The organism is Candidatus Kryptonium sp. (assembly GCA_025060635.1).
Taxonomy (GTDB): domain Bacteria; phylum Bacteroidota; class Ignavibacteria; order Kryptoniales; family Kryptoniaceae; genus Kryptonium.
This window is the reverse complement of the sequence record JANXBN010000005.1, coordinates 1-57,671: the sequence shown is the minus strand read 5'-3', so window position 1 is coordinate 57,671 and position 57,671 is coordinate 1. Positions and strand designations below refer to the sequence as shown.

Sequence of the window (57,671 nt, the reverse complement as noted above, 5' to 3'; positions counted from 1 at the left end):
TCATCAGGCAATGGTTTTCCAGCGTTTGGAAGTTGATTGAATGGAGGAACAGGTGGAAGCCCATAACCTGTAGAAATTAATTGGCTTGCTGGTAAAAGAACAAGATCCCCAGGTCCAAGCGGTCGTGGAGTTCCTCCTTTTACACCAGTTAAAGGTATTAAATTCCCTTGTGCATCACGAACTGGCTGACCAGTATTTGGATCAACTACAAACCATGGAACTGTTGTAAAGAAAGGAATCACAGTGACATCGGGGATATTAGCGACAGCAATTCTCACAGTCGTGTTAATTCTAAGAAGTGAATCAAGTGAGCGCCTGAATAAGAGTTGGAAAGTTGCTTCAGGGGTTGGAAGTTTCCCAGTTGGATCAGTTCCTCTTGTCCCACCACTTGAAGCATAACCAAGGACATCATTGTTCCCCATCCAGAAAAATACAAAAGTTGGGTTCAACGCTCTCGCTTGATGAAACATCGTTGGTCCAAGTGTTCTGCTTCTCAAAACAATTTGGAAAAATGGGTTATTTCTTGGCGGTCCTGCTTTTGCTGTGTAATCGGTTGTATCAAACATATCAAAAAGGATTGCACCGGGAACAGCGAGATTATTAAATGGAGCAGCATGAGCTGAATTTCTTGGGGAACCTGTAACAGGCTGTGATTGAATTTGAAGTGGTGTGAGTGAAGTCAGACGCAATCTCGTTCCAAATCCGGGTTCAGCGATCAACGGTTGAACGAATGTGATGTTTGTTCCAAAGGTTTTGTTAATTTGCTGAACTATCAAATTCGGATAAGAATACTGTTGCGCTCCCTCAAACAATGCACCATCTTGATATCCAGCTGTAATTGAGTTTCCGATTGCCACAACCCTTGAAAAATCAATTTGCGTTCCAAGCGTCGGTGGAGTTCCAACTTCCGAAAAGTCCTCACAAGCATAAAAGATAACAGCAATGATAAAAACGAGAGCAATTGAGAGAATTTTTGGAAACCTAAAGTTTTTTCTCATGGTTTAAAACCCATTTTTAGTTTTCGTTTAAAAAAGTTTATAAGAAAAGTTTATGCCAAGAAGATGGGCACTGCTATTATAAACCCCGTCAAATCCAACGATCGTCCCTATCACTTCTCTCTGTTTAAATCTAACGAACATATATCCAAGATCAATCGTTAAATTGCCCATTGTATATCCAGCGCCAACTGTAAATATCCATCTATCTGAATCTGGCAAAGATGGCTCAAGATACTTGTCGCTAATTGGATTCCGATCGTAAGCAATTCCACCTCTTAACGCAATGTTTTCAAAGCGATATTCAAGCCCTGCTCTGTAAATTGAAGCATCCTTGTAATATCTTTCAAGTTTCTGATCCCTTTGGGCTGTCGTTTCTTTTTCAAAGTCAATCTCAACAACATCATATAACGACCATCTCGTAAATTGATATGCAAATTCAAGCGTCACGCTCTCGGTTGAAAATCCAACACCTGCAAGAACAATATCTGGCATTTCAACGCTTGTTTTTATATTTCCTCCCGGTAAGAGAGCATTCAAAGCCGCTGGCTTTTTAAAATCAGCAGTCCCTGAGAAATCAACCTTGACTTGCGAACGATAAGAAAATCCAACTGAAACCGGATCAAGCTTCAATAACCAACCCACATTGAATCCCATCCCTGTTCCATCACCAGAAAGTTTGACATCAACTTCTGGATTGAATGTTGTAATTTTTCTCGTCAAAGTCACAGTGCTATAGACAAAATTAAACCCCGCACCGATTGAAAGATCCTCTGAAAATTTGTATGCAACGGTTGGATTGATGTAAAATGTTTTAAGATCGGATTCAACAGTTATAGCACGACCAACCCAGTTATCTGGCCATTTTGAACCAAGCCCATACGGATTAAAAACCCCAATTCCAAATGCAAGTCCATTATCAAAGGTATGTGTCAAATAAAGATTGCTTGGATAAAAAACTTGTTTAACCATTTTTGTCTCTGCAGTCGTATTGAACTGATACGGTCCACGAAATCTTGCTGATGGGAATATAAGCGTCGTTCCAATTGATAAATTCGTTCCCTTTAGATAAACCAAACCAGCTGGATTGTAAAAAATACTAATCGGAGCGTATGAAGTCACAAAGGCACCTCCCATTCCAGTAGCTCTTGCGCCATGCTCATTAATTTGAAATCCACCAGCGAATATAAAATTTGAAAAGACTATGGCTATAATAAGCCAATAAAGAATAAATCGCATGTGTCCTCCGTATTTTGTTTAGTTTGTAGAAATTTTTAGAAGTGAAGATCCTTTTTCTACTGCGGTTCCTTCATTAACCAAAACTTCTTCAACCACTCCATCTAAATCACTTCTTATCTCGTTCTCCATCTTCATCGCTTCAAGGATCAAGAGCTTATCGCCAACTTTGATTTTTGTCCCGGGCTTGACAAAGATCTTTGTTATCAACCCGGGCATAGGTGATTTGAGAAGTTTTTCTTTTTTAGCTTCGCCGGAGGAGGTGCTACGGTAGGAATTTATGATCTCTTGATATTTGCTTGTAGCTTTACAATGATAGTCGTTTAGCGAATCACTTAAAATTATTGAATCCTCGCTTAGAGCGAAATTAAATGTAAATACCCTGTTCCCTATCAGGATGGTGATTTGATTATCTGTGATGTTGAGGATTTCAACCTTGTGCTGGTTATCCCCTATTTTCACTTCAAATTTGTTTGGATTGGTTTTCTTGATGTCAATTTCAAGGCTTAAATCATTAACATTTAACTTCATATACAAGCCTGTTTGTTGTTTTTTCACATAAATATAACTCAAAAAAATCACTAATCCAAGCGTATTTGCGACTATTTAACCAGAGCGACAAAAATCATTACAAAATGTTAAAACTTGCGCCCGTTCAAAATGTGGTCTGTATCATAAACATAAGCTCGTCGTTTCTTATCTCAATCGGTTTTTCGTCTTTCTTGACATAATTAACTCTAAAAACGACATTCTTGAGAATTTTTGAATAAATTCCAAAAGTAAACCAATTGCTTTCGCCTGTCGCATTCAGATCATTATCCCAGATTTCATATTTAAAAACTGGCTCAAAATAATCAAAAAACCTATAACTTACCTGCAAATAATAACCAAATTTTTTAATTTCGTCGTCATTTCCGCTAACGAGTTCACTTCTAAAATGCAAGTTTTTGTTAACAAAAAATGCGTCAACCCCAAGTCCATATCTCTTTTTATCTCTTATGTTCATTCTTCCGTTTGAGCCAAACAAAAAGCTACCATTTAAAGCAACGAAGTTTTCATCGTTAAATTTTAACTCATAACCTATGAAACCAGCTATGTCTTTTCTCGCGTCTGAATCGTCAAGGTTTCTGGTATAGTCAATTGTTTCAAAAATTGTCCCATGATTTCTAAAAACAACCTCCCCATTCCATAAGCCAATCGCAAGATGCAAGCTTTCTATACCAGAGTAAGATATCTCAATCCCGCGGTCTCTATCTGCAACAAGAGCAGAGACAACCTGAGAGCGCAAAATTGTCTTCCTATCAGAAGAGCTTTCATTTCTTTCAACTGACCAGAGATATTTAAACTGACCAAATCTGAACTTGAGCCCTTTAATGTTTGGAAACAAATCAACAATCTCTATGTAATAATCTTTTAAAAACTTGTTAAAACTGGTTTCCTTGATCCCGAATTGGACTTCCCACCTGACATTTTTATCTAAAGAACCAGAAAATTTTAAGTTCATAGTTCCAGGAGTGAAATTGCCTTCAACTTTATTTTCTTTCAAATCGGCACGATACATATACTGTAAAAATCCATTGATTTTGACCTGAGCGATAGCGGAATGAATTAACATAGTTAAAAAGGTAGCAAGGGCGAGGATCTTGATTGATTTCACTGAATTACTCCAGGTTTATTTTCGTTTCAACTTGATTTTTAAAATAATTTAACAGGACATATAATTGCAAGTGGTTTATCTCAAGCCTGATTTTTAAGGGAGGTTCATAGGTAGGATGGATGAGATGATGAAAGAATTTGTTCAAGATCTTTTATTGCGTCTTCAATATCTTCAACTTGAGATTTAGCAAGTTCAGGATAAAAAGTGATTTCAATCGTTCGTAAAACTATTTTCCCATTTGAATTTCTATATTCTCCCCACCAAACGCCCGCGATTTTGCTCTCTTGCCAGACCGTTAATTCCGAACCCTCATAGATGATTTTGATTTTACCTCTGCCGAGCGTTTCATCAAGAAAACTTGCTTCTTCATAAGAAAGAGGAAAATTACTCAAGTTTATCGTCTTTGCCACGCCTTTATCTTTAAGCTCAATTAGAGCATGTTTAATCTCGTTCAGGAGATAAAACGCATTTATTAAGTTTGATTGCATTTCCATATTTCTATTTGTTTTTTAACTTCGCTTACCACTATATCAATTGCCTCTTCAACTTCGTTGCTAATTTTCTCGCCCCATTCGCTTCTCTTTGGTTGGACACCTATTAAAAAACCTTCAACAGGTTTAACTTCAAGAAAATTCATCAAAGCAATGACCTCATGAAATGTTATCTGATGTTCCGATACTTTTAATCCGAGGAAAGCAGGGATTTCATCAAGTTTTAGTTTTACAATTTCCCCTGGTTTTCCACCGAAGTTAATTATATCAACGACGATAAGATGTGTTTTATCTTCAAGATAGGGCAGAAGATAAATACCAAGGGAGCCACCATCAATAATTTCAATATCTGGTGACTCCCCAATTTCATTTTTTAATTTTTTTACAACTTCAATTCCAAAGCCATCATCACCGAGCAATGGATTTCCCACGCCGAGGACACAAATTTTCATTTTTCTTTTTTCTCCCACGGTTTTTCAATTGGCTCCCAACCAAGAGGTCTTGTTTTTAACCCAGTTATCATAGATGAAAGCATTCCCTTTTCGCGAAAAACTTCAAGATAAATCACAAAACTTATGTGATGAATCATAAATCCAATTATTCCCCACATTATCAATTTATGTATCATTCTGACATTTGCTTCACCACCAAATAAGGGTATGACCCATCCAAACAGCGTATCAAAAAATCCACCTGGATTGATTTTCCCTGCCATCGCAAAACCAGTTAATCCCTGAACAGATGCAGCAAAAAAGATAAGGACATAGATCAATGTCGCAAGCGTGTTATGACCGAGAGTGTGAAGCTCATAATCAGTATATCTCAATGTCACATAATCTTTCAGCTTCCACCATGCTTCTTTCCAGAAGTCAGCCTTCCAAATGTGAAACCTAAACCACTGACGATATGTATTACCAGCGAAGAACCAATATGCACGAAATAACCCATTCAAAGTAAAGATAATTGCAGATAAAAAGTGTAAATTTTTCATCGTTGCCATTACGCTTGCACCAAATGGTTCATCAGCAGTTGGTCTATAAAAAGGTGTGCTGATGTAAAAACCTGTGAAAATCAAAATCCCCAGCACAATAACATTAAGCCAATGGCTTATTCTGACAACGGCATCCCAAACATAATATCTTGTAACACACTCAGTTTCAACTCTATATACTTGATTTGCTCGCATGGTTTCACCTCGTTTGTTTTTATAAAATTTCAACTTTAGTTATCTCATTACCATTTACATCTAAAACATGCGTTGAACAAGCAAGGCAAGGATCAAACGAGTGAATAACTCTTAAAATTTCAAGTGGCTTATGCGGATCAACAATCGGCACACCGACTAAAGCTTCTTCCATAGGACCGCGCTGACCCATAGCATCACGCGGCGAACCATTCCAAGTTGTCGCAACCACAGCTTGATAATTTGTAATTTTGCCATCTTTGATTTTGACCCAATGTGCGAGTGCTCCACGAGGTGCTGCGTAAGTTCCGACTCCTTTAATTTCGCCTTTTGGCCATTTTTCAGGTTCCCATTTCTCCATATTTGCGGTTTGATAGTCACCTGCTTTGATATTTGCTATAAGTTCATCGTAAAGTTTTTTCAATATAGTTACTGATCTTCTCGTCTCAATTCCCCTCGCAATAGTTCTACCAAGTGTTGAATACATAGCATCAAACGGAAGCCCGAGTTTTTTTAAAGCTTCATCAACATAGAATTTAACTTCTTCATCTTTATGTGCAAGCGCAATTATAGTTCTCGCAAGAGGTCCACCTTCCATTGGTTTCCCACGCCAGCGCGGTGCTTTCATCCATGAATACTTTTTATCCATATCAAGAAATTCCCAAGGCGGAGTCGGCCCAGTATATTTTGGATTTGTCTCACCATCCCAAGGATGAAATGCAATTTTATCACCTTTTGAATAGTCATACCAAGAATAAGCGACATACTCTTGAATTTGTTCAGGATCGGTTGGATCAACTTCATGAACCTCATTTAAGTTTCCATCAAGAACTACACCACCTTTCCATCTGTTCGTTTTCAAAATAGTGTGTATATCACCGGTATCTTCCGGAAATTCACCATAATCAAGGACTCCTTTTTTGCTTACACCTCCACCCCACTTCGCCCATTCTTTGTAGAACGACATTATAGCAAGCAAATCTGGATAATAAAGTTGTTCAACTATCTGCTCAGCTTCCTCAATTTTTGATTTAACAAGCGCAAGTTTATCAACATTAATTGCGTCTGGATGATTTAAGTTGATTGAGCAAGGCATTCCTCCAACAATAAGATTCGGATGCGGATTCTTTCCACCAAATACAGCGTGAATTTTCACAATTTCCTTCTGCCAGTTCAAAGCTTCAATATAGTGAGCAACTGCTAAAAGATTCGCTTCTGGTGGGAGTTTATATCCAGGATGACCCCAATACGCATTTGCAAAAATTCCGAGCTGACCTGATTCAACAAACTTTTTCAAGCGATTCTGAACATCTGTGAAATATCCAACTGATGACTTTGGCCAGTTTGAAATTTTTTGAGCAAGTTCTGCGGTTGCCTTCGGATTGGCTTTTAAAGCTGAAACAACATCAACCCAATCAAGAGCATGAAGATGATAAAAATGAACCACATGATCGTGAATATAAAGCGTAGCAATCATTATATTTCTTATCAAGTTTGCATTCTTCGGTATTCTTATCTTTAAAGCATCTTCAACCGCTCTAACAGATGTAACAGCATGGACAAGAGTGCAGACGCCACAAATTCTTTCTGCAATTGCCCACGCTTCACGCGGATCTCTATCACGCAAAATTATCTCAATTCCTCTGAAAAGAGCGCTTGTGCAGGATGCGTCTTTTACAACATTTCCATCAACTATCGCTTGCACTCTGAGGTGACCCTCAATTCGGGTCATTGGATCTATTACAACTCTTTGTGCCATTTTTCATTCCTCCTTTTGTTTCTTTTCTTCAACTTTTCCTTCTTTTGATTCCTTTGATTTTTGCACCGCTTTCTTAACAATTGATGCCACAAGATGAGCTCCAGTTGCAACTGCAACGCCTATTGCAAACCCCTTGCCAATATCATCGGCTGTTGCAAATCCTGGCAATGGGACATCAGCAACATGCTGATAAAGAGGTCTCTTATCCCAGTAATCTGGCTCTGAACATCCAATACAAGGATGACCAGATTGAATCGGAAAACTTGTCCCTTCATTCCACTTCACGACAGAACAGGCATTGTAGGCTACAGGTCCTCTACATCCAACTTTATATAGACACCAACCTTTCCTTGCTCCTTCATCATCAAACTTTTCAACAAACATACCAGCGTCAAAGAAAGCCCTACGATAACACTTGTCGTGAATTCTTTGGCCATAAAAAACTTTAGGTCTCCTTAAAGAATCAAGCTCTGGAAGCGTATCAAATGTTAAAAGATGAACTATTGTTCCAACAATTACCTCAGCTATTGGCGGGCAACCTGGGATATTTACAACAGGTTTATCAGTAATTAACTTATAAATTGGTTTACAACCAGTTGGATTCGGATGAGCTGTTGTCACACATCCAAACGATGAACAAGAACCAACTGAAATTATTGCTTTAGCTCCTTGAGACGCTTTTCTTAGATATTCAAGCGCTGTCATCCCGCCAACAGTACAATAAATTCCCCCGTCTTTGGTTGGAACTGAACCTTCCACCGCGAGGACATAGTTTCCAAAATTTTTCTTGATCCCCTCCCAAACGATTTCCTCCGCCTGATGACCAGCTGCAGCTTGAATTGTCTCCATATAATCAAGAGATATAATACTCAAAATTACATCGGTAATCAAAGGATGCGATGACTTTATCAATGATTCAGTGCAACATGTACAAGCTGCAAAGTTAAGCCAGAAAACCGGCAGACGCGGTTTTGATTCAAGGGCGCGAACAACTTTTGAAAACATACTTGCCTCAAGCCCAAGATATGCGGTTGTCAAAAGACAAAACCTCAAAAAATCACGCCTTGAGATACCATTTCTTCTCACCGCTTCATAGAATGTTTCTTGCCTCTCCATTTTTAAACCTCCCTATATTTGTTTTTCCAATTGAACAAATTTCCCTCTTTTAAATCCCATTTTCTGCAAAAAGGATAAAGTCTCTTCGTCGGTAAATTCAGCAACAGTGCAAATCTTTTTCAATCCAAGCTCTCTCACCTTGTCAAGAAATTCAACAAGAAGTCGCTTGCCGATCCCTTGCCGTCTGTAATCGGGATGAACAACGATAGCAATTAACCAAGCACATTCACGACCTCGATACCACTTCGGTTGCGTATCACCAAAAATAAAACCAACAATTTCTTCATCAAGATATGCAACTCTACCAAACAAAGTTCCAGATGTTTGGATCTCTTTCAAGATGTCAATAAATACTTTCTCGCAGAAGAAGCTATAGTTTCCTCTTTTTCTCAATTCATCTTGAAATTTTAAAATGCTATCAACTTCTTGCATAGAAAATTCTTTCGTTTCAACTTTTTCAAAAAGGCTAACTTTCAAGTTTCAAACGAAGTTTTTTGTAAAGAGTAAACTCGGCTTATGCAAAGGTGCTATTACTTCAAAAAGCTGGTTCAAACTTTCAATTTTATCTATGTCAAACTGAATTTTCCTTTTCATCACCTGCTTTATTAGCCCGGCAGGTTTAACATCGCCAACCAACTCCACGCCGATCAACCTTTCACCTTCAAAATAATAAATCTCAATTCCCCCGTTTCTTTCTATCTTTCTCAACGCCTTGCTTTCATCATAAACATTTCCAATTGAAAAATAAATTTTATTAAAAACATTTAAAGCGTTAACCCTTACTCCACCCTCATAAGTCATATCACAACCTGCTATGTTAGAACCTGCAACTTTACCAGTTTCATAGGCATTCGGCCAAACTGGAAAAGGTCTTATGGTCTCATCAATCAAGCTTCTTAGCTCAACACAATCACCAGCTGCATAAATATCCGGTTCCGATGTTTTCATCCTTTCGTCAACAATAATTCCATTTCTTGGTCCGAGCTTCAAAACATCTTTGACGAAATCGGTATTCGGCACAACACCAACGCCCATTATCACAGATGAACATTTTATCTTTCGTTTATTAGTTTTAACCGACTTAACAGGATTGCCCGTTATTTCAAGTGGTTCTTCATTTTTTAAAATCTCAATTCCATTGCTGACAAGCTGATTTTCTATCATCTCAGAGACGGTTTTGCTAAACACGGTATTTAATATGTAAGGTGCAATTTCAATTATTGTTATTTTTTCCTTGAAATGTAAAAGTGCAAGTGCTGACTCAACCCCAACAGGTCCACCTCCGATAATAACTACTTCCTTTGAGTTATCTTTCTTAATTTTTTCTGCATCTTCATATGTTCGCAAAACATAAACTCTTTTATTCCTTGCTCCAGGAATATCCAAAACTCGTGGCGAAGCTCCACTTGCTATCAAAAGTTTATCATAGAAATATCTACCCTTATCAGTCAAAACAACTTTCTCTTTTGGTTCAACCCCAATGACTCTTTCGCCAAGAACTAACTTTACATTCATCTCCTTGTAAAAATCTGCACGAATTGAAAATAAATTTTCCTTTGACAAAGTGCCTTCTATGTAATAAGGAAGAACCACGGGCGAATAATACGGCATCGTTGGATCAAGGGACTCCTTGGAAATAACAGTTATTGAGCTTTTTTTATCCCACTTTCTAATTTCACGAACGGCAGAAACACCAGCAATACTATTTCCAATTATCACAATTTCCATAACTTAATCCTGCAATAGATTTTTGAAAAGCGTAAGAACCGACCTAACGAATAGCGACTCTTTATTCTCAAGGACTGGAAGAATAGATGGCTCCGCTTTTAAAATCTCTTCGTCATACGGCAAGAAATAAACAGGCAACTTGTTTAGTTCGCTATCAAAAGTTGAAAGTAATTCTTCAACCTTCTTCCTATCATTTCTCACTTTGTTGAAAACAAGATGAAGGTTTTTGATCCCAAGCCCTTTTGCGAGTTTAACAGCTTGACTCATCACATAGATTGAATTAAAATTCGGTTCTGAAATAATAATGGCGTGGTGAAATCCTTTTGCAATAGCTCTTCCGAAATGTTCAAGCCCAGCCTCGGTGTCCATCAAGATGATCTCACCCCTGCGCAAATTTATGTAGTTTACCACCGCTTGAAGCAAATCATTTTCAGGGCAAGCGCATCCCACCGATGGCTGGGCTACCGTCCCCATAACAAGAAGGTTTAACCTATCTTTGACTTTCACACCAAATCTTTCAACTACATCGCTTACATCTGGATTTAACTTGAAAAACAATCCCCAACCACTTCCTGGTCTTGCTCCCGTCTTTTCCTCAATATAATCAATCTGCTTGTTTAGTGGCACTATTTCATTTGCTTTGTCAAAGGGCAAACCAATTGCAAATGGCAAATTCATCTGTGGATCCTCATCAACAGCAAGAACATTAAAACCAGCATCTGCAAACAAATGAGAAAGCACGGCACAAACTATTGTTTTCCCAACCCCGCCTTTACCCGTTATAACTATCCTCCTTCCCTCCTCAACTTTCCTATTAACCTCTGGAACTTCAGAAAGTATCTCTTTTATAATCCTATCTCTTTCTTCTTCGCTCGCTTTTGTAAAAGGCATAAGTGAACAAGTTTATTTTTAAACTAGAACAAGTTCAGGGATAGGCAAGTTTAAGGCTATTCTCTTTTGCTTAATTCTATCAAGTATTCCCTTAACAGCAAGCTCTGGATCACATTCAACATAAGCTTCTCCGCCTGTTAATGTTTTTAAATCTTTCGTTAATATCTCCGTCACTTTTGGACCTCCAAGCACCCTTGGCGGTGGACAAACATGAACTGTTACGCCAAGAGCTAAAGCCCAAGTTCCAATTGAGATCGCTTTCTCAGAAATTAACTCCGGAGCCGATGCAACAACAGGCAAATCTGAAACCTTTAAACCAAGTTTTTCAGACAACGCTTTAAGTAAGAAACCAATTCTTGAATTATCTACACAAGAACCCATGTGAATTGCAACAGGCAAACTATTTAATCCAGCAACATTCCCAAGCGCTTTTAAAACTTGTTTTAACCCTTCCCCAACTTCAAACGAATCAACCTTGTTTGGATTCAAAAATCCCGATTGACCAGCTATATGTGCAGTGCAACCAGTTACAATAACCAAAACATTATTCTTTATCAAACCCTTTATCATTCTTTCGGTGAAAGCAAGTCGTCTTGTCTTTGGATTTGGACAACCAACTATTGCAACAACACCAAATATATTCCCATTTACAATGTTATCAATCAATGGTTTAAGCGGATCCTCCGGATTAATCTTTTTAAGTATATCAATCAACGCTTCAACTGAGAATCCCGCTACCACTTCTTCTACTGAATCAGGTATGAAAACTTTCGCTGGGTCTCTTTTTTTATAAGCTTCAAGAGCGGTTTCGATCACCTTTTGAGCAATTTCATCAGCTTTTTCAGGTGAATATTCAATATGAATCGCTCCTGGGATCTTCACAAATGAAATTGTTGTAATAAGCTTTGTATGATAACATGAAGCAACATCACTCAAAATTGGCCATACACATTGATAATCAACCACCATTGCGTCAAGTGCACCAGTTGCGATTGCAAGTTCCGCTTGAAATTCATTACCAGCCATGGGAACCCCATGTCTCATTAAAACCTCATTTCCTGTGCAGCAAACCCCAACAATGTTTATTCCTTTTGCTCCAAGGGCTTTAGCTTTATCGTTCAACTTATTTGCCCATTCAACAATTTTCTCAGAAAGGAGCGGATTATGACCATGCACAGCAATATTGACAAAATCTTGCTTTATAACAGCAAGATTTGCCCAACTATGTATTGGTTTAGGAGTACCAAAAAGAACATCCGAAAGTTCAGTCGCCATGATTAAACCAAGCCCGTCTATCAAGCCCATTTGTAAATCAGCAAGCATTATGTTCACTGTGTCAGCATCATTCCCCATGCTCGTTCTATGCATCGCATTCATTATAGGACGCCAAACATTGTGTGGAATTACTCCAAGCTTTTCAAGTTGTTCATAACTTGACTTTGGAGTATAAGCCTTAAGCCATACCGCTGGCTCCTTCTCAAGCCGTCGGAAATCCTCAAGTGATATTTCAGCAACCTCTTTCGCTATCTCTTTTATATCTTTTCCCTCTGTTTTTATTCCAAGGTTTTCCGCAACTCTTTTAAGTTTTTCCTCATCCTTGATTGTATAAGTTGAAATTTTGCCCTCAGCAACTTCTTTGAGAACTTCTGCAATATCCATTGCATGTTCCGTGTGAGCAGCTGCCCCACCAACTGTTTCCCTTAACAAATTCCTCGCAACTATAACATCAGCAGTTGCACCACAAACTCCAACCCTTGGCCCTCCGTTGAAAACATCAATTCTACACGGACCCATATAACACATCCTACAACAAACTCCAAGCTCACCGAATCCACATTGAGGTTCTTGCAAAGCTAATCTTTGCAAAGATGTTGTTTTAGATTCTCTTGCTTCCTTCTTTAAAAGTTCAATATTTGATTCTGGAAGTAGACCGTAATTATTTGATTTGCTCTCCCAAACTCTTTCTTTGTCTTTTAAAATATCTGCCATTTTATATTACCTCCATATAAGTTTTTGTTGTCTTTGAAAGAGCCGAAAGCGTTGAGATCTTTTTATATTGTTCAAGTGTGACAACATCGGTATAAATCAATGAATTTGTCGGACATGCTTCAACACACGCTGGGATTCCCCCACTTTTAATCCTTTCATTACATCCATCGCACTTTCTTGAAACTTTCCGATCCAAATCCGGATAAATTGCACCAAACGGGCAGGCAATTGCGCACTGCCAACAACCAATACATTTAGTATCATTATAAACTACAAGATCAGTTTCACTATCTCTATAAATTGCTGATGTCGGACAAATAGCAACGCACGGTGCGTCATCACAGTGATTGCATCGCAAAGAAGCCATAAAACCATCAAACTTCAAAACAGTGTTAAATCTTGGTGGATGTGGTTCCTCAAAAATTGCTTTGTAAAGATCCTTTGAAACTGAATGCTCAATTGCACAGGCTATTTCGCAACTCTTACAACCTGTGCATTTGGCCGGTTCAATGAAAACTCTCTTCATCACTTCGCCTCCAAAGTTAAATTTTCACCTCTGAAGAAAATATTATCCAACAATCGTGCCATTCAAAAAACTTGAAAAATAAAAAATTAAAGAGGGGAATTTGCCAGATTTGACAATCATAAAATCAAAATTTTGCCAAGATTGACAAAGTAGGCTATTTCGGAAGGTTGATTTTATATTTCTTTAATTTCCGATAGAATGTCCTCAAACTTATTCCAAGAAAATTCGCCGCCTCTTTTGGCTCTGGATGTTCCTTCATTGTTTCAGAGATTAAATATGCTTCAAAGCATTCAAGTTTTTCCCTGGCGTTACTGCTTCTTAAAACTTTAGGATGCTTACAGAAATTAATCAAATAATCAGGTAAATTTTCAATCTTAATATCAGAACCATTTGACTTTGCGAGTGAATAAACTATAACGCTTCGCAATTCTCGTATATTACCTGGCCAAGGATAACAAAAGAAAATCTCCATCACCGCTGGATCAACCTTGACATTTTTTCCTGATGACTGAATAAAATATCTAACGAAATCAGGCAAATCGTAAATTCTTTCTCTCAACGGTGGAAGCTTATACACAAAAACAGAAAGTCTATAGTATAAATCCTTCCTGAATTCACCTTTCTCAACTTTTGATTTTAAATCAACATTCGTTGAAGCGATAAAACGAACATCAACGTGTTTAGGTTTTGTGTCACCAATGGGAATTATCTCTTTTTCTTCTATTGCTCTCAAAATTTTAACTTGGGATTCAATCGGTAACTCTCCGATCTCATCAAGAAAAACCGTTCCACCATCCGCTTCTTCAAGAATTCCTTTTTTATCCTTATCTGCCCCAGTGAATGCTCCCTTTTTGTATCCAAAAAGTTCACTTTCAAGAAGATTTGAAGGAATGGCAGCGCAATTTATAGGTATGAAAATTTTGTCTTTTCTACTTGAGTTTTGATGAATAAATCTTGCTAAAACTTCCTTCCCCGTTCCAGTTTCACCAAGTATCAAAACCGGTTCGTCAGTTGATGCAGCAATTAAAGCATCGTCAAATATATTTTTTAGTGAGCCAATGACTATATCCATAGGCTTTAAAAGCGTTAAATTTTACCCCGATCTATTTAAAGGCAGGTGCTTTAGGGAGGATTTTAAAAAGTTATAAAATCTTTATGTGCTTCGGAATTTTAAATAAAAAGTCGGGACGGCGGAATTCCTCCAAAGGAGTCCCTTCGGGAGAACCCGCGACCCCTACCACCCCAAGGTAGTGGTCCTAAGGACTCCCTTCGGGACGCTAACCAGGCTGCGCTATGTCCCGAGTTTTAAAAGAACAACCGAGTTTCAATTGCCAAACTTAGCAATAATATCCATTTTCTCAAAATAACCTGCGGGACTTTTCAAAAACTTTTCTCTCTTGAAAGCTTCACTTCGGGTTTCAAATTTCTCAACATATATCAACTTTAATGGTCTTCTTCCTTTTGTAGCCTTAACCTTACCAGAATTATGTTGATTTAATCTTTTGCTTATATCCCTTGTATGTCCTATATAAAAATTGTCGTCTTTCAAACTTTTAAGTATGTAAACAAAGTATGACACAAAAGTTTTTCAATTTTGTCTTTTACTTAACATAAAAAGTCGGGACGGCGGGATTCGAACCCGCGACCCCTACCACCCCAAGGTAGTGCGCTAACCAGGCTGCGCTACGTCCCGAGCTTTTTACTAAAATTTAACTCTGAAAAATCTTCAAGAAAACTTACATTTTTGCCAGATTCAAGATTCTTGGTGATATAGCAATTGCTTAAATCTAAATTTTAAAAGAACACACGACCGACCGCAATAAAAATTTACTAAATTTTAGAAACCTTTTCAACTTTATTCCTTTCAGCCCGAGCGTCAAGAAATTCCTTTCTGTAACTTAAAACCACTTGTTCAATTTTATCAAGATCAATCATCTTTATGCATTCAAGATTATACGGACAAACTTTTTTCCAACACGGTGCACATTCAAGTCCTTCTGGTATTAACTTAACACCTCTATCATAAAGATCAATTTCAACCCACGAACTTAATCCAAACCACGCGATTACGAACTTTTTTAAAGCAATAGCAAGATGCATCCCATACGAATCGCCAGTTATAACAACATCGCAAATGTTTTCATAGCAAATTCCTCGTCTAATTCCTTCGGTCGTTGGAGTGTTGATGAGTTTACCAGCAACTCCGTCAATCTGAATCGCGCGATTAAATATCTCTTCGTTTCGCTTCGTATCTTCAGGTCCACCAAGTAAAACAAGCTTTAAATCGTCATATTTTGAAAAACGCCTTATCAATTCAACATGCTGTTCAATTGTCATTTTTTTATTCGGGTATAAAGGGGAACATCCAGTGTTAAATCCAACAACAAGCTCACCGCTTTTTATCCCAACTTTTTTCTTATACTCTTCCGAGAATTTTTTTTCTTCTTCGCTCAAAACGAGAACATATTCATCTCGTTTATAGTCCAATTCAAACATCTCACACAAGATCTCTTGCCTCGTTTTTTGATTTCTCCTAAACTTTAACTCGTCATCAAGTCCCAACTTATAATCATAGCTTGCGGATTCACTTAAAGGTATTATCTGCCCATGCTCATTCATACCATAGCCAAGTTTTTTATCTGCTTTTAATTTCATAGTTAAAGCAGTTGCCCTTCTTGACTTATCAACATTCATTATTATATCAAACTTCATATTTTCAAGCACAAGCCATGTTTCGGGATCCCAAACAAAAACCTCATCAAGATATGGATTGTTCTCAAGCAAAAGATGAGTATTTTTAAGGGTTAACCAATAGATCGTGCTTTGTGGGTATTTTCTCTTTATAGCAGGAAGAATGGATGTAGTCAAGAGGACATTGCCCATTGCATCAAGGTTGATTATCAAAATTTTAACACCAAAAGGTTTAGGGTCAATGCAACCTTGTTCGTAACATTTTGAATATGGATAACAAGGCTTATAACCAGTAAAGTTTTTACATTCAGGTATTTCAAAATCAAAAATCTTCATAAAACGGCAAAAAAGATCTCATGTTTCGCTTTTATTGAAAATTCTTATGATACTCTCAATTTCCTCCTCGGGTTTCTCAAGAACTTCAACTCCTTCAATTTCCAATGTTTCAGGTGTTGAGTAAAGCAAGACAATTTTAACCTCCGGCTTCAGAATTTTCAACTCAGCAATAGTATCTTTTAACTTTATCCTCGGCGTTTTTGAATTTATAAGGATCAAATCAATTTTATCCAAATTTTCGCTCAACATTTTGACAGCTAGAACTCTGTCATCTGAACATAGGACCTCAAATCCAGCACTTTCCAAAATTTTCTTTAATTTTTTTCTTAATTCATCATTTTCAGAAATAATCAAGGTAGCACTTCTTTGGAGCGCTTTTTCTTTAGAAAGAATTTCAGTTGTAATTTTCTCTGGAGATTTTTCAATTCCAATCACTGGAAGACAAAATTCAACCCTTGTTCCTTCTCCCGGTTTTGAATCAACCGTGATGTATCCACTATGTGATGTCACAATTCCAAATACAGTTGCCATTCCAAGTCCAGTGCCAATTTCAGGTCTTTTCGTTGTGAAGAATGGTTCAAAGATTCGCGTTTTTACGTTTTCATCCATTCCAATACCATTATCAGTCACAGCGACACAAACATACCTACCCGGATTTACTTTTAAAATCTCGGAATCCTCAAATGAAACATCTTTAATTCCAGTTTCAATCGTTATCATCCCACCTCCATCAAGTAAACCTTTTTCTCTTTTTTCAACTATTGCGTCCTTGGCGTTTATTGCAATGTTTAACAAAGCTTGTTGAATTTCCGTTCTTGACCCATAAACTTTGGTATCCTTTGTATTCAATTTGACCTCAATCTCAATAAACTTTGGAAATACCGATTTCAAAATCTCAACCGTGTTTAGTACCACTTGCTCAAATTCAAGAACTTCCGCGCTTGGTATCTCTTTACGCACAAAAATCTTCAAACGCTTTATAAGTTCAGCCCCGCGATTTGATATCGTGATGATGTTATCAATATATTTTTTCAAATCTTCACTTTTTAACTCGCCTTTTTGAGATTTAATATCTATCATCTGCGCAGAAGCAACGATTACCTGTAGTATGTTGTTAAAATCGTGTGCCATCCCCATCGTAAATGTTCCAATTGATTCAACCCTCTGCAAATGTCTCAACATATCTTCTTGCAACTTTTCCTTTGTCGTATCAAGGATAACAGTTTGAACAGCAGGCTTCCCCTCGTGATACACCAACTTGGAATAACATGTAAGATAAGCGACGCTTCCATCCCTCTTTATTCCTCTATATGATGCCTTCTCAGGGGCAAATTCACCGCGCAACATTTTCATAGTTCTTTCAATCCATTTATCCCTATCATCTTGATGAATTATATCAAAAGGTGTAAGTTTTAAAAACTCGTCCATTTCATACCCAAAAATTTCACATAATTTTCTATTAACAAATATGAAAGCATCCTGATTATAAATAGCCAACCCGGCAAGCGGATTATCCGCGAGCTCTTTATATTTGCGCTCTGAATCAAAAATTTCCTTCGTTCTCTGATTAAGTTCTTCTTCAAGGTCAAAGCTGTATTTAACGGAGTTGAAATAAACAAAAAGCAAATAACCCAAAATCAAAAGCGAACCAATAAATAAAATAACATATATTCTCAAATGATACCCAAATCTTGTTAAAAGATTTTCCTCGTCAAGCAGATTTACAATTGCCCATGTTTCCGTCGGATTATCAAGAAGTTCAACTTTCGCAAATGAAAAGGCAAAGTTTAATTTTCTCAACCACTTATGTCTTCCGGAAATGACAAAACCATCAGAAGAAGATTGATTGATCCGTTCCATAACTATCGCTTTAACATCTGAGCGGACAAGTTTATTTAAAGCATTGTAAAAATCAACTCCAATGAATTCTAAATTCTTTGCGAAAAGAACAGAACCGGAGTTAACATTGAAAACTAAAAACTCATCCAACCCACCTCCAGTTATCTCTATGAAATGCTCAAGCATTCTATTGACATCAATTAAACACGAAACCCCACCTCTAAACTTCCCCATAGAATCAAAAACTGGAAATGCAATTGCAACCGCATCGTAACCCTGAACCGCTCTGAAAACCGAACCAACGATCGGCTTTTTCAACATCAAAAACTTCTTATTGTGCTCCTGATAACTCACATCAAGACCAATTACTTTCAGATCAACTGGATATGTATATCTCAAAACCCCTTTTTCATCAATTCTGCTAACATTTCTTATGTAATTAGGAAATCTGGGAAAAACTCCTTCATATTTTTGATGAAGCATCGGGGTATTGATTTCAACGATATCTTTATCCTTTGAAAGTTCCTCAAGAATTTTATAAGTATTTTTGACTTCAAACTCTACACTATTTGCAATGCTTTTCAGAAGACTCACTTTATCATTCGCGTACCCTTTGACTTCAAACTCAATATATGTTTTTATCAAAAGTGCTTGCAAAAACAAAAGAACACCAATAAAGGGCAAAGATGTGAAAACGAAGGATCTTATCTTCCGCAATGAAATAAGTTTTATCCTTCCCTCATAAGCTCTTTCAACACCAGAAATGATTTTATTTAGAAATTTTAATGTAAAAACGGTTGTGAAAAAAACAACATAAAGCGCGATTCCAGCACTTATCACTGCCATTATAGTCCTTGCTGTGAAAAGCCAGGAAGGTAAAACATTAAATGTAACAAGCGTAAGATAAATCAACGGTTCAACGAGAAAATAAAAACTTAAAACTCTCAAAACATTGCGTTTATTTTTCATCTCTTCAACAAGTGCTGCGATCTCTGCGATTGATGTAAATATCCCCCAAAGCATGATATGGCTCAAAATATAAAAAAGAGCCCCAACCTTCCAGATAAAAGTTCGTTGAATTTTAAAGTAAACTGGAACATAGTAGATGAGTATAAAAACTAAGGAAAGGAAAAGAATCCATTTAATGATCTTTTTTATCTCTTCATTTAAATTCTGTGATAAATTATCAGCAATTTTGCTAATTCCACTTAAAGCAAACACGAGCCCTGCCGAAAAAACAATCGTTGCGATCGTTGCTTCATAATCGTAAAGATAATCAAAGAACAAAACAAGGATAAAAGTTTGGAAAGATGAAACAAATGTCAAAATAAGAGATAGAAAAAGTTGAAAAAAGCCCGATGGAGTTCTTTTCCTCTCCCAAATTTTGTATGCAAGATATAGCAAAGTCGCAATTGGAAAGAAAGAAAAAATAAAATTCAAAATCTGGCTCGCTAATCTAACTCCGAAAAACACTTTGTTTTACAATCTGTTTTTAATAACCGAACTTTTCATTTTCTTTTAAAGAGAACCTCAATCGCGCCTAAATCTTGGTAAAATTATAAAAATAAAATCTAATTACAAAACAAGTTAATCTGAAGGTCGGATCTCATTTAACTTTGGCTTAAGCTCCGAATTTGCTAGTTTATAAACCACCCGATAACAAAGCTTTGCGACCCTTTCAATTTTTGCAAAATTAATTTTAGCAACCTCATCACTTACCTTATGGTAATCTTGGTGCTCCCCCGAATGAAAGAAGATTACAGGGATACCCTTCCTTGCAAAACTTGCTTGATCACTCCTTGAGAAATCCCTTTCACCGTTGTAAGAAAACTTAAATCCAATCGCTTTGTTTTCCTCCTCAACCAACTTTCTCATATCATCACTATAACTCCATCCGATCAATATCAAACTATCAATTGAATTACGCCCTATCATATCAAGGTTCACCATCGCAATTGTTTTCTCAATTGGGAAAAGTGGATTATCAACATAAAACCTTGAACCGAGAAGTCCTTTTTCTTCCCCACAAAAAGCAATGAAAAGAATGCTTCTTCTGGGCTTAGTCCTACTTAGTCCAAAAGCCCTCGCTACTTCCATCATTCCCACAGTTCCAGAGGCATTATCATCAGCTCCATTATAGATGCTGTCTTTTTCGGCGGAACCCATCACAGACGGTGAAAAATATCCAACATGGTCATAATGTGCTCCAACAATTATAATCTCATCTTTTAGTTTTTTATCGCTTCCTTCAACAAATCCAACTACATTATTTGCATAGACATATTCCTTTGCGAAATCTATATTGATTTTTATTCTCACATTTTCAATCTCAAAAGATCTTGGCTTCAATGTTTCATCAATTGATCTTTGTATGTCTTTCAAAACTTGAACATCACCGAAAACTTCATTGATGAATCTTTCACCAGATTCAACCGCTGGGATAGAACCCCTTTGTAAATACGCAAGTTGAATTGGTAAAGAGGTTTGAGGTAAACTCCTAAAGAGCCTTGGCCAAGCATGACCTCGCGGTTTTAATATCATGTGATTCAATGGATCTGGTAAAATTATAACACCAACCGCGCCGTGTTCAAGCGCGTTTTGAACTTTATACCTCGGGAAAGAATATCTCGTCGGACGAGCACCATTAAAGATACTTGATGTATCCATTTCTTGTGGTTCATCTCTTAACACAACCACAATTTTACCCCTTACATCTATTCCTTGATAATCATCATATCCATATTCTTTCGCCGTTATCCCATATCCCGCGAACACAATCCCCGCTTCAATCTCACCTTCGCCAAAATTATATGGAACAAAATCAGTCCCTATCTCAAAGTTTATCCTCTCTCCATTTTTTAAAAGGACAAAATTATTAACATCTCCAAGGTCAACCCTAACAAATTCAACCCTTTGAAAATAGCTTCCGTTGATAGGTTTTAAACCATATTCCCTAAACTTCTGTGCAATAAATTCAGCAGCGATATCAAGTTCGGGACTTGGCGTGTTTCTACCTTTTAAAGAATCCGAGGCGAGAAAAGATATATTTTTCTGAATGTTCTCTACTGAAATTTTGTTGAGTCCCAACTCAACAGTTCCATCCACGGAAGCACAGGAAAGAAAAAATAATCCTATGATCAGCAGGAGAAATACTTTCATAAGTTTTAATTCTTTGATTTTAAAAAACATTGACACAATCAAAACTTTACAAATTGACCAAGAACGATAAAATTCCCGTGCTAAATTAAACGAAACAAGTTATAAAACTGAAAAAACTTTCATCTTCAATCAAATCTTTTAACCTTTGCGAAGTTTTTTATGCTTATGTTAAGATAAAGTTGAAAACCAAAACCCGATAGATTTACATTGCCAAGTTTCATCTTTTTTCTTTCATCCTTACCTCTAACTTTTCTTAAATATGTCCATTCATTCGTTTCAGAGGTTATTTGATAACGCACCCTGCCTCCTAAGTTAACATCAGGATTTAAAACCAATTCTAAACCTGCCCCAACACTACCGTTCCAGAACCATCGTCTTGGGCTCAAAGCATATTTAACTGTGTCCGTCCCCTTCTTCTCTATTGAAAATTTAAAGTTTGACAAACCTACGCCTGATTCAACTAAAAATGCTAGCCTTCTAAAATAAAATTTTTTCAATAAACCCATATTAAAAGAACCAAAAATCGCACCTTCTACCTCCTCTCCAAAAAATCTTGCTTCAATTGGCATTACACCTACGCCTCCGCCGAAAATAAACCAAAGTTGTGATACTTGCGAACCCGATATTCTTCCGGTGTTTAAGTTTATATTAAGCCATCCAAGATATGAAAATCTGCCGTGTGATTTTATTTCCAAGGTATCATTTGCTACCCGACTCTCGTTTAACTTAAATTTGCCGGTTTGAATCTTAACTGGTGCCATAAATCCACCAAATATAAAATCAACTGGAAATCTCGGTCGCTCAACCACCATCATTCCACGCTCAATTTTACCCCAAAGTAATCCACCGATTATTATCTGAGCCCGAGTAAACTCATTTCTCGCTGTATTATCCGCAACTTTTATAACACGCACAAACCCAACATTTTTAGGCTTAATCGTCCCATCTGGCTGTTCTACCATCTCAACCACATCAAATCCATCATCAATTCCGATCCCTTCCCTCTTACCAAGCGGAAAACTAACGCTATTAATATCAACTTCTGCGATCGGAGTGTATAATCTGAAAATGTTTCTAATTGTAAGTTCAAAGTTCATCACGACATCAAATGCTGACTTCATAAACGCAGAATCCTCAGCAGCAGAAATATCTCCACCCTTTATCTCAAAAAATGATTTTCCCTCCTCTTTTGGAACAACTGCAAACTCTGGCTTAACAAAGTATTGATTTTCTTTGAAAATAACCCTAAAAAATGTTAAACCACCCTGTAATGTAACTCTTACTACTGGGACTTTGATCCTTCTTTCATCGTTTTTGTTCTTCTCGGTTACTATGATAGTATCTCTCATTGCATGATATTTCTCAATAAACGGAACGACAACATAACCTGAATTCATAACTCGTTCCACTTATACAGCAGAGAACCCGAGCGATTTTGCTTACGTTGCGAAGAAGCAGTATCTTTCAGCTTCAGTAACAAGCGAAAGAGCACGAATTTCCTTGTTGATGTCAAGTATCTTTACAATCTCTGGAGCAAGGTAAATTTCAACATCTTGATTAAGTTCATCCACGGACTTGTAATTTTTTTCCTTGACGATATCATTGAACTTTGAAACTATCTCATCTGGCAAACTCTCCCAATAAAATCTCGGTAGTTTAATTTGTTTTTCAATTAATGATGCAAAATATCTTCTGTTTTTTTCGGAAGGAGGTCTTAAGACCTCACCTATGATAACAGCATTGTCATAATAAGCAATTGTCCGCGCAAAGTATTTTTCCGAAGGTTTAAAACCTTCTTCCTGGGCAATACAAAAGGAAAAGGCTAAAGATGAGATTAATAAAATTGTTAAGAACTTTGTAGCGGTCATAAAAATTTCCTAATTAATTTTTTTAACCACACCATATAAGATAAGAAGGGCTAAAATTTTTATCAATACTCAAAATCACAGAGTTAAAAGTGTTCTTTGATTCCCCCGTATAAAAATAAAAAGTGGGCAGGCGCGGAATCGAACCGCGGACACACGGCTTTTCAGGCCGTTGCTCTACCGACTGAGCTACCTGCCCTTAATTTCCGCTTAAAATATAAAAAATTTCCAAAAAGAATGCAAATCAAAATTTTGAACTAACTTTTCCAATTTCTAAATTCTAACTAAAAACAATGGAATGGCTTCATCATGCTTTTCTTTGCAATTTTTATGCTCTTATTCATCTTCGGAATTCAATATTATCTATATAGACAGCTCACACTTTACATAGCGACAACGAGCCTTGGCAAATTTTCAAAACTTATTCCACCGCTTTTCATCATTTTCAATTTACCAGTCATTCTACTTTTTATAAGCAGAATTTTGAAACAACAAATAATTACAAGCTCCCCGCTGCTTCTATATCCACTTGCGATATGGCAAGGTGCAACTATTTTCATATTTATCGTGTTGATGAGTTTAAAGTTAATTTCTCTACTGTTCAAAGCGATCTCAAAAAAATTACCAATGAATCATATGCAGAAATTAAATAGATCAAGGCGAAAATTTCTACAAACAGCTTTTCTCGGAATCACCGCATATGCTTTCACTGGCTCAACAATCGGAGCAATAACAAGAAGCGATTTCAAGGTTGAAAAAGTCAAGGTAAAAATCCGAAATCTTCCTGAAGAATTGAAGGGATTAACTATAGGATTGATAAGTGATGTTCACTCTGGGATCTTTATGTCCGAAGAAGATATGCGTCCGTATCTTCAAACGCTGAATTCTCTAAATCTTGACTTTGTCTTTTTGGCTGGCGATTTCATAACATCAGAGATGGATGAGATTTATCCGTTTGTGGATGTTTTTAAAAACTTGAAAGCAAAACACGGCGTTTTCGCAGTCCTCGGAAATCATGAATATATCCCAAGACAACCGCAGAAAATCGCAAAATTAATGGAAGAAAATGGAATAAGAGTTTTAAGAAATGAACATGAAAAAATTGAAATAAACGGACAAAAGATCTTCATAATTGGGATTGATGACCTACGCTACGGTGCAGACCTTGATAAAGCAATGAAAGGCGTTGAGAGAGATAAAATTAAAATTCTTCTTTCCCACAAACCTTATGATTTCCCCAAATTCGCAAAAAATCAAATTGAACTAACTGTTTCCGGGCATACTCACGGCGGGCAAATTGTATTTGCAAAGATTGATGATACATATATAGCACCTGCCTCGCTCGTCTCAAAATTTGTAGCGGGACTTTACAAACTCGGAGACTCTTATCTCTATGTTTCTCGCGGTGTTGGAGTTGTTGGTTTACCTTTACGGTTAAATTGTCCGCCCGAAATAACATACATTACACTTATCTAAAAAGGGGCACTTTTGTGCCCCTCTAAAAATAAATTACTCTGATTTTTCCTCTTTTTTTGCGCCTTTCTTTTCCTGCTTAATTTGTTGTATTTCAACCCTTATCTCTTGAGCAAGTTTCCTTAATTCTTGCATCTTTTTCCTCAAGCGTGTCCCGGCAGACATAACACCCTTTTCATAGAACTTCCGAAAATCATCCTCCAATGAATCAATAAATTCCCGAAGCTGCTGAAATCTGTGATGCATTTTAACCTCCACTTTTGAGTTTTTAATTTAGTTTTGAAGATTTAGGGGGTGTTATATTTTTACTTTTCCCTTTGACAAAGCTTTTAAATGTGCATTTTTTAAATTTTCAACTAATTGATCAAGCTTATGATAAAGATTTTTGTGTTTCCTGGGCTTCCTTTTAGCAAGCGCATAAGAAGTAAGTATTGGCATCGCGATTGTTGAATCAGTATAGCATACAACAGCATCGGGCAATTTATTCGGATCAACTTTCCCCCAACTTACAGCTTCGGCTGGAGTAGCGCCAGATAATCCACCTGTATCAGGTCTTGCATCTGTTATCTGAAGGAAATAATCATGACCTTTCTCATCAATTCCAAGAACCTCTTGAATCTGAGGTTCGGTCTGAAGCATAAAGTTTTTAGGTGATCCTCCACCAAAGATTAAAACAGCGCTTTTCCCACCTGTTGACTTCGCCCAATAAACTATACCAGCGGTTTCATTTACATCCCTTGCAATATCAATTTTAATTTTGTACCCATTTAAAACCATCGCTGCCAAATTCATTCCAATGGAACTATCACCAGGAGAGGAAACATAAACAGGGACTCCATACTTATAAGCTGCAGAAAGAATACTCATATGTTTTATCCCTAAAACCTTTTCCCTTTCATAGACATATTTACCAAGCAAAAAGTGAAATTCCGATGTTCCCATCTCCTTTTGAAATTCTGGCTGTTTCAAAACTTCTCTTATAAACTTATCCGTTGAAAGCAAAACTTCATAGTCAAATAAAATATCATAAATTCTAACGACTCCTTCTTTTCTAAGGATTCTATCATCAATAAACGGAGTCCCACGATGAAGCTCAAGCCCTATAGAAAAATGAATATCGTGATATAGATTTGCTCCTGTTGAAACTATCCAATCAACGAAACCTGCTTTTATAAGAGGAACCACACAACTTCCACCAAGTCCAGCTGGAGTCAAAGCCCCCGTTAAACTCATTCCAATAGTTACATCTTCTTCAAGCATTTTCTCAACAAACAATTGACAAGCTTCCCTTAACCTTCCAGCATTATATGCTTGAAAGTATTCATCTACGAGCTTTGTAATTTTTATATCTGCTTCAATTGGTTTTCTGTTAATTGGCTTGCCTGAAAGCAAATGCTTTTTCCTCACCCTCACCTCTTAGTTTTTTAGTTTTAAAACTCAATCAAAATTTTAGAAAATTTCAAAAATAATCCAAATTTTAAACCCCCAAATTATTGTAATTTTTCGCAATCTCCCAAAGCTGGCATAATTTTTGCAATTAAAATCTGCTCCCGAGATCAACGATAAATTGTCCTTGTCCCTTATCATTTCGCGCAAACTCAACGCTTAAAATTAAATCATAAGGCAATAAAAAATTGACCCCGACACCATAACCTTTTAAATATCTCAATTTGAAAAATTTTTCGCTGTTAAACCAAGTTTTTCCGATATCTCCAAAGAAAGTGAAATCAATCCCAAACCTCAAAATTGAAAATTCTTCAAGAGGCGCTTTCTCCCACTTGAAAAAATTTTGTTTTATAATCGGAATTCTATACTCAACTGTGCCTTTAATTATATTTTCTCCTTCAAAAATTTCATTGAAATATCCCCGCAATCTCTCTTGATATCCGAAATAATAGCGTGAATATGAAGGAATCTTTCGCCCAATTGAATTTAGAACAAAAAATCTACCAGCAAATAACCCCAATAGAAACCTTTGATATGTTTGAATCTCAAAGCCGCCTTGAAAGAAAAATGCGCTATGATTTAAAAGTTTGTTAAATCCGAAAACAAAGTTAAAAAACAATCCTGTATTTGGATAAACTGGTATATCTCTTGTATCATACCTAAATCCGGATTTTAAAACTAAAATTCTATCCGTTCCCGAAGGCGAAATTGTTTTTAATTCAAAATTGCCACCTGTCGTTGAAATGTTTCTAAATCCAGCACTTCCCCACAGTCTTCTATAAAGCCCAAACCTCTTGCCAAGCAAGAAGTTAAAAGCAAAATTGTCTTCATGAAATTCCCCTGTTTCTTTCTCAAGCTCTTTACTTCTACTTCTAAGTCGCTGGTAATAAATTTCAGCGGAGTAGAACAAATCTTTACTTCCCAAAACCCAAGGATTTATATATTCAATTTCAATCCATGGATCATAACCGAGTGCAAAACTGAAGATGATTTTCTCATTTCTACCTCTAAAATTTGTATGTATCAGCCCTGCTCCATAATATAATTTTTTTAAATCCCTATCTCTCCATCCAAAAATCGGAAATGGCCATATGTACCATCTTTCATTTACCCAAACATAAACATTTACACTGTCCCCCAAGGAATCTTTTTCAACCCATATTTTGACTTTATTGAAGAGCCCTGTTCCATAAATTCTATTCTCATTATATTCAATTTCGCTCGTGTCAAGTTCTGAATTAACCGCAAAAGTTAATTCTCTTGCTATGATCTCGCTTTTCGTTTTCTCGTTTCCAAGAAAAATAATTCGTTTTACTATCGGTCCAGATTTGTTATCAAATTTCTCACCTTGAATGAAAAAATTCATTGTGGCAAATAAAATCAGAGAAATCTTCACAACTTAAAAGATATCTTAGTTTTCTCAAACAAAAACTTAAACCCCTTTCCCTCTGCAGGGAAAGGGGAAAGATTTTCAACTTGAAATTGATTCCCTTTTTTTATATATTTAATTTGCTTGAACTGCCCCGTGGTGTAACTGGCAACACGCCTGACTCTGGATCAGGTAATCGAGGTTCGAATCCTCGCGGGGCAGCTTGTTTATTTAACCCATGTCAACCAGCCATAAGGATCATTTCCATTTCTAACAATGTCGTAAAAAACTTCTTGGATCTTTCTTGTGATCTTTCCAGGTTCACCACACCCAATTTTTATCCTATCAACGCTTCTCACAGGTGTTATTTCTGTAGCTGTTCCCGTGAAAAAGATTTCATCAGCGATATAAAGCATCTCACGCGGTATCAATGTCTCTTTAACTTCATATCCAAGATCCTTTGCGATTTGAATTACAGAAGACCTAGTTATTCCTGGCAAGATCCCCAACGCTATAAGCGGTGTGTAAATTACCTCATCTTTTATTACAAATATATTCTCTCCGCTTCCCTCGCTTACAAAACCGTTATAATCAAGAGCAATTCCTTCAGCGTAACCATCAACAACTGCTTCCATTTTGATGAGCTGAGAATTCATATAGTTTGCACCTACTTTCGCCATCATCGGAAGAGTATCGGGAGCAGGTCTTCGCCAGCTTGAAACTCTAACATCCACACCTTTCTCAATAGAATCTTTTCCAAGATACTCACCCCATTCCCACACAGCGATAACAACATCAACAGGGCAGCTTAACGGATTAACACCAAGTTCATAATAACCGCGAAAAACAATAGGTCTTATGTAACATTTTTTTAAACCGTTAACTTTGATCGTTTCAATCACTGCTTGAATTAATTCTTCAATGGTGTAAGGAATTTCAGTACGATACATTTTAGCAGAATCGTGGAGTCGTTTTATGTGCTCATAAAGGCGAAAAACAGCTGGACCTTTTTGAGTATCATAACACCTGATTCCTTCAAACCAACTTGTTCCATAATGGATGACATGGGATAACACATGAATTTTTGCGTCATCCCAGTCAACTAATTTCCCGTTCATCCAAATTTTTTCTACTTTTGGTAGAGGCATATCTCTTCACCTTAATTTTTTTGTATAGATTCTGTATTTTTTATAAGGGGTTGAGCCGAGGTTTTCGGCAACCCTTTTCATTGGTTCATTGTCTTCCAAAACCCAACCGAGTTCAGCTTCAGAGAAACCTTTTGCGATCCCATTTTTTATCGTGTAATAATAAAATGCTGCATCTATGCCAGAGAAGCGATATTCATGAACTAAACCCATTATCATAACACGGATCATCGTAATTTTTTTCATATTTCGCATCAATTTGAAAATTCCAAAAGGAAGCAATCTTCCATTTAAACCTTTCAACGCTTGATTTATATCAGGAACAGAAAGAGAAAAACCAATTGGTTTTCCATTTATTTCCGCAAATAGAGTAATCTCTGGGACAACTATTTGCTTTAATCCTTTTGCGATATGATTTATTTCGTCATCGGTAAGAGGGACGAAGCCCCAGTTTTTGCTCCAAGCGTTGTTGTAAACCTCTTTAACCTTCTTCACCTCCTCATCAAAATTTTTCAAATCAACCGGTCTAATCACGGCATTCTTTCTTTTTAAAACGAGTTCAACTCCATTCTCAAGCCTTTGCATTACCTTGGGTGTTAACATTTCTTGAGAGATGTAATAAGAGTATAAATCCTTCGCTTTTTCAAATCCGTAGCTTTCACAAAGATTAGGATAATAATCATAATTGTATGGCATCATAAAGCATGGGGATTTGTCAAAGCCCTCTATCAAAATTCCACATGAATCATTTGTTGATGGATTTACTGGACCTCTAACTTCATCCAAGCCTTTACTTCGTGCCCAGTTTTCAACAGATTCAAAAAGCTTTGCGGACACATCTTTATCGTTGATAGATTCAAAAAAACCAAAAAATCCTATATTTTCATTATGAAACTCATTGTGATTATGATTCAAAATACCTGCGATCCTTCCGACGACTTGTCCATTCCTAAAGGCTAAATAAAATACAGCTTCACTATGCTTATAAAAAGGATTCCTTTTAACATCAACGAGATCTTTTTGCTCAATTAAAAGCGGGGGAACCCAATAAGGATGATTTTTGTAAAGATGGTAAGGGAACTTAACAAAGAAAGATATCTCTTTTCGGGATGAAACCCGGCGAATCTCAATTGACATTTTTTTAACCATTTATTTTTTTAATCAATCAAGGCAAGCTCTTTTCCAACTTTTTCAAACTTTTCAATTACTATATCAAGATGTTTGTCTTCATGAGTTGCCATAAAGCTCAATCTCAAAAGTTGCATTCCTTGTGGGACCGCCGGGCTTATAACCGCATTTACAAAGACGCCATTGTCAAACAACATCCTCCAGAACTTAAATGTTAACAAATCATCTCCGATCACAACTGGAACTATCGGCGTTTGCCCATCAAGGACATTAAAACCAAGGCTTTTTAGTCCTTGCCTAACCTTATTTGCGTTGTAATGCAATTTCTCAATCCTTTCAGGTTCAGATTTTATGATCTCAATCGCCTTTAAAACAGAAGCAACCTGTGGTGGGGTCATGCTGGCACTAAAAATTAAAGCCGGTGAATGATGTTTAATGTAATCAATAACTGGTTTCTCACCAGCTATGAACCCACCAAGCGAAGCAAAACTTTTACTAAATGTCCCCATAATGATATCTACTTGATCGTCAAGTCCAAAATGATTTGCTGTTCCTCTCCCACCTTTACCAAGGACACCGAGTCCATGGGCATCATCAAGCATTATCCGTGCGTTATAAGTTCTAGCTATTCTTACGACTTCAGGCAAATTCACAATGTTTCCGCTCATACTGAATACACCATCAGTTACGATTAATTTCCCAGCTTCACGTGGTAATTTTGATATAACCTCTTCAAGGTGCTCCATATCATTATGCCTATATCTAACGAGAACATCGCTACCCCACAAACCTTTAGATATAAGCGTCCCTTGAACTATACTTGCATGATTGTCTTTGTCTGAAATAACATATTCATCTTTTCCAATTAATGGGACAATTGCCCCTTGATTAGTTTGAAATCCTGTGCTAAACAAAAGCGCGGCTTCCTTACCTACGAACTCCGCAAGTTGTTCTTCAAGCTTGATATGGATATCAAGTGTCCCATTCAAATATCTTGAGCCTGAACATCCTGTCCCGTATTTTTTGATCGCTTCAATAGCAGCTTCCTTAACTCGCGGGTCTGTGGTAAGACCAAGATAATTATTAGACCCCGCCATTATGATCTCACGCCCATCCATTTTAACGATAGGTCCATAATTCTCATAGATAGGTTGAAAATAAGGATAAAGCCCCATTGCTTTAACTTCCTCATGCCTTTTGAATGCATAACATTTGTCAAATAAGTCCAATTTTTACCTCCTATTTTAAATTTTTGACTAAACTTCCTCTTTAAATATAAATCAAGCAACTTAAAAAGTCAATCCGTTTTTAAAATTTTGCAAAAGCGGAAACAAATTATCCATTTCTGGGAGGAAGTAGATTATTCCATCTCTTTGCTGAAACTATGCTTTCACTCGTAAAATGCGAAAGAATGGATAGATCCCCATTGATCCCAAATCCAATCCTTAAAATCTCATTTTTACATAGCGATACTTGACATTTGTTAAATAATTTATTATAATTAAGCGAAGAGCCAAATATAAAGCGGAGGTCTAAAAATGCCGTTGGAAGAATTAAAACCAACCAACAATTATGTCACTTATGACCAGCTCCAGCGATTTCTTGCTGACCGACTTGAGGCGCTTGAAAGGGAGATTGAATCTAAACTTCTACAGCTAAAAGAGTCAAAATTCAATTATCTTGAAGAAAAACTCAATCTAAAAGCAGAGCTTGAAGCACTTAAGGAACAGTTTAGAATTTTAAACTCCGAATTTATAACACGAATCACCAACCTAAGTTATAAAGTGCTTGAAATTAACAACTTTTTCACTCAAAAGCTTGCCGAAATAAATCAGCAATTTACACAACTAAATACATCGTTAATTTCCGAGTTTGAAAAATACCGCAAGGACTTTTACGAATTTCTATCCAAAAACGATCTTAAAACATTTTTTGAAAACAACGCCGATCTCATCCCCTATCTTTTCTCCCCGATGCTTAGCGAATTAAACGAGTTTAAAAACAAACTTTCAGCGATTGAAACAAATCTTCATTTAATTCAAAATTTCTACTCAAACATAAGTGGCGAAATCAATCGTCAAATAGACGAAATAATTAAATCCACTCTCCAAAGTGTTGATTCAAAAGTCCTAACAATTGCCGACACACTTAAAGATTCCATCGCGCAAAAAATAAACTCGCTTGAAATAAACGGAAACATTGATATTTCCGGATTAACCGAATTTAAAAATGAAATTTTCCAACTTATCAACTCAATAAATCAGGATATAGCTGAGATTAAAAACATTTATCAAAATGCCCAACCAAGAGAAATAACAGTCCCACAGGTTGATTTTTCACAAATACTTCTGGACATCAGCGCGAAAATAGAAGAGATTAAATCATCCCAGCAAGTTGGGAGAGAATTTGTAGTGCCGGAATTCCCTGATATTGAGTTTTTAAAGGTTTTCTCTCAAGAAATTCAAGATAACCTTAACTTATTGAGAAAAATTTCAGAAGACATAGCCTTAAACACAAGCTCACTTACATTCACACCTTCAGCAAAATTTGATGAAAGTTTGAAATCAATAGATGATCGGATAAAAGAAATGAAAAATGTGTTTGATGAGGTTGCAACTTCACAGTATGAGGTTCAAAACAACATAGGAAATTTGCTTGAGAAAATCGCTATCTTAACTGCTGAGCTTCCCAATTTGTCCAAGTCGTTGAGAAAAGACATGACGGAAACGATCGCTGTTTTAAGGTCGGAAATTTCCAAGGAGATAAAGGGTCAAAAACAAGATATTGTATCAACCATAAATTCAATAAACGACTCAATTCAATCACTCAAGGGTTATCCGACAATAATCGTCTTTTGCACATTGTTGATAATCGGCGCTATGATTCTTTTGAAGTTTGTTTTTTAAGATAAACCCTACACTTTCAAATTTTTGGATTCAGCGGGATAGCCAACTGCCTCTGAATTTGCAAGAAAACCTACCTTTTGTTAGATTTTAGGAAAGGAAAACAAATTTTTTAACAATAGACCATGAAAGCAAAAGAGATAAGAACATCTTTCGTTAAATTTTTTGAAAAAAGAGGACATACATTCGTCCCATCGTCGCCAGTTATACCATTTGATGATCCAACTTTGCTTTTCACGAACGCCGGGATGAACCAATTTAAAGATGTATTTCTCGGAACTGGAACAAGACCTTACAAAAGAGCGGTAAACTATCAAAAATGCATTCGCGTAAGTGGAAAGCACAACGATCTTGAGGAAGTTGGAAAAGATACATATCATCATACATTTTTTGAAATGCTTGGAAATTGGTCGTTTGGAGATTATTATAAAGAAGAGGCAATCTTGTGGGCTTGGGAACTTCTCACAAAAGAATGGGATCTTCCAAAAGATAGATTGTATGCAACCGTTTTCAAAGATGATGACGAAGCTGAAGAATTATGGAAAAAAGTAACCGATATATCACCCAGCAGAATTTTGAGATTTGATGAAAAATCAAACTTTTGGGAGATGGGAGATACAGGTCCATGCGGGCCGTGTTCAGAAATTCATATTGATCTTGGTGAAGGTGTGTGCAACAAGAATCACGAGTGCGGTGTAAATGTTGATGGATGCTTAAGGTTTAGAGAATTATGGAACCTCGTTTTCATCCAATTTAATCGGAATGAAAGAGGTGAACTTGAACCTCTTCCGGCAAAACATGTTGACACTGGAATGGGGCTTGAAAGAATTGTCGCAGTGCTGCAGGGAACTAATTCAAATTATGATACCGACCTTTTCCAGCCACTGATAGAAGAAATCTCCAACCTAACTGGCAAAGAATATGTGGGAGATAAGTATCAAATCGCGATGCGTGTAATTGCAGATCATGTTAGAATGCTAACTTTCGCAATTACTGATGGCGCTGTTCCATCAAACGAAGGAAGAGGTTATGTCCTTCGTAGAATTTTAAGACGCGCTTCAAGATACGCAAGAAATCTTGATATGCACGAACCTTTCATCTATAAACTTGTTGACAAAGTCGTTGAAATAATGGGCGAAGCATATCCGGAAATTGAACCGAAAAAAGAATATGTGAAAAATGTTATAAAATCAGAGGAAGAAAACTTCAACCAAACGCTTGACAGAGGAATTGAAATCTTTGAGAACGAGATTTCAAAATTAGAAAAGAAAGGAATAAAAGTTTTACCTGGCGAGGTAGTTTTCAAACTTTACGATACATATGGCTTCCCAGTTGATCTAACGAATCTAATGGCGCAGGAAAGAGGTTTTGAAGTTGAACTCAGCGAATTCGAAAAATTGATGGAGGAGCAAAGAGAAAGGTCAAGAGAGGCAACGAAGAAAATTTTTACCGAAGGGAAAATAAGCATCGCTGAAAAAGTTGAAGTATTATTAAGAAAGGGAGATGTTCTAAAAACCGAATTCAATCCCGATTTGAAACAGTACGAACTTGAAGTGAATGATGAATCAAACAGAGTTATCCTTCTTTCAAGCGATGATGAACATATTGATCAAATTGTTTTCTCAAAGAAGACAATTTTCTATCCCGAGTCAGGAGGTCAGGTTGGAGACACAGGTAAATTGATCTATCCGGGCGGTGAAATTGAAATAATTGATACACAAAGAATTGATGATTTAATTGTTCACTTTATTCCAAAGATCAAAAAAGACAGCAAAGATGCAAAAGAACTTGAATCCTACATCAAAAATGGCGGGAAATTCATCGCAAAGATTGACCTTGACAGAAGAAAATCAATAATGAAAAATCACTCCGCTACTCATCTTCTGCATTCCGCACTGAGGAAAGTCCTTGGAACACATGTTCAACAAGCAGGTTCACTTGTCGCACCAGATAGATTAAGATTTGATTTCACGCATCCGAGAAAACTTGGAAAAGAAGAAATTGAAATGATTGAACATCTTGTAAACACCGTCATCTTTGAAGATATTGAGCTCGTTAAGGAATATAAACCCATAAAACAAGCACTTGAGGAAGGCGCTTTAGCATTTTTCGGAGATAAATATGGCGATATAGTCAGAACTGTTAGAATTGGCGATTTTAGCTATGAGCTTTGTGGCGGAACACACCTTGATAGAACGATTGAAACTGGATATTTCAAGATCATCTACGAAAGCAGTATAGCAAGCGGTGTCAGAAGAGTTGAAGCGATAACTGGAAAAGCACTTGAGAAATATCTGAAGGAGAAGGAAGAAGAAATTGAAAAGCTTACCGAGAGAATTGATTCAATTCTTGAAGAGAAACAAAATCTTGAAAAGGAACTTTCAAAGTTGAAATTAAAACTTGCAGGAGATGAAATAGAAAAAGCTGTTAATTCGCCAGATGTTGTAAGAATAAACGGTTTTAAGGTTGTCGCTTTAAATGTTTCCAAATGGGAATTAGCTCCAAAAGATATTGAGGAAATGAAACAATATGCTGACATTTTAAGAAGCAAAATCGGCAGTGGTGTTGGTTTGCTTGCGAATGTTTCGGAAGATAAAGTTAATTTTGTATGTGTTGTGACAGACGACCTCGTTAAAGAGAAAAAATTAGATGCTGGAAAAATAGTTCGCGAAGTCGCAAAAATCACTGGTGGTGGAGGTGGCGGAAGACCAAACCTGGCAACTGCCGGCGGCAGAGATATATCAAAAATTGATGAGGCGATAAAAGAATTCACAAAAATAGTAAAAGAATTAACACAAGTAAAATAAACCTAAAGCAAGGTTGAACACGAAAGATTCAAATTTTGGGGGATATTTACAAAATTACGCCCCTTCGGGAAAAATTTACGAACATATCTTGAATGAAATTAACCGAAGGGGCTCGCTTTATTTTATTTTAATTGATCCTGACAAACCGAATTCAAATCTTCCAAAATTCATCAGGACAGCAACAGATTGTGGGGTTGATGCTTTCTTGGTCGGAAGCAGCTTGCTACTTTCACAAAATTTTGAGAAATGCGTCAGAACCATCAAGAGAAACACCGATAAACCAGTAATAATTTTTCCTGGAAGCATTTATCAGATCTCAAAAGATGCAGATGCAATTCTTTTCTTATCCGTTTTAACAAGCACAAACACGGAATATATAATCGGGCAACAAATTCTTGCGTCGCCAATTATTTTTAAACACAGGATTGAAGCAATTTCAACTGCTTATCTTTTGATAGAATCTGGAAAAATGACATCCGCAATTTTTATAAGCCAAAGCAAACCCATACCCCGAGATAAACCAGACATTGCAGTTGCTTACTCATTAACTGCACAATATCTTGGGATGAAATTTATTTATCTTGAAGCTGGAAGTGGCGCAGATAATTCCGTCCCAATAGAAATAATTCAACAAATTAAATCGTTTGTAAAAATTCCGATCATCGTAGGTGGTGGCATAAGAAATCCCGAAACGGCTTTTGAAAAGGCAAAAGCAGGTGCAGATATAATCGTCACTGGAAACATACTTGAAAACACATCATCACAAAACTATAAAAATTTAATCTGCGAATTCGTCAACGCAATCCACGAAAACAAAAAAGAAAAAAGAAATGGATAAAGTAAAATTCATAGAACGCTCACTTCTTGAAAGCGCCGAGATAAAGAAAAACATATTTAACCAATGCACTGAGCAAATTCTACAAGCTGTTGAGCTCATCTCAAACGCATTTAAAAACGGCAAAAAATTATTGCTTTGCGGAAATGGCGGAAGCGCAGCTGACTCCCAACACATAGCGACAGAATTTGTCATCAGATTGAATCCAAAAATAAAGCGCCCTGGGCTTCCTGCAATTGCAATCACAACCGACACATCAAACCTCACCGCAGGTGGAAATGACATTGGATTTGAAAATACATTTGCAAGAACTGTTGAAGCTTTGGGAAATGAAGGAGATGTATTGATAGGGATCAGCACAAGCGGAAATTCTGAAAATGTCATCCGTGCGATAAAAACAGCAAAAGAAAAAGGAATGAAAGTAATCGGTTTTCTTGGACGAGACGGCGGAAAGATGAAAGAACTTTGTGATATCGCAATTATCGTCCCTTCAAATAATACACAGCGAATTCAAGAAGGACATATCACAATCGGACACATCATAAGCGAACTGGTTGAGATTGAACTTTACGGAGAACCTGAAGATTAATTTCTCAATTCAATCTGCAAGCCGAAGATATTTCGGACTGTTTCTATATAACTGATGAAAGTTTCACCATACTTTAATTGCACTGATAGGATCTTTCCAAATTTATATTTCACCACAAGATACCATCTCAATCCGCTTCCATAAAACGGAAGCAAAGAGACGACACCATCAATATCGTCTTCGTAAACATAAATTCTTGAGGAATACGAATCGGTTTTAAAAAACATAACACGACCATAGATTCTCAAATTTTTGATAGGTTCAAATCTTGCGCCTTGATAGATCAAAACTCCCTTTTCAACATCGTTTAAACTTCTTCGCACAGCTTCAATTCTACTCCTGAGAGAAATTTTAGCAAGTCTGTTTTCCACCTCAAATCTCAAGTTTCTTCTCCTTTCGCTTCCCTCACCTAATGAACTTCTCCCAAATTCATCTGATGTTTTAATTCCCTTCACCCTCACCTTCTCACGAAACATTAACTTAAAAATTAGATTTCTTGAAGCGGAAAAACTCGTTTCAATTCTATAATCATTCCCATTTTTAACATCGTCAAGGTCAAATCTTGGAAACTTAAAGATGTCCCAATAACCTGAAAATTGGAATTTCCAAACTTTAAACTTAGCTCCAAAATAAAATCCTTGCTCATTCCAAGCCTCACCATATCTTTCAGAGAACGCATTTCCGTTAATTGAGAACAAATTTTGATTAAGGTTTCTCAAATGAAAGACGAAGTTTAAGTTATCAAATCCGATAGTTAAAACAGCGACATAGCTAAAATTTTTCAAACCTCTTGATGCAACTTCGCCGAAGAAATTCAGGTTTCTAAAATAAAAATCAAACTCAATTCCATTGTAAAAACCTCTCTTTTGAAATGGTCTTGAGCTTGTCTGCGAGAAATCACGATCAAAAATTTCATAATAGTTCAAAATTCCCAAGGCGAAATTTGTCCATCCTAAGTTTAAAATACCACCATATAAGTTTCTAAACAGGGAAGATCTTCTTCTCTTGTTTATCCCGGAGAAGTCAATATACTTAACACTGCCAAGCGAATCAACCGAGGATGGCAAATCCGTTCTTGAATAAAAAAGTGTTAATTCAAAATTCTTAACTTTAGAGTTTATCACAGCTCCAAATAATGGCTTGACTTCGGTCGTTGAAACATATCCAGAGGAATAATTTTCAAAGCTACGAACAGCAGGTGAAATCGCATCCGAACCTTTACCGAGAGCAACAGGTTTCCACATCAAAATTCCCTGCCCGAATTGCAAGGCATAGTTTCCGATGATAATTTTCCTTATCTTGCCAGAGCTTTTGTATTCAATATAAAAATTCATCAGTTCATTGATTTTGCTCTCCCCGTAATCTTTTTCAACTATAAAGCCACCAGAAAGATTTGAGACATTGAGATAAGCAAGTTGGTATGTCTTAAAGTTTTCCTCAAAGTTATTTGAAAAGTTTCTAAAGTTATTTCTGCTCAAAACGCGAGAGCGAACGCGGAAATGCACATTTGGTCTTTGAATATATCCATTTCTGTAAAGAAAAGATTTCACATTTTCGTCAACATTCGGGATCTCAAAAACCTGTTCCCTTGTTTTAAAACCACCAATTTTCTTACGATACTCAACTATTTTGTTGGCAATTTCCCTTGTTATTAATGGAAATTCAGTCAAATCGTCAACATCAGCTTTGTTAAGTTCTATCCTTTTGATCTCAAATTGATCTATCAGCTCATCAACTCGTGCATCAACTTCAAGATTTTCTATAATATCTTCTTCAAAATTCCTTAGCATATCAACTTCAACATCTTGTGCCCTCGCCACAGCGATAATGAATAAAAAAACTAACGCTAATTTGTTCATTTTCTCTCAAACTTTGCTGTCAATGTAATTTGGTGTGTCAAACCAAGCAATTGATGATTATCCACCCCATAATCAAATTGAAAAATTGATAATTTGACCCCAATTCCACCGGAATATTGAATGGGATAATTTGAAAGGCCAAATCTTAACATCACAATGTTTGCTATCGTATATTCAAGCCCGTATTTTAAGCCTTCTCTAAAGTTTATCTCTTTATGAGCGCTGGCAGAAATTATCAAATTATCATATGGCAAAAAAGCGAAGCCAAATTCAATCTCCTTAGGCATTCTCTCCTTTGCTTTGCCAATTTTGTCGGCAACTAAATTCTTTAGAACGAACCCAAATCTAATAGATTTTAGCGACCTTGAGAAGAAACCAAGATCAGCGCTGAAAGCACCAGCTTTTCCGTAATTTTTGATGGACACAAAGTTATAACAGAGATTCAGACCAAAGTTAAAAATTTCAAAACCATAGGCAATTGAAAACTTGAAGATGTTTTCCTTATAAAGTTCAAACCCGAATGTCTTGAAACCAAACCCAATCTTAAATGGCAAGGATGGCTCGTAAAAAGCAATAGATTTTTCCGAAAGCTCACTTAACCCGAATTTAGCAGGGATATATGAAAAAGATAATTCCCTGCTTTTCAAATTTGCCAATCCAGCTGGATTGTAAAAAATCGTCCAAGCATCGTTTGCAACCGCGACATAACTTTTCAAAGCGAAAGCCCTTGCACCGACATTCTCGCTTCCGAAAACTTTTGAGCCGAAGAGAAGTATAAATATCAATATCTTGAGCATAAAATTAAATGAACAATCTTTTTACGCTTTTTCAGTGAAACCAAAATTTAGATTCTCTTTGAGAAGAAAAATCCAAAAAAAGCAAAACTGGGTGTTAATCTTACGGCAGGTGCCGGGAGATGAATGTAGTTTAAATTTTTCTTCAAAAGTTTTAGAAACCAACCATCGCCGGGAAGTTTCTCAAGATCATAATCAAGCGAAATATAAAATTCTCGTTTTCCCCCACCAAGACCGTCAAGTTCTCTTACGCCATAACCTATTGCGATGTTAAGGAAGTCGGGATAAAATTTTTCAATTTCTTTTGGAAGGAAATTGTTAACTGAAATTGAAAGCCACATTACCTGTCCTTCGTGATCATCAATGAAAATTTTTTTCTTTCCGCTTCTAAGCTGGGATGTTGGAATGTAGCTCCATTTGAAGTTGAAATTCTTTAGAAACGGGACATAGTGTTGAGCGATTGGGTACCATGCCCCAAGTATGTTTGCGCCTGCATCGCCTGGGCTAAAGCCCCATTGAGTTGCGAATCCATCTTCAAATTCAACATAAAGTCCAAAAACCGATCCAAGCACGGCCCCATATATCATTGATTTCTTTTTTTCAACCCCAGCCCATTGAAGCGATGAAGCAAATAAATTTGAAATCAAATTTGCACCATAGAAATGCCCAATCTTATCAATGTTAAGAGCATAATCCCAATCGTTCACGACATGAAATGATCTCCTCTGTCCACTCCACCAAGCGTTTTGCTGATAGACATGTATAACGCCCATCACTCCAACAGTCCCAAGTCCAACGATCGCAAGCTTCGTGTAGTTAATTTTTTCACCAACTGGTTTTGAGATTGAATCATCCGCGGAAAAATAATTCCCAAATGGAAAAACCTCACCAAAGCAGAAAACAAGAAGCAGGAAAATTTTCAGAATTTTAACCTGCACAATGTTAGAAGAAAATTTTTACTTTTTTAATTTCCTGAACGATTTATGAATTTGGACAGTCCATTCTTTGCTTAACTTTATGTTCCAGTTGAGTAAAATAACGGAACCTTGATAAACTCTTTCAAAGCCAGCTTCAGAAAGAGAAATTGATTCAAGCGGAAATCTCCAAACATTTGCGAACTTGCTTAAATAGAAGTTCATATCAAGCCCAACCCATTCATCAACGACGCCGAAGGAAACAACATCATCAACAGAACCGATGCTTCTTAATTTTTTATCTTCAATTTCATATCCAACAAAGTAAAAATATCTATCTTCAGAATCAGGCGCAAGAAAGTTGCAAGCGAACTCCACTCCAAACCACAGATCAAGCATCTCATCTTCAAGATTTTCAATTTTGTAATCTATGAAAAGATCGTTAGCGTTTTTATTTACCGTTATCCTTTTTTCAACACGAACCCTTTTCCTTTCGTTTTCAACCCAAACATTACCTTCCCTTGAGAGTATGATCTCAAGAGCGCTCTTCTTGAAATTTGTCTCAACATGATAAGGTTGATCAACAAAATCACCCTGTTCTGGATATCTACACTGATAAAAATTCTCAAGCGTTGTCCCATCGCCCAGGAAATGATCAATTAAGCTGCCTCGCCTATACCAATCATAATGCAAGAACCTTTCAAGTCCTTCTTCCTTTGCTAATAGCATATCGTGTATGCTTGCGACGCCGTGATTGTTTGGATTATTTTGCTCGCTTGCGAGCCGAATTAATTTTTCATGATAACCCTCCTTTCTCCTTGTGATCACATCCGTTATGTTAAACTCAACTGGCTTGAAGTCAAGTTCAAAAATCTGCCCACCGTAATTTGGATTTATATAAATGTTAAAGTTTGGTGATTCAACGATAAGTTCATCCCTTCCATCTCTGTCAAAATCGGTAAACTCATAACGAATGAGCTTCTTAGATTCAATTTTATCAAGTTCATTTTCAGCGCTTATCAAATTTCTATAAGCAGTTGACCTTAAATTTGTAAGATATAAACCACCGAAGATCCCATGCCAGTATGGATCATTACATTGTGCAGACCAAATTTTATCAAGAGCGATGCTTACATCTTTTCCTTTCGCTTGAAGTTTCCTCGCTCTTTCGGAAACTCTTAGCATTTTTTTGTGAAGGTTATTTGCCTCGGGATATTTTACAAGGAAATTTCTCCAGAAGCCACCTCTGAAAAATCTTGAATATTGCTCATACATTCCCTCTTCCTTTAGGTGTTCTTCAAGTTTTTCATAATCAAGATACGCATCTGCTGGCAAAGCCCAATGCATCATCTCAGCGTAGGAGGCATTAGGCAAATAAATTCTACCAATTGGTTTTATTTTTTGAATTACCTCGGAAAAGTGAAGTATGTTTATCCAATCGCTGTTTTCTTCAAGTGCTGTGAAGAACTCCTCAAGCCATCCATCCTCATAGACATGTTTATATGTATTTGGCCAGACGCCGAACTTCTCGCCATCGTCGGCATAGACGACAACTCTATCGCCTTCTTCCGTTGCAATTTCTCTTAAGTAATCAATTGTCTTCTCAACAGGTTGAAACGGGATCGTATATCTTAACATTTTGCTTATCGGGAAGATGTTAACAGTATAACCTTGTTCCTCGGTGATGTAATATCCGAGAAGTTTCTCCCCAGTTAAACCAGCATACCGAAAATGTGTATCATCAATTATCACATATTTAACCCCAGCCATTGCGATAAACTTGACGATGTGCTGTTCCCACACTCTTTCAGCAAGCCACATTCCAACTGGTGTTTTATCAAAATGTTTAACGATAAAGTCGGTTAACTTTTTAATTTGATCCAACTTATCTTGATCTGGAATTACTGCAAGAATCGGTTCATAAAATCCCCCAGTTATCAATTCCACCTGTCCTTTGTCAACGAGGGCCTTCAAGTCATCAAAGAACTCGGGATGATTTTTTAAAATCCATTGAAATAAGATGCCGGTATAATGTTGTGCGAGTTTGATCTTCGGATATTTTGCGAGGATTTTGATAAATGGTTTATAAGCGACTTCATATGCATGTTCAAAGACGAAGTCAAAATTACCCACTGGTTGATGGTTATGGATTCCGAGGACGAGATTAATTTTTTTCACTTTAAACTTCTGATTTTGTTTTCAACTATTTTTCGGGTCTCATGTGCGGGAAAAGAATTACATCTCGGATTGTTTTTTGATTAGTTAAAATCATCACAAGGCGATCAATTCCAATTCCAAGTCCTGCAGTTGGAGGCATCCCATATTCAAGAGCTCTTATAAAATCTTCATCAATTGTCATCGCTTCCTCGTCTCCCTGCGCTCTAAGTCGGGCTTGTTCTTCAAATCTCAAGCGCTGATCAATTGGATCGTTTAACTCGCTGAAGGCATTGCATACCTCCATCCCGCAAATTATAACTTCAAATCTTTCAACAAGTCGTGGATTATTTCTGTGTCTTTTTGCAAGCGGAGACATCTCAACAGGATAATCAATTACAAAAGTCGGCTGAATTAGATTTGGTTGAACGATCTCAGAAAAGATCTCGTCAATTATTTTGCCAACCCCAATTTTTGACGAGACATCAACATTTAATCGCCTTGCAATTGCACGAAGTTCATCTTCAGTTTTGCCTTCAAGATTTTCACCAGTATATTGTTTCAAAAGTTCAAACATCGGAATCCTTCTCCACGGAGGTGTCAAGTCAATTTCGTTTTCTCCAAATTTTATCTTCGCCGTCCCATTCACACGCAAGTTCACAGTGTAAATCAAATTTTCAGTAAACTCCATCATCCAGTTATAATCTTTATAGGCAACATAAAGCTCAAGCATCGTAAACTCCGGATTATGCATCCTATCCATCCCCTCGTTTCTGAAATCTTTTCCGATCTCATAAACTCCTTCAAATCCACCTACTATCAATCTTTTCAAATAAAGCTCATCGGCGATCCTTAAATATAGATCCATATCCAATGCGTTGTGATGCGTTATGAACGGTCTTGCGGTTGCACCACCATAAATCGGTTGAAGAATCGGGGTTTCAACTTCAATGAAACCATGTGAGTCAAGGATTTCGCGAATCGTGCTGATTATCTTCGCACGCTTTATAAAAACTTGCTTTACATCCGGGTTTACTATCAAATCAACATACCTTTGTCTGTATCTCATCTCTTTATCTGTGAACGGATCGTAAACTATTCTATTACCGCTTTCATCTATTTTTTCTTTAACGATTGGCAAAGGTCGTATTGATTTCGCAAGGACTTGATAATCCTCAACTTTTACAGTTATCTCACCAGTTTTCGTCCTGAAAACTTCACCCTTAACACCGATTATATCGCCAATATCAAGGAGTTTCAATATATCATATTTATCGCCGAGGACATCCTTTTTAAAATAAATTTGTATTTTCCCTTTTGAATCCTGAATGTGTGAAAATGTTGCTTTGCCCATTCTCCTAATTGACATAATTCTCCCTGCAATTGAAACGCTCATAGGTGGATCTTCATCCTTGAAGTTTTTCAGGATGTCCTCTGAGTAAGCGTTTACTGGAAACTCGTAGGGATATGGATTGATGCCGAGCTTTTTAAGCTCTTCAAGTTCTTCAAGTCGTCTTTTCATTAACTGGTTAAATTCTTCCCAGTATTGAAGCTTTAGCTCGTCTTGCAATTTTGGCGTTGTCGTTTTGTTTTTTATTGTTTTTAATTTAATTAAATTTGGTAAAAAAATGAAAACGCTTCCATCGGAAAACAAAGCGAGGCGAAAATGAGAATTTCAACCAAGGCTTTCAATTGGATAACCTACATAAGTTTGGCGATATTGGTTCTATTGCTACTCGGTATGCTGACTAAAATCATTCCACCTGAATATTCAATCCATGCGCTTGTTGTCGCTTTTGCGATTTTTTTCCTTCGCTTGATCTTGCGCACCATAATGATCAAACAATCAATTTCTGAAAAACGGGATGAGGGATAAGAAAATTACAATGGAAAAAGAAAAACTAATTTCAGAGATCGTAGAAATCTCGCATTTGGTTTATAAAAAGGGATTTGTTTCAGCAATGGATGGAAACATATCTGCACGACTTGGAAATGGAAACATACTTTGCACTTCAACCGCTGTAAATAAAGGCGAGATAAAAAAATCCCAAATTGTTGAAGTTGACCCTGATGGAAATTTGATTTATGGGATTTACAAACCATCAACCGAGATAAAGATGCATCTTTTCATTTACAGTCAAAGGAAAGATGTGAAGGCGATCGTTCACGCACATCCGCCCTTTGCAACTGCGTTCGCAACCGCTGGGATCTCGCTTGAGGGATTTGTCCTTCCCGAAGTTATAATAAACCTTGGCAAAATCCCGCTTGCAAAATATGCAACTCCATCAACCGACGAAGTTCCAAAATCAATTGAGCCATTTGTTGAAAAATGCGATGCATTTTTGCTTCAAAACCATGGCGCTGTGACACTTGGGGAAAATTTAAGAGATGCGTATTACAAGATGGAAAAACTTGAACATTATGCAATGATCATATTGCTTGCGAGGATCCTTGGTGGTGAAAAAAATTTAACACCCGAAGATTTACAAAAACTTTTATCTGTAAGTCCAGAAGCGTACGGTAAACAAATAAAGATTTAAATTGATGGAAAAGATTAAAGTCGCTGTTCTACTTGGTGGGACATCACCAGAAAGGGATGTCTCAATAATCTCGGGGAAATATGTAACTCAAGGTTTAAGAGAAGCAGGTTATATCGTAAAACCGATTGACCCAGCTCTTGGGATAAATCAACCCGATGACGAAGAAAAACTTTTCATAAGTTCAATAAGAGAAACACCACCAACAGAAGAAGAGCTTGCGAAATTTTCAAATAAAAATGTAATAGAATGCATTAATTCACATCTGCTTGATGATGTTGATGTCGTTTTCATAGTTTTGCATGGTAAATGGGGAGAAGATGGGACAGTCCAAGCGTTGCTTGATCTTAGGGGGAAAAAATATACTGGCTCCGGAGTGCTTGCAAGTGCGATAGGGATTGATAAAAACATGTCAAAGATTGTTTTTGAACATTACGGAGTTCAAACGCCCGATTGGTTCGTTGTCAAGAAAAATAGAATTGACATAAATGAAATTCGCCAAAAGATAGAAAAATCCTTTTCCTACCCTTGCGTCGTCAAGCCAAACGACCAAGGTTCAACAGTCGGATTGACGATCGTCCATTGTCCCGAAGAAATTGAGCCAGCTATTGAACTTGCTTTCAAGTATTCGGATTTGGTTTTAGTTGAAGATTTCATAGAAGGAAAAGAATTAACAGTTGGAATACTCGGTAATTTGGCTTTGCCAGTTATTGAGATAATACCCAAAGGTGGGATTTACGATTATTATCACAAATATACAAAGGGAGCAACTGAATACATCGTCCCAGCTCAAATACCGGACGAATGGACAGAAAAACTCAAAGAGCAATCAATTATCGCATTTGAATCCATCGGTTGCAAAGGATTCGCAAGAGTTGATTTCAGAGTCACGGAAAAAGGGGAAATTTACTGCCTTGAAATCAATACAATCCCAGGAATGACAGGGACAAGCTTAGTTCCAAAAGCAGCTAAAGCTGCTGGAATTGAATTCCCAGAACTCGTTGATAGAATTGTGAAGCTCGCTCTTTCTGAGTAAACTATCTTCTGAGGATGTTTTCAAGAATTCTCGTCCCTCGTTTTTTAATCTCTTGATCAAGCTCTTTTAATTTTTGCTCCCTCAAACTTTCAACCAAGCTAACAACATCTTTATATTCCTCTGCCCTACTTACCAATTCCTTGATTTTTTCTTCTGCCCTCGCTTCAAATTCTTTTCTAATTTCCTCTAATTTCGCTCGTGCCATCGCTTCCGCTTCTCTTTTCAACCTCTCTACTTCCCTTCCGATAGCATCCCTGAATCCAGCTGTTAATTGTCTATCCAAACTTGAACTTATGCTTGCCTTAAACTCCTTATTGATAACGCTAATAGACGCATTTACATCTAAATATCTGACTGCGCTAAATGTATTTTTGACGACATTGAACAATCTTTCCTCATAGAAATTCGCTGGAGAAAATGACAAAAAGACAAATTGCGGATTGTAAAACATTAGATTGAACTCCGATTTAACATCTCCACCTTGTCTTGTCAATCTGAAATTTATATCGCCGATGGAATTATCAACTTTGACTGGTAAAAATTTAACGGAATGATCAAAGTTAAAATCAGAAATCGGCAACCTCTTGAACTCAAAATTTAACTTTTGGCTTGATGGATTGCTTACGAAGTCAAGCTCCACTTCAAGTTTCAAACTTGCCTTGTCAGGTCTATCACCAGTGATCACAATGCGAGTTGGCAAGCCAACTATCTTCGGTTGATTGCTTACATTCGTGATCTCACCTTTGATGCGAAAACCTGCGTTAGTTTCGCCGGATAAGACACATCTTTTTAGCCAAAATTCAGGTAAAGCTCTCTCTTTAACGAATTGTATATCTTGCCCTTTTAGTCGCGGAGGTCTTTCTTCCTTCTCTGGCTTAAGTGCCTGCATTTTCTGAATATATCTCTCTGCCGTCTCGGAATATTCCTCATATGTCAAATAGTAAGAATAAATCTTCGGGCCGACAAGATACTTGATAAGATTTATGTTTTGAACATCTGGAAGTTTTGCGTAGCCCTTTACTTTTTGAATGTCGTTTTTTATATGCTCTTGAATTTCAAGTTTGATTTTGTTGAATTTGTCAGGCAGTTGCTTTATTTCGTTAACTTTTGCCTCGTAGCGATTTTTTATTTCATTTATTTGCTTGATGCTTCCGTTTACAGTTTCGTAGGTCGTTTTAAGGTCGTTTACAGTTTTTATTGCGGATGGATTTATTGACCTAAGATTTGCTTCAATTTCTTTAAGTTTCCTGACATCATTTTGCAAATTTTCAATATCCGTCCTGTATTTTTGGATCTCTGCTTCAACAAAGTTCCTTACTGAATCAATTTTTGAAGGCGTTTCAAGTTGAATTTTGTCCAATATGTCTTTGGGCTTAATATCTTCAAGTTCAGATACGAGCTCAAAAGCGGGCGCTTTCTTCAATTCATCAAGCAAGAGAGCAAATTGCTTTTCAATAAAACTTGGTTCTCTTTTTTCAACCTTTTCTTGTTTTTTTGGCAATCGTCCATCGGTTTTCCTATCTGTAAATGTCCTTATGTTCAAAACTTGCATATTTTCTATGACGAACTTTTTCTTTAGCAGAGCGGACAAAGACAACTTAAACTCTACGGGGCCTGTTTCAATCATATTTTTCATCGTGTGCTTTGGGTGTGTGACTTGAATTCTATCCCATTTGATCCTCAACTTCAAGAAAGAAAAATCAAGGTTATCTATTTCAACCTTTGCTCCGACTATGTTTGAACCTGCATTTTCAAGTTGTCTCTCAAGCCATTTATCAGTTAAAAAAATGTTAAGCAAAATGATTATGACTACGACAACGCCAAGAAATATGACGCCAGATTTTCTTATGTATTTCATGTCTCGCTCCAAATCTTAATTTTCTCATAAATCTGGTAAAGTTTTGATGCTTTCGCTGCTTTTATAATTGGCAACTTTTGAATGTGTGGATCAATTTTCTCACGATAATTTTTAACGAACCACTTTGCTAAAAAATAAACTGGCAAAAACAATATAAAAGATGTGACCGTGCTACCCATTACCACAGTGTTGTAAAATCTTGTAAATGGGATCAACGATGTTTGATAAAGCGATGTCCATACACCTCTTAATCCTTCAATATCAACAAGTATCCAATATCCGAACGAATGAAAAAAAGGATCAAAGATATAAGCAATTGGCGCAAAAAGTCCAATTGCCAAGAGAACAGCTCCAAAATTTACATTCAAAATTATGACGATTATCCAGATCAAAAAACTATGCAAAGTATTCCACGGGATTAAACCAAGACACATTCCAAAGGCAAAGCCAGCAGCAACTTGTCCTGGTGAACCCTGCGACCGCAAAATTTTTATGATCCTTGCAATTAATTGTATTATCGGGATCGGCACTTTTTGAGCTAAATTTTGTTTTTAAATGTGTATCGCTTCCTTCAATGAATCAGCAGAAGCTTCCATAAGAGTTTCAGATAAAGTTGGATGTGCATGGATTGTTTTAACTATTTCAAAAGCTGTGCTCTCAAGCGTTTTAGCAACGCCAAATTCAGCAATTAATTCTGTCGCCTCAGGTCCGATGATGTGAGCGCCGAGCAATTCACCGTAATTTTCATCAAAAATCACTTTAACCATGCCCTCCGTTTCACCAATTGCGAGCGCTTTGCCATTAGCTCTAAATGGGAAACGACCTACTCTAATTTTATATCCCCTTTCAATTGCTTTTTGTTCAGTTAAACCGATGCTTGCAACTTGTGGAATACTGTAAGTGCAACTTGGAATGTTATCGTAATCAATCGGCAAGGTTTCAACTCCAGCTATATTCTCAACACATCTAATTCCTTCCGCTGAAGCGACATGCGCAAGAAGCGGTGGTCCGATCACATCACCAATTGCATAAATTCTCTCCGCAGTTGTTTTATATGTCTTCTTATCAACTTTTATAAAAGTATTTTCAACCTCAACTCCGACATTCTCCAGCCCAAGATTATTAGCGTTACCTTGAACTCCGACTGCAACAAGTGCAACATCGGCTTTTAAAGCTTTTTCGCCACTTTCATTTTGAACTATTACCTCCGCTTGTCCGTTAACCGCTTTCGCTTGAACAACTTTTGTATTTGTTAAAATTTCAATCCCCGACTTTTGGAAAGATTTCGCAAGTATATCAGTTATTTCTTTGTCTTCGTTTGGAAGAATTGATGGCATCATCTCTATTAAAGTTATTTTCGTCCCGAATGTGTTGTAAAAGTAAGCGAATTCAACACCAATTGCTCCAGCGCCGATAATTATCATTGATTTAGGAGGCTCATCAAGAAGCATAGCTTCCTTGCTTGTGATGATTAATTTACCATCAATGTGAATTCCAGGCAACTCTCTTGGGCGAGCACCGGTTGCAATTATTATATTATCTGCAACGACTTCAATTTCATCTTTTTCATTTTTTACACCTATCAAGCCAGGTTTCAGTATAAAGCCGTGTCCGACTATTTTTGTTATGTTATTTTTTTTCAATAGGAATTCAACACCCTTGCTTAATCTTTCAGCGACCTGCCTGCTTCTTTGAATTATTTTTTTGAAATCAAAATTTAAATTTTCAACCTTTAACCCAAATTCATCAGCTCTTTTAAACAAGTTGAAAAGTTCAGCGGATTTAAGAAGTGCTTTTGTTGGAATACAGCCCCAATTAAGACAAATACCACCGACGCGATCTTTTTCTATTATAGCAGTTTTAAAACCCAATTGTGATGCTCTTATTGCTGAGACATAACCGCCAGGACCGCTTCCAATTACGACAATGTCAAATTTTTCTGGCATAGCGAGGATGAATTTGTTTTAAAATTCACAAAAATTTAAGAACGAAAGATTACAAATCAAAAGCTCAGAAGGAGCAATGGAAGGACAAAGTGCCGTTTGATAGCAGGCGTATGAGTATATGTCGGAAGTTTTTAATCTTTTGTCATAAACAGATTCATTCAAGAATGTATATGTGTGAATGACTTCACTATTCAGGACAGGCGCAATTCACATAAAGATTTAAGAATAACGCAATAATGCGTTAACCCAAATTCATTTCCAAACAGCCCAATGAACGAATACCTTACCTAACTCTTCCACATATCCCAAGTTTTTTGCATTCAACTATTTAACTAAAACTGGACTAATGCTTTCGCCAGCTAGCAAATTCTTTTTCTCAACAAAAATTTCGCTTTCCCGCTTGAACCAAGCACTATTCAACTTCCCTTATTATAGTCCTACCCCTATCTTAAGTTTATAACTGTTAAATCAAAACTAAGCATCGGAAATATCTCTTCGCACTTCTTTTTTATCTTTTCAAGCCCTCTTCTTAGTTTGTCAGACTTCCTCCGATAAATTACGACAGAAATATCAACCTTTTTGTCCAATACCCTAATAGTTGAACTACTTATCCCTCTTAAGACTTTTAACATCTCCTCAACATCATTTACGATCGTAACGCTGCTAAATGGATTGTATTCGTAATGATCGTAAATATCACTTATGAAAAAATCGGAAGGATTTATCTCAAAAGCCCGTGCTAATCTTTTTATCACTCCAATCGTAATTTTAAACTTTCCGAACTCCAAATCTGTATACAGTTTTCTGCTAATGTTTAATTTCTGGGCAGCCGTATCAGGATCAAGCCCAGATTTCCTTCTTAAAAATCTAATGACGCAAGGATCAACATTAACTACAACCTTGTTTGTAAACTTTTCCATAATGTTGTGCCCTTTAGTTTTGTTTTAGTTTCAATTCCCCCTAAGGAATCCTTTTGGGACAAGAGCGGTTTAAACTTGATATAATTTAATAAAGGCAGGCTCAAAATACAAACTTCTATTCCTATGTTAAGTTGTGTGCAGTGATGTTTCAGTTTCTCATTCCCTAATTGGATCACTTCGGGACAGGTGCGATTCAAACAAACAGGCGATATTTGGTTTATTATCTTAACATAATGTTTCAATCCCTAATTCCAAAGGGATCCCTTTGGGAGAAGTGCGATTTAAACCAGTTAAACTTGTAAAACAGCCTGGCTGGCAAGCCCTCACGTTTTCCTCTAATATATACTCAGCTTTTTCAACCGCTTTTTTGCCGTTTCCTGTTGGTTTCTTAAGAGACTTGTCTTCTTGTTTATTTCGTAAGTCGTTTTGCAAATCCGACTATGATTTTTTTGCCTTGCCGGTATAAAAACTGACACAAAAACACAATAACAACAACAGAACCAACAACATTAGCAATAACAGGATAATAAGCGATCGGCTTACCGACCAGTTTCAAATTTTCATTTATCCTTAAAACTTCATTAGGCCTGGTATTGTAATTCGTTTGAATTTTTGTTTTCTTCTATTTCTATTTTATAACCCTTATATCTTAGCACTTCAATCAGGCTCAATACCAAACTTGCAATGGTTATCTCATCTACTCCTTCCTCTTTTTGTTTTTCAAGTAAACCTTCAAATATCCCGGATTCATCACAAACCATCTTCACACTTATCTGCGTTAAATCAGCAGCATATATCATTAACAAATTCACGAAATCATCAGCATCTATATTCAAATTCTGTATTAAATCCAGCAAGGTTTTAGAAAATAGCTCCATTTTTACTCTATCTTTTAAGAAGTTATCTAATCCGCTTTTCACTATTCTGCCTTGATATTCAAGCGCGTCTCTGGGAATTTCAAATTTAATTAATACTTCGCAAATGTTTTGATTTTTCTTGTACTTTATTATCATATCTTTTTTTGTTTTGTTTTTCTGTTCATTCTTGATGGGTTTCTTTGGAGCAGGTGCGATTCAAGCTGATTTGTTAATTGTTGGGGGGTCATTTTTCAAGTTTCAATTTTTGGCAGGTGTGATTCAAATTAGTTTCATTTATAACGCTGTAGTTAACAGCAAATTAACTTTTCAATTTCTCATTCCTAAGGGATCCCTTCGGGACAGATGCAATTCAAATTGTTCATTTCAACAATACAGTAAACAAAAAGTAAACATTTCAATCCCTCATCCTTAAGGGGAGTGCTTCGGGACAAGTGCGATTCAAACATTTTTTACCAATATGTGACACACTTTTTCTCAATTGTTTCAATCCCTCACAGGTGCGATTCAAACTTATGTTCTCGCGCTTTTTAAATTACCTCCAGTTTCGTTTCAATCCCTCACAGGTGCGATTCAAACCCAGTTGTTGTGATGAAAAGATTAGAAATTAATTTGTTTCAATCCCTCACAGGTGCGATTCAAACGTTATTTGAAAACCATAAAAACAATAACAATAAATTAGTTTCAATCCCTCACAGGTGCGATTCAAACAAATGTTTATTGAAAAATACTGTCAAATGATTTTGTCAGTTTCAATCCCTCACAGGTGCGATTCAAACAAAAAAAGGAGGAGTAAGATGTATTTAAATATTGTGTTTCAATCCCTCACAGGTGCGATTCAAACTAGAAGTTTTGGGAGAACAACAATTGATAGCTGAAGAGTTTCAATCCCTCACAGGTGCGATTCAAACTAAAACTATTACTTTTAATGTAAATTGGCAAATAGTTTCAATCCCTCACAGGTGCGATTCAAACCAACCTCAAGAATATGCGAAGTTTCTTTCCTGTATATCAGTTTCAATCCCTCACAGGTGCGATTCAAACAAAGAGGAGAGGTAAAATATGTATCTTAACATTATTTCGTTTCAATCCCTCACAGGTGCGATTCAAACTAAGTTTGAAGTTAAACGAATTAAAACAATTTAAATAGTTTCAATCCCTCACAGGTGCGATTCAAACAAATTGGAAGATAATCTATACGTAGTTAAAAACTTGTTTCAATCCCTCACAGGTGCGATTCAAACTGCGTTTATGCGATTGTGCAACCAAAATCACAAACCAGTTTCAATCCCTCACAGGTGCGATTCAAACTTGATTATCAAGTTTAACAAAACACAGCAAAACACGTTTCAATCCCTCACAGGTGCGATTCAAACTTGACAATTTGCCAAATTTGGTTGGACAAATGAATTTGTTTCAATCCCTCACAGGTGCGATTCAAACACTTTTGAGAACCGAATTGGTCAATACTAGTTTCAATCCCTCACAGGTGCGATTCAAACAAAGTAATTTGGCCTTTCCGATAAAGGAAAGGCACGCGTTTCAATCCCTCACAGGTGCGATTCAAACATGGTGTAATTTATAATGCTGTTGAGGTTTTTGAACTGTTTCAATCCCTCACAGGTGCGATTCAAACAAGGGAGGGAATAACAATATGTATTTGAATATCGTAAAGTTTCAATCCCTCACAGGTGCGATTCAAACTTATTGTGGGTTGAAGGTATGAAAACTGGATTTGGAGTTTCAATCCCTCACAGGTGCGATTCAAACGTAATAAATCAAAAACAAAAGAAGGAGTAATACAAGTTTCAATCCCTCACAGGTGCGATTCAAACCAATTAATGTCCAATTTGTGCTAAAAGTAAGTTTAGTTTCAATCCCTCACAGGTGCGATTCAAACTCCTCGGATTAGTTTCAGTGTAGGTTGGAAACTGATGTTTCAATCCCTCACAGGTGCGATTCAAACGGAGAATAATTTATTTGCAGTGAAAAATTTGGAAACGCGTTTCAATCCCTCACAGGTGCGATTCAAACACTTTGAAGATTTGAAGAAAATTGTAAATGAAGCATTTGGTTTCAATCCCTCACAGGTGCGATTCAAACTCATATGGAATCGGTATCGCCAAAACATCTTCAACGTTTCAATCCCTCACAGGTGCGATTCAAACAAACTTAACCCAATCTTAACCAAGCCCATACATATTAGTTTCAATCCCTCACAGGTGCGATTCAAACTAAGTTGTAAATTGCCATAATTCTTTCGTCTGAAAGTTTCAATCCCTCACAGGTGCGATTCAAACAAGACATAATGAAACTCAATGGCATTGAAATTGAATCGTTTCAATCCCTCACAGGTGCGATTCAAACACAAAAGCATTGTTTTTACTGTAAATTGGAAACCGATGTTTCAATCCCTCACAGGTGCGATTCAAACAAAACAATAAAATTAAAAAGTTAAAAACAAAAAAAGTAGTTTCAATCCCTCACAGGTGCGATTCAAACATGCTTATATTAAAAGAAAGATTAACATTTAATCTTAAGTTTCAATCCCTCACAGGTGCGATTCAAACTACCTAATTACCGCAAGTTTGCTGGCAAGTATTTTCGTTTCAATCCCTCACAGGTGCGATTCAAACTATGATGTTAATAAAAAATGGGTATGGTTATCTGAGTTTCAATCCCTCACAGGTGCGATTCAAACTATTTTCGTTCAAGCAGGGAAATTTTCTCAAAGCATGGTTTCAATCCCTCACAGGTGCGATTCAAACTCAGATGAAAAGATAATATCAGTTTATAATCCGAAAGTTTCAATCCCTCACAGGTGCGATTCAAACTCGGACGAAAAAATAAGAGCAATTTACAATTTGAAGAGTTTCAATCCCTCACAGGTGCGATTCAAACAATGCAATTGTGCGATTGTGCAATAGCGCAATTGTGGTTTCAATCCCTCACAGGTGCGATTCAAACAGAGTGGGTAGGAAGTCTACCCACGGATGTTACTTTGTTTCAATCCCTCACAGGTGCGATTCAAACTCATAAACTTAGTTTTTGTGTAAACTGGTCACTGATGTTTCAATCCCTCACAGGTGCGATTCAAACATGTTTGAAAACCCTATAGGGAAAATTTTTGTGCTAGTTTCAATCCCTCACAGGTGCGATTCAAACCTACGTAACGGAATATATGCTGTAGTAACTAATGATTGTTTCAATCCCTCACAGGTGCGATTCAAACAAAACAAAACTTTAAAACAATATGCACCAAATAAAAAGTTTCAATCCCTCACAGGTGCGATTCAAACTAATGATTATCTTTATTGCATAGCTATTGACCATAAGTTTCAATCCCTCACAGGTGCGATTCAAACACAATTAAAATTTTTTTCATAGAAATTTACACTTTCAAGTTTCAATCCCTCACAGGTGCGATTCAAACCCACCCACTCCAGGAACACATATTTTCCGTTTTGAATAGTTTCAATCCCTCACAGGTGCGATTCAAACCTGAAATTGAGCGTTTGTATAGTCCGAAGATTGCAATGTTTCAATCCCTCACAGGTGCGATTCAAACTGTGCCTGATGTTGCTTAGGAACGGTTATGGCCACTGTTTCAATCCCTCACAGGTGCGATTCAAACGGGTGCCATTCCAAGTGATGTGAGCTTGAAGTTAAAGTTTCAATCCCTCACAGGTGCGATTCAAACAGATTGAAATCGCTTGATGAATTGAAAATTGAAAATAGTTTCAATCCCTCACAGGTGCGATTCAAACAGTGGAAAAAATAGAAAAAGCCTTGAGAACCTTAAAGTTTCAATCCCTCACAGGTGCGATTCAAACTCATTAAACCGTTTGAAAAAAATTTGAGATTTGTTTAGTTTCAATCCCTCACAGGTGCGATTCAAACCGGATGTTGTTTTAAAGCTTGAAGAACTAAAGCAAAAGTTTCAATCCCTCACAGGTGCGATTCAAACACCTCCACTTGATACATAAATCTCAGAAACCTTTCTACGTTTCAATCCCTCACAGGTGCGATTCAAACGGTGTGGTGGGGATGACAGGTGTGGGGTGCAGATTGGTTTCAATCCCTCACAGGTGCGATTCAAACAAGCAAGCGAATTTTCTCAAAGCATTTGAAAAACCGTGTTTCAATCCCTCACAGGTGCGATTCAAACCTTCGCTGAATGTAATTCGCGCGAAAGTGCACCTATGTTTCAATCCCTCACAGGTGCGATTCAAACTAATAATTACGAAATAAAAAAATTAGTCGTACAGAAGTTTCAATCCCTCACAGGTGCGATTCAAACTAGGAAGTTTACCCACGGATGTTACTTTAAAAATAAAGTTTCAATCCCTCACAGGTGCGATTCAAACAACGTGGAAAGCAAGGTAATTTGAAGGTGTATGAAGGTTTCAATCCCTCACAGGTGCGATTCAAACAACAACAAAAATTTCTTGAACCAACCGAAAAATTCTGGTTTCAATCCCTCACAGGTGCGATTCAAACTGCTGATAATCCCGAGGTTTTTTCAGTAAAACAAAAGTTTCAATCCCTCACAGGTGCGATTCAAACACGTAAGCCTGAGGTTAAACGAATTACAATTTAAATAGTTTCAATCCCTCACAGGTGCGATTCAAACTGTATTTAAATATCTTTTCAGACGAGAAAGTAATTAGTTTCAATCCCTCACAGGTGCGATTCAAACTTGATTCCGTAAACAAATTTTAGGGGTCTTTCTTTTGGGTTTCAATCCCTCACAGGTGCGATTCAAACGGAGGAAATAACGATGTATTTGAACATTATCTCAAAGTTTCAATCCCTCACAGGTGCGATTCAAACAGAAATTCCTAAGGTTTGCCTACGAAGTTGAGCCTCCGTTTCAATCCCTCACAGGTGCGATTCAAACCTGTTGTTCTTACTGTAAATTGGAAAGTAACGGAAATGTTTCAATCCCTCACAGGTGCGATTCAAACTTATTAAACCCACCGAAAAGTTTTTGAGATTTATGTAGTTTCAATCCCTCACAGGTGCGATTCAAACCAACAATATCCAACAACTTGAAGAAATAGAAAATGCAGGTTTCAATCCCTCACAGGTGCGATTCAAACAAGGTGCCACTCCGAGTGATATATTGCTCAAGCTAAAGTTTCAATCCCTCACAGGTGCGATTCAAACTTGGAGTGGGCGGGAAATCCGCCCGCGGATGTTATAGTTTCAATCCCTCACAGGTGCGATTCAAACTTGTTAATTGGATAGAAATTGAGTTAAAAGGAAACAGTTTCAATCCCTCACAGGTGCGATTCAAACAGTACGTCCTCCTGGAGTGGGTAGGAGCCCCTCCAGGGTTTCAATCCCTCACAGGTGCGATTCAAACTATGCTTACCTCCTTGCACCAACAGCTTTTTAATTTGTTTCAATCCCTCACAGGTGCGATTCAAACAAAAGATGAGGACAGAGAAGAAATAACCAATTTGAAGTTTCAATCCCTCACAGGTGCGATTCAAACAAGAATTTGAAACCCCGCTGGGGAAATTCTTTGTGCTTAGTTTCAATCCCTCACAGGTGCGATTCAAACTCAATTGTCATCTTATTGAATTGATTAAATAAGAAGAGTTTCGATCCGACGAG

Annotated in this window: 46 protein-coding genes, 3 tRNA genes and 1 CRISPR repeat array (1 of these 50 running past the window's edge); of the genes, 9 read left to right on the top strand and 40 right to left on the bottom strand. The window is 37.0% G+C overall.

Annotation, left to right across the window (positions count from 1 at the left end; genetic code table 11):
• The 23 genes from NZ923_07580 to NZ923_07470 all read right to left on the bottom strand — a co-directional run.
• Window positions 1-998, bottom strand: the 5' portion of a protein-coding gene (locus NZ923_07580; protein MCS7229877.1) for an SGNH/GDSL hydrolase family protein. 433 nt of this gene lie to the left of the window's left edge; only the first 998 of its 1,431 coding nucleotides appear in the window; its start codon is at window positions 996-998; its stop codon lies beyond the left edge, outside the window.
• 27 nt (window positions 999-1,025) lie between these two features.
• Window positions 1,026-2,234, bottom strand: coding sequence for an outer membrane protein transport protein (locus NZ923_07575; protein ID MCS7229876.1), 1,209 nt, complete (start codon window positions 2,232-2,234; stop codon window positions 1,026-1,028).
• A gap of 18 nt (window positions 2,235-2,252) precedes the next feature.
• On the bottom strand, window positions 2,253-2,789 hold the full coding sequence (locus tag NZ923_07570) for a biotin/lipoyl-binding protein (GenBank protein ID MCS7229875.1): 537 nt from the start codon (window positions 2,787-2,789) through the stop codon (window positions 2,253-2,255).
• 97 nt (window positions 2,790-2,886) lie between these two features.
• On the bottom strand, window positions 2,887-3,888 hold the full coding sequence (locus NZ923_07565) for a hypothetical protein (GenBank protein ID MCS7229874.1): 1,002 nt from the start codon (window positions 3,886-3,888) through the stop codon (window positions 2,887-2,889).
• 104 nt (window positions 3,889-3,992) lie between these two features.
• Complete coding sequence (locus NZ923_07560; protein ID MCS7229873.1) at window positions 3,993-4,376, bottom strand: hydrogenase expression/formation protein; 384 nt, start codon at window positions 4,374-4,376, stop codon at window positions 3,993-3,995.
• Window positions 4,361-4,831 carry a HyaD/HybD family hydrogenase maturation endopeptidase gene (locus tag NZ923_07555; GenBank protein ID MCS7229872.1) on the bottom strand — a complete coding sequence of 157 codons (471 nt, stop codon included), beginning with the start codon at window positions 4,829-4,831 and terminating at the stop codon, window positions 4,361-4,363. The genes NZ923_07560 and NZ923_07555 overlap by 16 nt, the downstream gene beginning before the upstream one ends.
• On the bottom strand, window positions 4,828-5,565 hold the full coding sequence (cybH, locus tag NZ923_07550; GenBank protein MCS7229871.1) for a Ni/Fe-hydrogenase, b-type cytochrome subunit: 738 nt from the start codon (window positions 5,563-5,565) through the stop codon (window positions 4,828-4,830). Before cybH ends, NZ923_07555 begins: the two co-directional genes overlap by 4 nt.
• Window positions 5,566-5,584: 19 nt before the next feature.
• Window positions 5,585-7,321 carry a nickel-dependent hydrogenase large subunit gene (locus NZ923_07545; protein MCS7229870.1) on the bottom strand — a complete coding sequence of 579 codons (1,737 nt, stop codon included), beginning with the start codon at window positions 7,319-7,321 and terminating at the stop codon, window positions 5,585-5,587.
• Window positions 7,322-7,324: 3 nt separating this feature from the next.
• Window positions 7,325-8,437, bottom strand: coding sequence for a hydrogenase small subunit (locus NZ923_07540; GenBank protein ID MCS7229869.1), 1,113 nt, complete (start codon window positions 8,435-8,437; stop codon window positions 7,325-7,327).
• 12 nt (window positions 8,438-8,449) lie between these two features.
• Complete coding sequence (locus NZ923_07535) at window positions 8,450-8,914, bottom strand: GNAT family N-acetyltransferase (GenBank protein MCS7229868.1); 465 nt, start codon at window positions 8,912-8,914, stop codon at window positions 8,450-8,452.
• A gap of 3 nt (window positions 8,915-8,917) precedes the next feature.
• Entirely contained in the window at window positions 8,918-10,165 is a 1,248-nt protein-coding gene (locus NZ923_07530) for an FAD-dependent oxidoreductase (protein ID MCS7229867.1), read from the bottom strand.
• A 3-nt stretch (window positions 10,166-10,168) separates the two neighbouring features.
• The gene (locus NZ923_07525) at window positions 10,169-11,056 is read right to left on the bottom strand and encodes an AAA family ATPase (GenBank protein ID MCS7229866.1); all 888 of its coding nucleotides are present in this window, start codon (window positions 11,054-11,056) and stop codon (window positions 10,169-10,171) included.
• An 18-nt stretch (window positions 11,057-11,074) separates the two neighbouring features.
• Entirely contained in the window at window positions 11,075-13,045 is a 1,971-nt protein-coding gene (gene cooS / locus NZ923_07520; GenBank protein ID MCS7229865.1) for an anaerobic carbon-monoxide dehydrogenase catalytic subunit, read from the bottom strand.
• Window position 13,046: 1 nt separating this feature from the next.
• Window positions 13,047-13,571, bottom strand: a complete 525-nt coding sequence (locus NZ923_07515) for a 4Fe-4S dicluster domain-containing protein (protein MCS7229864.1) — start codon at window positions 13,569-13,571, stop codon at window positions 13,047-13,049.
• Window positions 13,572-13,725: 154 nt separating this feature from the next.
• On the bottom strand, window positions 13,726-14,643 hold the full coding sequence (locus NZ923_07510; GenBank protein MCS7229863.1) for a sigma 54-interacting transcriptional regulator: 918 nt from the start codon (window positions 14,641-14,643) through the stop codon (window positions 13,726-13,728).
• Window positions 14,644-14,895: 252 nt separating this feature from the next.
• Window positions 14,896-15,150 (bottom strand): GIY-YIG nuclease family protein, encoded by a 255-nt coding sequence (locus tag NZ923_07505; GenBank protein MCS7229862.1) that lies wholly within the window; start codon window positions 15,148-15,150, stop codon window positions 14,896-14,898.
• A gap of 39 nt (window positions 15,151-15,189) precedes the next feature.
• Window positions 15,190-15,264, bottom strand: a tRNA-Pro gene (locus tag NZ923_07500).
• A gap of 137 nt (window positions 15,265-15,401) precedes the next feature.
• On the bottom strand, window positions 15,402-16,598 hold the full coding sequence (locus tag NZ923_07495) for a lipopolysaccharide heptosyltransferase family protein (protein ID MCS7229861.1): 1,197 nt from the start codon (window positions 16,596-16,598) through the stop codon (window positions 15,402-15,404).
• An 18-nt stretch (window positions 16,599-16,616) separates the two neighbouring features.
• Window positions 16,617-19,910 (bottom strand): PAS domain S-box protein, encoded by a 3,294-nt coding sequence (locus tag NZ923_07490; protein MCS7229860.1) that lies wholly within the window; start codon window positions 19,908-19,910, stop codon window positions 16,617-16,619.
• Window positions 19,911-20,024: 114 nt separating this feature from the next.
• Window positions 20,025-21,626 carry a M28 family peptidase gene (locus tag NZ923_07485; GenBank protein ID MCS7229859.1) on the bottom strand — a complete coding sequence of 534 codons (1,602 nt, stop codon included), beginning with the start codon at window positions 21,624-21,626 and terminating at the stop codon, window positions 20,025-20,027.
• A gap of 95 nt (window positions 21,627-21,721) precedes the next feature.
• On the bottom strand, window positions 21,722-22,993 hold the full coding sequence (locus NZ923_07480; protein MCS7229858.1) for a hypothetical protein: 1,272 nt from the start codon (window positions 22,991-22,993) through the stop codon (window positions 21,722-21,724).
• Window positions 22,994-23,035: 42 nt separating this feature from the next.
• Window positions 23,036-23,464, bottom strand: a complete 429-nt coding sequence (locus NZ923_07475) for a hypothetical protein (GenBank protein ID MCS7229857.1) — start codon at window positions 23,462-23,464, stop codon at window positions 23,036-23,038.
• Window positions 23,465-23,587: 123 nt separating this feature from the next.
• Window positions 23,588-23,660, bottom strand: a tRNA-Phe gene (locus NZ923_07470).
• Between the two features lie 131 nt (window positions 23,661-23,791).
• On the opposite strand from NZ923_07470, the gene NZ923_07465 reads away from it, so the two are divergent.
• Window positions 23,792-24,937 (top strand): metallophosphoesterase, encoded by a 1,146-nt coding sequence (locus NZ923_07465; GenBank protein ID MCS7229856.1) that lies wholly within the window; start codon window positions 23,792-23,794, stop codon window positions 24,935-24,937.
• Window positions 24,938-24,970: 33 nt separating this feature from the next.
• Here the strand turns inward: NZ923_07465 and NZ923_07460 are convergent, their stop codons facing one another.
• From NZ923_07460 to NZ923_07450, 3 genes are all read right to left on the bottom strand, one after another.
• Window positions 24,971-25,180 carry a histone H1 gene (locus NZ923_07460; protein MCS7229855.1) on the bottom strand — a complete coding sequence of 70 codons (210 nt, stop codon included), beginning with the start codon at window positions 25,178-25,180 and terminating at the stop codon, window positions 24,971-24,973.
• Window positions 25,181-25,231: 51 nt separating this feature from the next.
• Window positions 25,232-26,341, bottom strand: a complete 1,110-nt coding sequence (speY, locus tag NZ923_07455; protein ID MCS7229854.1) for a deoxyhypusine synthase — start codon at window positions 26,339-26,341, stop codon at window positions 25,232-25,234.
• 130 nt (window positions 26,342-26,471) lie between these two features.
• Window positions 26,472-27,746, bottom strand: a complete 1,275-nt coding sequence (locus NZ923_07450) for a hypothetical protein (protein ID MCS7229853.1) — start codon at window positions 27,744-27,746, stop codon at window positions 26,472-26,474.
• Window positions 27,747-27,899: 153 nt separating this feature from the next.
• Here NZ923_07450 and NZ923_07445 point away from each other — a divergent pair.
• Window positions 27,900-27,971, top strand: a tRNA-Gln gene (locus NZ923_07445).
• 5 nt (window positions 27,972-27,976) lie between these two features.
• Here the strand turns inward: NZ923_07445 and NZ923_07440 are convergent.
• Genes NZ923_07440 through NZ923_07430 form a run of 3 tightly spaced genes read right to left on the bottom strand, consistent with a single transcriptional unit; the run spans window position 27,977 to window position 31,251 of the window.
• Entirely contained in the window at window positions 27,977-28,897 is a 921-nt protein-coding gene (locus NZ923_07440) for a branched-chain amino acid transaminase (protein ID MCS7229852.1), read from the bottom strand.
• 6 nt (window positions 28,898-28,903) lie between these two features.
• The gene (locus NZ923_07435) at window positions 28,904-30,031 is read right to left on the bottom strand and encodes an N-acetyltransferase (GenBank protein ID MCS7229851.1); all 1,128 of its coding nucleotides are present in this window, start codon (window positions 30,029-30,031) and stop codon (window positions 28,904-28,906) included.
• A gap of 20 nt (window positions 30,032-30,051) precedes the next feature.
• Window positions 30,052-31,251, bottom strand: a complete 1,200-nt coding sequence (locus NZ923_07430; GenBank protein ID MCS7229850.1) for an aminotransferase class I/II-fold pyridoxal phosphate-dependent enzyme — start codon at window positions 31,249-31,251, stop codon at window positions 30,052-30,054.
• 309 nt (window positions 31,252-31,560) lie between these two features.
• Between NZ923_07430 and NZ923_07425 the strand changes: the two genes are divergently transcribed.
• The 4 genes from NZ923_07425 (at window position 31,561) to gmhA (ending at window position 37,156) form a co-directional block, all read left to right on the top strand.
• The gene (locus tag NZ923_07425; protein ID MCS7229849.1) at window positions 31,561-32,928 is read left to right on the top strand and encodes a hypothetical protein; all 1,368 of its coding nucleotides are present in this window, start codon (window positions 31,561-31,563) and stop codon (window positions 32,926-32,928) included.
• Window positions 32,929-33,050: 122 nt separating this feature from the next.
• The gene (gene alaS / locus NZ923_07420) at window positions 33,051-35,732 is read left to right on the top strand and encodes an alanine--tRNA ligase (GenBank protein MCS7229848.1); all 2,682 of its coding nucleotides are present in this window, start codon (window positions 33,051-33,053) and stop codon (window positions 35,730-35,732) included.
• 13 nt (window positions 35,733-35,745) lie between these two features.
• Complete coding sequence (locus NZ923_07415) at window positions 35,746-36,570, top strand: geranylgeranylglyceryl/heptaprenylglyceryl phosphate synthase (GenBank protein ID MCS7229847.1); 825 nt, start codon at window positions 35,746-35,748, stop codon at window positions 36,568-36,570.
• Window positions 36,563-37,156 carry a D-sedoheptulose 7-phosphate isomerase gene (gmhA, locus tag NZ923_07410; protein ID MCS7229846.1) on the top strand — a complete coding sequence of 198 codons (594 nt, stop codon included), beginning with the start codon at window positions 36,563-36,565 and terminating at the stop codon, window positions 37,154-37,156. The genes NZ923_07415 and gmhA overlap by 8 nt, the downstream gene beginning before the upstream one ends.
• Here gmhA and NZ923_07405 read toward each other — a convergent pair.
• The 6 genes from NZ923_07405 to NZ923_07380 all read right to left on the bottom strand — a co-directional run bounded on the left by NZ923_07405 (window position 37,153) and on the right by NZ923_07380 (window position 44,710).
• On the bottom strand, window positions 37,153-39,015 hold the full coding sequence (locus tag NZ923_07405; protein ID MCS7229845.1) for a helix-hairpin-helix domain-containing protein: 1,863 nt from the start codon (window positions 39,013-39,015) through the stop codon (window positions 37,153-37,155). The two genes, gmhA and NZ923_07405, sit on opposite strands and share 4 nt — an antisense overlap.
• Window positions 39,012-39,812, bottom strand: coding sequence for a hypothetical protein (locus NZ923_07400; GenBank protein MCS7229844.1), 801 nt, complete (start codon window positions 39,810-39,812; stop codon window positions 39,012-39,014). Before NZ923_07400 ends, NZ923_07405 begins: the two co-directional genes overlap by 4 nt.
• 47 nt (window positions 39,813-39,859) lie before the next feature.
• On the bottom strand, window positions 39,860-40,747 hold the full coding sequence (locus tag NZ923_07395; protein ID MCS7229843.1) for a YfiM family protein: 888 nt from the start codon (window positions 40,745-40,747) through the stop codon (window positions 39,860-39,862).
• Window positions 40,748-40,765: 18 nt separating this feature from the next.
• Complete coding sequence (locus tag NZ923_07390) at window positions 40,766-42,901, bottom strand: DUF1926 domain-containing protein (protein ID MCS7229842.1); 2,136 nt, start codon at window positions 42,899-42,901, stop codon at window positions 40,766-40,768.
• Between the two features lie 25 nt (window positions 42,902-42,926).
• A complete protein-coding gene (gene lysS / locus NZ923_07385; GenBank protein MCS7229841.1) occupies window positions 42,927-44,399 on the bottom strand; it encodes a lysine--tRNA ligase in 1,473 nt (490 codons plus the stop codon).
• Window positions 44,400-44,578: 179 nt separating this feature from the next.
• Window positions 44,579-44,710: a hypothetical protein gene (locus NZ923_07380; GenBank protein MCS7229840.1), complete on the bottom strand. Its 132-nt coding sequence runs from the start codon at window positions 44,708-44,710 to the stop codon at window positions 44,579-44,581.
• Between the two features lie 32 nt (window positions 44,711-44,742).
• On the opposite strand from NZ923_07380, the gene NZ923_07375 reads away from it, so the two are divergent.
• Together NZ923_07375 and NZ923_07370 are read left to right on the top strand one after the other, a co-directional pair.
• The gene (locus NZ923_07375) at window positions 44,743-45,417 is read left to right on the top strand and encodes a class II aldolase/adducin family protein (protein ID MCS7229839.1); all 675 of its coding nucleotides are present in this window, start codon (window positions 44,743-44,745) and stop codon (window positions 45,415-45,417) included.
• Between the two features lie 4 nt (window positions 45,418-45,421).
• Window positions 45,422-46,450 carry a D-alanine--D-alanine ligase gene (locus NZ923_07370; protein MCS7229838.1) on the top strand — a complete coding sequence of 343 codons (1,029 nt, stop codon included), beginning with the start codon at window positions 45,422-45,424 and terminating at the stop codon, window positions 46,448-46,450.
• Window position 46,451: 1 nt separating this feature from the next.
• Here NZ923_07370 and NZ923_07365 read toward each other — a convergent pair whose 3' ends face one another.
• The 4 genes from NZ923_07365 to NZ923_07350 form a co-directional block, all read right to left on the bottom strand.
• Window positions 46,452-48,308, bottom strand: coding sequence for a TIGR03545 family protein (locus NZ923_07365; protein MCS7229837.1), 1,857 nt, complete (start codon window positions 48,306-48,308; stop codon window positions 46,452-46,454).
• A complete protein-coding gene (locus NZ923_07360) occupies window positions 48,305-48,838 on the bottom strand; it encodes a TIGR03546 family protein (GenBank protein MCS7229836.1) in 534 nt (177 codons plus the stop codon). Before NZ923_07360 ends, NZ923_07365 begins: the two co-directional genes overlap by 4 nt.
• Before the next feature lie 21 nt (window positions 48,839-48,859).
• Complete coding sequence (gene lpdA, locus NZ923_07355; GenBank protein MCS7229835.1) at window positions 48,860-50,254, bottom strand: dihydrolipoyl dehydrogenase; 1,395 nt, start codon at window positions 50,252-50,254, stop codon at window positions 48,860-48,862.
• A gap of 443 nt (window positions 50,255-50,697) precedes the next feature.
• Window positions 50,698-51,174, bottom strand: a complete 477-nt coding sequence (locus NZ923_07350) for a helix-turn-helix transcriptional regulator (protein ID MCS7229834.1) — start codon at window positions 51,172-51,174, stop codon at window positions 50,698-50,700.
• Window positions 51,175-51,341: 167 nt separating this feature from the next.
• Here NZ923_07350 and NZ923_07345 point away from each other — a divergent pair, with 167 nt between their 5' ends.
• Complete coding sequence (locus tag NZ923_07345; protein MCS7229833.1) at window positions 51,342-51,476, top strand: hypothetical protein; 135 nt, start codon at window positions 51,342-51,344, stop codon at window positions 51,474-51,476.
• 279 nt (window positions 51,477-51,755) lie between these two features.
• Here the strand turns inward: NZ923_07345 and NZ923_07340 are convergent, their stop codons facing one another.
• Window positions 51,756-52,187 carry a hypothetical protein gene (locus tag NZ923_07340; protein ID MCS7229832.1) on the bottom strand — a complete coding sequence of 144 codons (432 nt, stop codon included), beginning with the start codon at window positions 52,185-52,187 and terminating at the stop codon, window positions 51,756-51,758.
• Window positions 52,188-52,377: 190 nt separating this feature from the next.
• Window positions 52,378-57,618: a CRISPR direct-repeat array (repeat unit 30 nt; unit sequence GTTTCAATCCCTCACAGGTGCGATTCAAAC).
• Window positions 57,619-57,671: the final 53 nt, after the last annotated feature.

Bases quoted from the DNA above. Each gene is read 5' to 3' on its own strand.
- NZ923_07575 (MCS7229876.1), bottom strand. From the start codon at position 2,234: ATGCGATTTATTCTTTATTGGCTTATTATAGCCATAGTCTTTTCAAAT.
- NZ923_07560 (MCS7229873.1), bottom strand. From the start codon at position 4,376: ATGCAATCAAACTTAATAAATGCGTTTTATCTCCTGAACGAGATTAAA.
- NZ923_07555 (MCS7229872.1), bottom strand. From the start codon at position 4,831: ATGAAAATTTGTGTCCTCGGCGTGGGAAATCCATTGCTCGGTGATGAT.
- cybH (MCS7229871.1), bottom strand. From the start codon at position 5,565: ATGCGAGCAAATCAAGTATATAGAGTTGAAACTGAGTGTGTTACAAGA.
- NZ923_07545 (MCS7229870.1), bottom strand. From the start codon at position 7,321: ATGGCACAAAGAGTTGTAATAGATCCAATGACCCGAATTGAGGGTCAC.
- NZ923_07540 (MCS7229869.1), bottom strand. From the start codon at position 8,437: ATGGAGAGGCAAGAAACATTCTATGAAGCGGTGAGAAGAAATGGTATC.
- NZ923_07530 (MCS7229867.1), bottom strand. From the start codon at position 10,165: ATGGAAATTGTGATAATTGGAAATAGTATTGCTGGTGTTTCTGCCGTT.
- NZ923_07525 (MCS7229866.1), bottom strand. From the start codon at position 11,056: ATGCCTTTTACAAAAGCGAGCGAAGAAGAAAGAGATAGGATTATAAAA.
- cooS (MCS7229865.1), bottom strand. From the start codon at position 13,045: ATGGCAGATATTTTAAAAGACAAAGAAAGAGTTTGGGAGAGCAAATCA.
- NZ923_07515 (MCS7229864.1), bottom strand. From the start codon at position 13,571: ATGAAGAGAGTTTTCATTGAACCGGCCAAATGCACAGGTTGTAAGAGT.
- NZ923_07510 (MCS7229863.1), bottom strand. From the start codon at position 14,643: ATGGATATAGTCATTGGCTCACTAAAAAATATATTTGACGATGCTTTA.
- NZ923_07495 (MCS7229861.1), bottom strand. From the start codon at position 16,598: ATGAAGATTTTTGATTTTGAAATACCTGAATGTAAAAACTTTACTGGT.
- NZ923_07485 (MCS7229859.1), bottom strand. From the start codon at position 21,626: ATGTTTTTTAAAATCAAAGAATTAAAACTTATGAAAGTATTTCTCCTG.
- NZ923_07480 (MCS7229858.1), bottom strand. From the start codon at position 22,993: ATGAATTCAGGTTATGTTGTCGTTCCGTTTATTGAGAAATATCATGCA.
- NZ923_07475 (MCS7229857.1), bottom strand. From the start codon at position 23,464: ATGACCGCTACAAAGTTCTTAACAATTTTATTAATCTCATCTTTAGCC.
- NZ923_07465 (MCS7229856.1), top strand. From the start codon at position 23,792: ATGCTCTTATTCATCTTCGGAATTCAATATTATCTATATAGACAGCTC.
- NZ923_07460 (MCS7229855.1), bottom strand. From the start codon at position 25,180: ATGCATCACAGATTTCAGCAGCTTCGGGAATTTATTGATTCATTGGAG.
- NZ923_07450 (MCS7229853.1), bottom strand. From the start codon at position 27,746: ATGAATTTTTTCATTCAAGGTGAGAAATTTGATAACAAATCTGGACCG.
- NZ923_07440 (MCS7229852.1), bottom strand. From the start codon at position 28,897: ATGCCTCTACCAAAAGTAGAAAAAATTTGGATGAACGGGAAATTAGTT.
- NZ923_07435 (MCS7229851.1), bottom strand. From the start codon at position 30,031: ATGTCAATTGAGATTCGCCGGGTTTCATCCCGAAAAGAGATATCTTTC.
- NZ923_07425 (MCS7229849.1), top strand. From the start codon at position 31,561: ATGCCGTTGGAAGAATTAAAACCAACCAACAATTATGTCACTTATGAC.
- alaS (MCS7229848.1), top strand. From the start codon at position 33,051: ATGAAAGCAAAAGAGATAAGAACATCTTTCGTTAAATTTTTTGAAAAA.
- gmhA (MCS7229846.1), top strand. From the start codon at position 36,563: ATGGATAAAGTAAAATTCATAGAACGCTCACTTCTTGAAAGCGCCGAG.
- NZ923_07405 (MCS7229845.1), bottom strand. From the start codon at position 39,015: ATGAACAAATTAGCGTTAGTTTTTTTATTCATTATCGCTGTGGCGAGG.
- NZ923_07400 (MCS7229844.1), bottom strand. From the start codon at position 39,812: ATGCTCAAGATATTGATATTTATACTTCTCTTCGGCTCAAAAGTTTTC.
- lysS (MCS7229841.1), bottom strand. From the start codon at position 44,399: ATGAAAAGACGACTTGAAGAACTTGAAGAGCTTAAAAAGCTCGGCATC.
- NZ923_07380 (MCS7229840.1), bottom strand. From the start codon at position 44,710: ATGGTGCGCAAGATCAAGCGAAGGAAAAAAATCGCAAAAGCGACAACA.
- NZ923_07375 (MCS7229839.1), top strand. From the start codon at position 44,743: ATGAGGGATAAGAAAATTACAATGGAAAAAGAAAAACTAATTTCAGAG.
- NZ923_07370 (MCS7229838.1), top strand. From the start codon at position 45,422: ATGGAAAAGATTAAAGTCGCTGTTCTACTTGGTGGGACATCACCAGAA.
- NZ923_07365 (MCS7229837.1), bottom strand. From the start codon at position 48,308: ATGAAATACATAAGAAAATCTGGCGTCATATTTCTTGGCGTTGTCGTA.
- lpdA (MCS7229835.1), bottom strand. From the start codon at position 50,254: ATGCCAGAAAAATTTGACATTGTCGTAATTGGAAGCGGTCCTGGCGGT.
- NZ923_07350 (MCS7229834.1), bottom strand. From the start codon at position 51,174: ATGGAAAAGTTTACAAACAAGGTTGTAGTTAATGTTGATCCTTGCGTC.
- NZ923_07340 (MCS7229832.1), bottom strand. From the start codon at position 52,187: ATGATAATAAAGTACAAGAAAAATCAAAACATTTGCGAAGTATTAATT.